The organism is Flavobacterium sp. H4147 (assembly GCF_029360735.1).
GTDB classification, from domain to species: domain Bacteria; phylum Bacteroidota; class Bacteroidia; order Flavobacteriales; family Flavobacteriaceae; genus Flavobacterium; species Flavobacterium endoglycinae.
In genome coordinates this window covers 1,095,757-1,153,427 of the sequence record NZ_JARKNB010000001.1, presented here as the reverse complement: position 1 = coordinate 1,153,427, position 57,671 = coordinate 1,095,757, and the positions used below count along the sequence as shown (strand labels likewise).

Annotated in this window: 61 protein-coding genes (2 of these 61 only partly in view); 25 read left to right on the top strand and 36 right to left on the bottom strand. The window is 33.1% G+C overall.

The window, feature by feature from the left end:
• Positions 1-848, top strand: the 3' portion of a protein-coding gene (gene purD, locus P2W75_RS05110) for a phosphoribosylamine--glycine ligase (protein ID WP_276379269.1). 427 nt of this gene lie to the left of the window's left edge; 848 of the gene's 1,275 nt are visible here — the last part of the coding sequence; the start codon falls outside the window, past its left edge; it ends in the stop codon at positions 846-848.
• A 42-nt stretch (positions 849-890) separates the two neighbouring features.
• On the opposite strand, the gene P2W75_RS05105 is transcribed toward purD, so the two are convergent.
• Positions 891-1,121, bottom strand: coding sequence for a uracil phosphoribosyltransferase (locus P2W75_RS05105; RefSeq protein WP_207298421.1), 231 nt, complete (start codon positions 1,119-1,121; stop codon positions 891-893).
• 142 nt (positions 1,122-1,263) lie between these two features.
• Between P2W75_RS05105 and P2W75_RS05100 the strand changes: the two genes are divergently transcribed.
• A complete protein-coding gene (locus P2W75_RS05100) occupies positions 1,264-2,193 on the top strand; it encodes a DUF6427 family protein (protein WP_276379268.1) in 930 nt (309 codons plus the stop codon).
• On the opposite strand, the gene upp is transcribed toward P2W75_RS05100, so the two are convergent.
• Positions 2,188-2,841, bottom strand: coding sequence for a uracil phosphoribosyltransferase (gene upp, locus P2W75_RS05095; protein WP_276379267.1), 654 nt, complete (start codon positions 2,839-2,841; stop codon positions 2,188-2,190). The two genes, P2W75_RS05100 and upp, sit on opposite strands and share 6 nt — an antisense overlap.
• Before the next feature lie 110 nt (positions 2,842-2,951).
• On the opposite strand from upp, the gene P2W75_RS05090 reads away from it, so the two are divergent.
• Both P2W75_RS05090 and P2W75_RS05085 read left to right on the top strand, forming a co-directional pair.
• Complete coding sequence (locus P2W75_RS05090) at positions 2,952-3,557, top strand: DUF4254 domain-containing protein (RefSeq protein ID WP_207298418.1); 606 nt, start codon at positions 2,952-2,954, stop codon at positions 3,555-3,557.
• A gap of 40 nt (positions 3,558-3,597) precedes the next feature.
• Positions 3,598-4,605 carry a glycosyltransferase family 9 protein gene (locus tag P2W75_RS05085; protein ID WP_276379265.1) on the top strand — a complete coding sequence of 336 codons (1,008 nt, stop codon included), beginning with the start codon at positions 3,598-3,600 and terminating at the stop codon, positions 4,603-4,605.
• A 128-nt stretch (positions 4,606-4,733) separates the two neighbouring features.
• Here the strand turns inward: P2W75_RS05085 and P2W75_RS05080 are convergent, their stop codons facing one another.
• The 3 genes from P2W75_RS05080 to P2W75_RS05070 form a co-directional block, all read right to left on the bottom strand.
• On the bottom strand, positions 4,734-5,042 hold the full coding sequence (locus tag P2W75_RS05080; protein ID WP_276379263.1) for a hypothetical protein: 309 nt from the start codon (positions 5,040-5,042) through the stop codon (positions 4,734-4,736).
• Between the two features lie 60 nt (positions 5,043-5,102).
• Complete coding sequence (locus P2W75_RS05075) at positions 5,103-5,498, bottom strand: hypothetical protein (protein ID WP_276379261.1); 396 nt, start codon at positions 5,496-5,498, stop codon at positions 5,103-5,105.
• Positions 5,499-5,740: 242 nt separating this feature from the next.
• Positions 5,741-6,793, bottom strand: a complete 1,053-nt coding sequence (locus P2W75_RS05070) for a 2Fe-2S iron-sulfur cluster-binding protein (protein WP_207298414.1) — start codon at positions 6,791-6,793, stop codon at positions 5,741-5,743.
• Positions 6,794-6,919: 126 nt separating this feature from the next.
• Between P2W75_RS05070 and P2W75_RS05065 the strand changes: the two genes are divergently transcribed.
• The 18 genes from P2W75_RS05065 (at position 6,920) to P2W75_RS04980 (ending at position 25,873) form a co-directional block, all read left to right on the top strand.
• A complete protein-coding gene (locus P2W75_RS05065; protein ID WP_207298413.1) occupies positions 6,920-8,389 on the top strand; it encodes a DUF5687 family protein in 1,470 nt (489 codons plus the stop codon).
• An 80-nt stretch (positions 8,390-8,469) separates the two neighbouring features.
• Positions 8,470-9,165 (top strand): ABC transporter ATP-binding protein, encoded by a 696-nt coding sequence (locus P2W75_RS05060; RefSeq protein WP_207298412.1) that lies wholly within the window; start codon positions 8,470-8,472, stop codon positions 9,163-9,165.
• A gap of 90 nt (positions 9,166-9,255) precedes the next feature.
• Positions 9,256-11,865 carry a lipopolysaccharide assembly protein LapB gene (locus P2W75_RS05055; RefSeq protein WP_276379257.1) on the top strand — a complete coding sequence of 870 codons (2,610 nt, stop codon included), beginning with the start codon at positions 9,256-9,258 and terminating at the stop codon, positions 11,863-11,865.
• A gap of 4 nt (positions 11,866-11,869) precedes the next feature.
• Positions 11,870-12,268, top strand: coding sequence for a polymer-forming cytoskeletal protein (locus P2W75_RS05050; RefSeq protein WP_207298410.1), 399 nt, complete (start codon positions 11,870-11,872; stop codon positions 12,266-12,268).
• Positions 12,249-12,476 (top strand): AtpZ/AtpI family protein, encoded by a 228-nt coding sequence (locus P2W75_RS05045; RefSeq protein WP_207298409.1) that lies wholly within the window; start codon positions 12,249-12,251, stop codon positions 12,474-12,476. The genes P2W75_RS05050 and P2W75_RS05045 overlap by 20 nt, the downstream gene beginning before the upstream one ends.
• A gap of 565 nt (positions 12,477-13,041) precedes the next feature.
• On the top strand, positions 13,042-14,193 hold the full coding sequence (gene atpB, locus P2W75_RS05040; protein ID WP_276379254.1) for a F0F1 ATP synthase subunit A: 1,152 nt from the start codon (positions 13,042-13,044) through the stop codon (positions 14,191-14,193).
• Between the two features lie 100 nt (positions 14,194-14,293).
• Positions 14,294-14,485 carry an ATP synthase F0 subunit C gene (gene atpE, locus P2W75_RS05035; RefSeq protein WP_207298407.1) on the top strand — a complete coding sequence of 64 codons (192 nt, stop codon included), beginning with the start codon at positions 14,294-14,296 and terminating at the stop codon, positions 14,483-14,485.
• Between the two features lie 119 nt (positions 14,486-14,604).
• On the top strand, positions 14,605-15,105 hold the full coding sequence (locus P2W75_RS05030) for a F0F1 ATP synthase subunit B (protein ID WP_207298406.1): 501 nt from the start codon (positions 14,605-14,607) through the stop codon (positions 15,103-15,105).
• A gap of 4 nt (positions 15,106-15,109) precedes the next feature.
• Positions 15,110-15,643, top strand: a complete 534-nt coding sequence (atpH, locus tag P2W75_RS05025) for an ATP synthase F1 subunit delta (RefSeq protein ID WP_207298405.1) — start codon at positions 15,110-15,112, stop codon at positions 15,641-15,643.
• 37 nt (positions 15,644-15,680) lie between these two features.
• Positions 15,681-17,258 (top strand): F0F1 ATP synthase subunit alpha, encoded by a 1,578-nt coding sequence (atpA, locus tag P2W75_RS05020; RefSeq protein ID WP_207298404.1) that lies wholly within the window; start codon positions 15,681-15,683, stop codon positions 17,256-17,258.
• Positions 17,259-17,343: 85 nt separating this feature from the next.
• Positions 17,344-18,204: an ATP synthase F1 subunit gamma gene (atpG, locus tag P2W75_RS05015; protein WP_276379252.1), complete on the top strand. Its 861-nt coding sequence runs from the start codon at positions 17,344-17,346 to the stop codon at positions 18,202-18,204.
• 590 nt (positions 18,205-18,794) lie between these two features.
• Positions 18,795-19,241, top strand: coding sequence for a GNAT family N-acetyltransferase (locus tag P2W75_RS05010; RefSeq protein WP_207298402.1), 447 nt, complete (start codon positions 18,795-18,797; stop codon positions 19,239-19,241).
• Positions 19,242-19,333: 92 nt separating this feature from the next.
• Positions 19,334-20,794, top strand: coding sequence for a lipopolysaccharide biosynthesis protein (locus tag P2W75_RS05005; protein WP_207298401.1), 1,461 nt, complete (start codon positions 19,334-19,336; stop codon positions 20,792-20,794).
• 29 nt (positions 20,795-20,823) lie between these two features.
• Positions 20,824-21,258: a dUTP diphosphatase gene (gene dut, locus P2W75_RS05000; protein WP_276379250.1), complete on the top strand. Its 435-nt coding sequence runs from the start codon at positions 20,824-20,826 to the stop codon at positions 21,256-21,258.
• A gap of 122 nt (positions 21,259-21,380) precedes the next feature.
• Positions 21,381-22,397, top strand: a complete 1,017-nt coding sequence (locus P2W75_RS04995) for a sugar phosphate nucleotidyltransferase (RefSeq protein ID WP_207298399.1) — start codon at positions 21,381-21,383, stop codon at positions 22,395-22,397.
• Positions 22,398-22,447: 50 nt separating this feature from the next.
• On the top strand, positions 22,448-23,797 hold the full coding sequence (locus tag P2W75_RS04990; protein ID WP_276379248.1) for a lipopolysaccharide assembly protein LapB: 1,350 nt from the start codon (positions 22,448-22,450) through the stop codon (positions 23,795-23,797).
• A gap of 12 nt (positions 23,798-23,809) precedes the next feature.
• On the top strand, positions 23,810-24,595 hold the full coding sequence (locus P2W75_RS04985) for a DUF4292 domain-containing protein (RefSeq protein WP_276379247.1): 786 nt from the start codon (positions 23,810-23,812) through the stop codon (positions 24,593-24,595).
• 24 nt (positions 24,596-24,619) lie between these two features.
• Positions 24,620-25,873: a murein hydrolase activator EnvC gene (locus P2W75_RS04980; protein ID WP_207298396.1), complete on the top strand. Its 1,254-nt coding sequence runs from the start codon at positions 24,620-24,622 to the stop codon at positions 25,871-25,873.
• A 30-nt stretch (positions 25,874-25,903) separates the two neighbouring features.
• Here the strand turns inward: P2W75_RS04980 and P2W75_RS04975 are convergent, their stop codons facing one another.
• A complete protein-coding gene (locus P2W75_RS04975; RefSeq protein ID WP_276379246.1) occupies positions 25,904-26,323 on the bottom strand; it encodes a CBS domain-containing protein in 420 nt (139 codons plus the stop codon).
• A gap of 194 nt (positions 26,324-26,517) precedes the next feature.
• Here P2W75_RS04975 and rbfA point away from each other — a divergent pair, with 194 nt between their 5' ends.
• From rbfA to P2W75_RS04960, 3 genes are all read left to right on the top strand, one after another.
• Entirely contained in the window at positions 26,518-26,910 is a 393-nt protein-coding gene (gene rbfA / locus P2W75_RS04970; RefSeq protein WP_207298394.1) for a 30S ribosome-binding factor RbfA, read from the top strand.
• A gap of 1 nt (position 26,911) precedes the next feature.
• Positions 26,912-28,111, top strand: coding sequence for an FtsX-like permease family protein (locus P2W75_RS04965; protein ID WP_276379245.1), 1,200 nt, complete (start codon positions 26,912-26,914; stop codon positions 28,109-28,111).
• 171 nt (positions 28,112-28,282) lie between these two features.
• Positions 28,283-29,710 carry an MATE family efflux transporter gene (locus tag P2W75_RS04960; protein ID WP_276379244.1) on the top strand — a complete coding sequence of 476 codons (1,428 nt, stop codon included), beginning with the start codon at positions 28,283-28,285 and terminating at the stop codon, positions 29,708-29,710.
• A 41-nt stretch (positions 29,711-29,751) separates the two neighbouring features.
• On the opposite strand, the gene dusB is transcribed toward P2W75_RS04960, so the two are convergent.
• From dusB to P2W75_RS04810, 30 genes are all read right to left on the bottom strand, one after another.
• Positions 29,752-30,744, bottom strand: a complete 993-nt coding sequence (gene dusB / locus P2W75_RS04955; RefSeq protein WP_207298391.1) for a tRNA dihydrouridine synthase DusB — start codon at positions 30,742-30,744, stop codon at positions 29,752-29,754.
• A 150-nt stretch (positions 30,745-30,894) separates the two neighbouring features.
• On the bottom strand, positions 30,895-32,184 hold the full coding sequence (locus P2W75_RS04950; RefSeq protein WP_276379243.1) for a phenylacetate--CoA ligase family protein: 1,290 nt from the start codon (positions 32,182-32,184) through the stop codon (positions 30,895-30,897).
• Complete coding sequence (locus P2W75_RS04945) at positions 32,181-33,845, bottom strand: C45 family peptidase (RefSeq protein ID WP_276379242.1); 1,665 nt, start codon at positions 33,843-33,845, stop codon at positions 32,181-32,183. The genes P2W75_RS04950 and P2W75_RS04945 overlap by 4 nt, the downstream gene beginning before the upstream one ends.
• Before the next feature lie 6 nt (positions 33,846-33,851).
• Positions 33,852-35,369 carry an NAD(P)/FAD-dependent oxidoreductase gene (locus P2W75_RS04940; RefSeq protein ID WP_276379241.1) on the bottom strand — a complete coding sequence of 506 codons (1,518 nt, stop codon included), beginning with the start codon at positions 35,367-35,369 and terminating at the stop codon, positions 33,852-33,854.
• Positions 35,369-39,049 (bottom strand): 1-acyl-sn-glycerol-3-phosphate acyltransferase, encoded by a 3,681-nt coding sequence (locus P2W75_RS04935; protein ID WP_276379240.1) that lies wholly within the window; start codon positions 39,047-39,049, stop codon positions 35,369-35,371. Before P2W75_RS04935 ends, P2W75_RS04940 begins: the two co-directional genes overlap by 1 nt.
• A 163-nt stretch (positions 39,050-39,212) precedes the next feature.
• Positions 39,213-40,397: a DUF2062 domain-containing protein gene (locus P2W75_RS04930; protein WP_276379238.1), complete on the bottom strand. Its 1,185-nt coding sequence runs from the start codon at positions 40,395-40,397 to the stop codon at positions 39,213-39,215.
• 18 nt (positions 40,398-40,415) lie between these two features.
• Positions 40,416-40,901: a hypothetical protein gene (locus P2W75_RS04925; protein ID WP_207298385.1), complete on the bottom strand. Its 486-nt coding sequence runs from the start codon at positions 40,899-40,901 to the stop codon at positions 40,416-40,418.
• A gap of 2 nt (positions 40,902-40,903) precedes the next feature.
• Positions 40,904-41,275, bottom strand: a complete 372-nt coding sequence (locus P2W75_RS04920; protein WP_207298384.1) for a 3-hydroxyacyl-ACP dehydratase — start codon at positions 41,273-41,275, stop codon at positions 40,904-40,906.
• 12 nt (positions 41,276-41,287) lie between these two features.
• A complete protein-coding gene (locus P2W75_RS04915) occupies positions 41,288-41,902 on the bottom strand; it encodes an outer membrane beta-barrel protein (protein WP_276379235.1) in 615 nt (204 codons plus the stop codon).
• On the bottom strand, positions 41,902-42,489 hold the full coding sequence (locus P2W75_RS04910) for a porin family protein (protein ID WP_207298382.1): 588 nt from the start codon (positions 42,487-42,489) through the stop codon (positions 41,902-41,904). The genes P2W75_RS04915 and P2W75_RS04910 overlap by 1 nt, the downstream gene beginning before the upstream one ends.
• Before the next feature lie 37 nt (positions 42,490-42,526).
• Entirely contained in the window at positions 42,527-43,162 is a 636-nt protein-coding gene (locus P2W75_RS04905; protein WP_276379233.1) for a hypothetical protein, read from the bottom strand.
• A complete protein-coding gene (locus P2W75_RS04900) occupies positions 43,128-43,760 on the bottom strand; it encodes an outer membrane lipoprotein carrier protein LolA (RefSeq protein WP_207298380.1) in 633 nt (210 codons plus the stop codon). Before P2W75_RS04900 ends, P2W75_RS04905 begins: the two co-directional genes overlap by 35 nt.
• Complete coding sequence (locus P2W75_RS04895; RefSeq protein WP_276379231.1) at positions 43,750-44,439, bottom strand: polysaccharide deacetylase family protein; 690 nt, start codon at positions 44,437-44,439, stop codon at positions 43,750-43,752. Before P2W75_RS04895 ends, P2W75_RS04900 begins: the two co-directional genes overlap by 11 nt.
• 83 nt (positions 44,440-44,522) lie before the next feature.
• The gene (locus tag P2W75_RS04890) at positions 44,523-45,587 is read right to left on the bottom strand and encodes a beta-ketoacyl synthase N-terminal-like domain-containing protein (protein WP_276379229.1); all 1,065 of its coding nucleotides are present in this window, start codon (positions 45,585-45,587) and stop codon (positions 44,523-44,525) included.
• Positions 45,587-46,786, bottom strand: coding sequence for a beta-ketoacyl-[acyl-carrier-protein] synthase family protein (locus P2W75_RS04885; protein WP_276379227.1), 1,200 nt, complete (start codon positions 46,784-46,786; stop codon positions 45,587-45,589). Before P2W75_RS04885 ends, P2W75_RS04890 begins: the two co-directional genes overlap by 1 nt.
• Positions 46,787-46,924: 138 nt before the next feature.
• Positions 46,925-47,182: a phosphopantetheine-binding protein gene (locus P2W75_RS04880; RefSeq protein WP_276379226.1), complete on the bottom strand. Its 258-nt coding sequence runs from the start codon at positions 47,180-47,182 to the stop codon at positions 46,925-46,927.
• Between the two features lie 2 nt (positions 47,183-47,184).
• Positions 47,185-47,802, bottom strand: coding sequence for a 3-oxoacyl-ACP synthase (locus P2W75_RS04875; RefSeq protein ID WP_207298376.1), 618 nt, complete (start codon positions 47,800-47,802; stop codon positions 47,185-47,187).
• Between the two features lie 9 nt (positions 47,803-47,811).
• Positions 47,812-48,417 (bottom strand): hypothetical protein, encoded by a 606-nt coding sequence (locus P2W75_RS04870; RefSeq protein WP_276379225.1) that lies wholly within the window; start codon positions 48,415-48,417, stop codon positions 47,812-47,814.
• A 1-nt stretch (position 48,418) separates the two neighbouring features.
• A complete protein-coding gene (locus P2W75_RS04865) occupies positions 48,419-49,558 on the bottom strand; it encodes a beta-ketoacyl synthase N-terminal-like domain-containing protein (protein WP_276379223.1) in 1,140 nt (379 codons plus the stop codon).
• 331 nt (positions 49,559-49,889) lie between these two features.
• Complete coding sequence (locus P2W75_RS04860; protein WP_276379221.1) at positions 49,890-50,339, bottom strand: thioesterase family protein; 450 nt, start codon at positions 50,337-50,339, stop codon at positions 49,890-49,892.
• Positions 50,314-51,576 (bottom strand): ABC transporter permease, encoded by a 1,263-nt coding sequence (locus tag P2W75_RS04855; RefSeq protein ID WP_276379219.1) that lies wholly within the window; start codon positions 51,574-51,576, stop codon positions 50,314-50,316. The genes P2W75_RS04860 and P2W75_RS04855 overlap by 26 nt, the downstream gene beginning before the upstream one ends.
• 7 nt (positions 51,577-51,583) lie before the next feature.
• On the bottom strand, positions 51,584-52,282 hold the full coding sequence (locus P2W75_RS04850) for an ABC transporter ATP-binding protein (RefSeq protein WP_276379908.1): 699 nt from the start codon (positions 52,280-52,282) through the stop codon (positions 51,584-51,586).
• Between the two features lie 63 nt (positions 52,283-52,345).
• Positions 52,346-53,344, bottom strand: a complete 999-nt coding sequence (locus P2W75_RS04845; protein WP_276379217.1) for a BtrH N-terminal domain-containing protein — start codon at positions 53,342-53,344, stop codon at positions 52,346-52,348.
• Positions 53,345-53,749, bottom strand: a complete 405-nt coding sequence (locus P2W75_RS04840) for a hypothetical protein (RefSeq protein ID WP_276379216.1) — start codon at positions 53,747-53,749, stop codon at positions 53,345-53,347.
• 9 nt (positions 53,750-53,758) lie between these two features.
• The gene (locus tag P2W75_RS04835) at positions 53,759-54,082 is read right to left on the bottom strand and encodes a hypothetical protein (protein WP_276379215.1); all 324 of its coding nucleotides are present in this window, start codon (positions 54,080-54,082) and stop codon (positions 53,759-53,761) included.
• Positions 54,075-54,482, bottom strand: coding sequence for an ABC transporter permease (locus P2W75_RS04830; RefSeq protein WP_207298684.1), 408 nt, complete (start codon positions 54,480-54,482; stop codon positions 54,075-54,077). Before P2W75_RS04830 ends, P2W75_RS04835 begins: the two co-directional genes overlap by 8 nt.
• Before the next feature lie 62 nt (positions 54,483-54,544).
• Complete coding sequence (locus P2W75_RS04825; RefSeq protein WP_207298369.1) at positions 54,545-54,973, bottom strand: hypothetical protein; 429 nt, start codon at positions 54,971-54,973, stop codon at positions 54,545-54,547.
• Complete coding sequence (locus P2W75_RS04820) at positions 54,973-56,106, bottom strand: beta-ketoacyl-ACP synthase III (RefSeq protein ID WP_276379214.1); 1,134 nt, start codon at positions 56,104-56,106, stop codon at positions 54,973-54,975. Before P2W75_RS04820 ends, P2W75_RS04825 begins: the two co-directional genes overlap by 1 nt.
• A 14-nt stretch (positions 56,107-56,120) precedes the next feature.
• Positions 56,121-57,023 carry a dialkylrecorsinol condensing enzyme DarA gene (locus P2W75_RS04815; protein WP_276379212.1) on the bottom strand — a complete coding sequence of 301 codons (903 nt, stop codon included), beginning with the start codon at positions 57,021-57,023 and terminating at the stop codon, positions 56,121-56,123.
• Between the two features lie 276 nt (positions 57,024-57,299).
• A protein-coding gene (locus P2W75_RS04810; protein ID WP_276379210.1) for a lipid A biosynthesis acyltransferase crosses the window boundary here: on the bottom strand, positions 57,300-57,671 show its final stretch. The gene runs 510 nt beyond the window's last position; only the last 372 of its 882 coding nucleotides appear in the window; its start codon lies off the right edge, out of view; its stop codon occupies positions 57,300-57,302.

Here is a 57,671-nt window from a genome sequence, read left to right as displayed (position 1 = left end):
AACCTCCTTACGTTTTAAAAGCTGACGGATTAGCAGCTGGAAAAGGTGTTTTGATTATTCAGGATCTTGAAGAAGCAAAAACCGAATTAAGAAACATGCTGGTTCATGCAAAATTTGGAACAGCAAGTTCAAAAGTGGTTATCGAAGAATTTTTGGACGGAATCGAATTAAGCTGTTTCGTTTTGACCGACGGGAAAAACTATAAAATTCTTCCAACAGCAAAAGATTACAAACGTATTGGAGAAGGAGATACAGGTTTGAATACAGGCGGAATGGGAGCAGTTTCTCCAGTGCCTTATGTAGATGCAGTTTTAATGGAAAAAATTGAAACTCGTATCGTAAAACCAACTATCGAAGGTTTCCAAAAAGACGGAATCGAATATAAAGGTTTTGTTTTCATTGGTCTAATTAACGTGAAAAACGAACCAATCGTTATTGAGTACAACGTAAGAATGGGTGATCCGGAAACAGAAGTAGTTGTGCCAAGATTGAAATCAGATTTAGTAGAATTGTTCTTATCTGTTGCTGATCAAAAATTAGGAGATTTTAATTTAGAAGTTGACCCAAGAAGTGCCACAACGGTAATGGTAGTTTCTGGCGGATATCCTGAAGATTTCGAAAAAGGAAAAGTAATTTCTGGATTAGAAAATGTAACAGATTCTATAGTTTTTCACGCAGGAACAAAATTAGATGGTGAAAATGTCGTTACTAATGGAGGACGTGTAATTGCTATAACATCATACGGTGATAATTTCCAAGAGGCCATAAAAAAATCTTACCAAAACATAGATAAACTAAGCTTTGATAAGATGTATTTTAGAAAAGATATCGGTTTCGATTTAATCTAAAAATAAATTCACCAGCCCTTTTTAATTAAAGGGTTTGGTTTTTTATTTTAAAAATGAATGAGCTGTTGTATCTTGGTTTTCTGTTCCAGCATCATCAAAAATGCGTAATTGTTTAATCCAATAAACGATTGCACATGCGCAGATGATCATAAAAAGCCAGTTGATAGTGTTAGCACCAAACCATGTAATTAGTTCTAGCTTACGTAGTTGATCAAGCGGCCAAAACAAAATGTTAACGAATAAGTATTGTATTCCTTCAAAAAAAGCTGTCATAATTCTTTAAAATTATATGTTATTTATTGTTGTGTAATGCTTTGAAGATAAAATTCAGTTAATTGAATCTTTTTTCAACTTGTTCGGGTTTTCATTTTAAACAAGTATTATCTTTACAATCACAAAAGTATAAAATATCCTTATGATAACAAGTGTTTTTAAAAAATCTACGCCATTAAATTATTCATTGGTTGTAATTTTAATACTGGTTTTCTTTTTTATGTTCCAAATTCGAGAAACGTCTTGGATAAATTCTTATTTCACAATATTCCAAAAAGTAAGTTTATTGTGCTTTATTATGGCTTCATTTTTCATGGTAAATTTTATTGTCAAGAAAAACGGACTCACTAAAGACAACGGATTCGCGATATTTTTCTACTTATTGTTTGTATTATTTTTTCCAACAATTTTCAATAATGCAAATGTTGTATATGCTAATTTCTTTCTTCTTTTAGCACTTCGCAGATTGATTTCGCTTCAATCTTTAAAATCATCAAAAGAAAAAATATTTGATGCTTCATTTTGGATTTTTGTAGCTTCTTTATTTCAATTCTGGAGCATTCTCTTTTTAATACTCGTATTTATATCGATAGTTTTTCACGTTTCAAGAGATTATAGAAACTGGGTTTTACCTTTTGTAGCGCTTTTGGCAGTAGCCATTATTTTTTTAATGATCTCGCTAATGTTCCATATTGATATTGTTGAATTTTTTCAAACACGAGCGGTGATCGATTTCAAAATCGATTATTTCAAAAATAATTATGAAAACGGAGCCTTATCGATTTATACAGCAGTGGCTTTATTCTTTGTATTTTCGATGTTAACAACATTATCAAATAGACCTCAAATTGTACATAGTTCATACAAAAAAATAGTTGCCTGCTTTTTTATTGCAGCAGCCGTATATCTTATTTCGCCAGATAAAAGCAACGATTTATTATTGTTTAGTATTGCGCCTTTAACTATTATGGCAGCAAGCCATGTAGAATATATGCAGCAAAAACTAAACAACGAAATTGTATTTTATGTGCTGATTTTGTGCAGCTTATTTACTTTTTTCTCTCAATTATAATTTACTTCCGTAAGCAAGATCGCCGGCATCGCCAAGACCTGGAACAATGTAATTTTTCTCATTTAGCTTTTCATCTAGTGAAGCTACCCATAAATGACAGTTTTCAGGAAGATTTTTTTCAAGATGTGCTATTCCTTCAGGTGCAGCAATAACCACAACAATATGAAATTCTGCTGGAGAAGCATTTTCAAGTAATTTTTTATGCACCGCTACAATAGATTGTCCAGTTGCAAGCATGGGATCAAGAAGTAAAACCGTTTTATTGTTTAAATCTGAAATGGCTTGATATTCAACTAAAATTTCAAACTCGTGATCGTTATTTGGATGATGTCTGCAGGCAGAAACAAAACTGTTTTCGGCGTGATCAAAGTAATTTAAAAACCCGTTATGAAGCGGTAATCCTGCTCTTAAAATCGGGCATAAAACCAAATCGGTATCAATTTCTGTAGTTTTTTTAATGCCAAGGGGCGTTTGAATTTCAACATTCTTATAAGGCAAAATTTTACTTAATTCGTAAGCCATAATTTCACCAATGCGTTCAATATTTCTTCTAAAACGCATACTGTCGTTTTGTACATTTACATTTCTAATCTGTCCAAGGAAGTGATTTAGAATGCTGTTATTTTCAGATATATAATGAATTTTCATGTTGAATTTTTGATTTATTAACGAATAAAATTTTAAAAACGAAAAATAAATTCTTTTTTTCGCAGCATAAAAGTATAAAAAGTATCTTTGTAACTATAAAAAATAAACACATGTTTTCAAAATTAGCATATTCTGTTTTCGAACAAAGCATTAAAGATTATCATCAATTTGATAATGTTGACCAGCCGATAAACAATCCTTATCCGAAAGATAAATTTGAACATTTATTATATCTAAAAAATTGGATTGACACTGTTCAATGGCATTTTGAAGATATTATTCGTGATCCACAAATTGATCCGGTTGCAGCTTTAACGTTAAAAAGAAGAATCGATGCTTCTAACCAAGAGCGTACCGATATGGTTGAGTATATCGACAGTTACTTTTTGCAGAAATACAGTCATGTAAAAGCAAAAGAAGGAGCAAAAATCAACTCTGAAAGTCCAGCTTGGGCATTTGACAGATTATCAATTTTAGCATTGAAAATTTATCATATGAATGAAGAAGCAACTCGTGCAGAAGCTTCTCAAGAGCACAGAGATAAATGTCAGGAAAAGTTAAATGTACTTTTAGAACAAAGAACAGATTTATCGACAGCAATCGAAGAATTATTGACTGACATTGAAAATGGTGACAAATTCATGAAAGTGTACAAACAAATGAAAATGTACAACGACGACGAGTTGAACCCAGTTTTATATCAAAATAAAAAATAATTTGGCAGACTTGTCTAGCAAAATTAAGCATATAGCCGTCATGAGACTATCCGCAATGGGAGATGTCGCCATGACGGTTCCTGTTTTACGAGCTTTTGTAAAACAATATCCAACCGTAAAAATGACGGTTATTTCTCGTCCGTTTTTTAAACCTTTTTTTGACGGAATTCCAAATCTAGAATTTTTTGCTTTTGATGAAAAAGAGAGACACAAAGGATTTCCTGGACTTTTGCGTTTGTTTAAAGATGTGCAACAATTGAAAATTGATGCTTTTGCAGATCTTCATAATGTTTTACGATCTAAAATAGTGAGTTTACTTTTCGCTTTAAGCGGCAAAAAAAGAGCAACTGTTGATAAAGGTCGTGAAGGAAAAAAGGAATTGACAAGAGACGAAAATAAGGTTTTCAAACAATTGCCAACCATGTTCGAAAGACACGCAAAAGTGTTCGAAGAACTCGGTTTTCCATTAGATTTATCAAATCCAATATTTCCAGAAAAAGCAGTTTTAAACACTGATATTATAGAAATTATCGGCAACGGAAACTCAAAGTTAATTGGAATTGCGCCTTTTGCACAATACGATTCTAAAGTGTATCCTTTAGATTTGATGAAAGAAGTAATTGAAAAATTAGCCGAAAATCCATCAAATAAAATTTTACTTTTTGGCGGTGGAAAAAAAGAAATCGAAATTTTAGAATCGCTTTCTCAGCCTTTTGATAATGTAATTAATATGGCTGGAAAAATTAAATTTCAGCAGGAATTACAATTGATCAGCAATCTCAATGTCATGCTTTCTATGGATTCAGGCAACGCACATATTGCCGCAATGCTTGGTGTAAAAGTGGTTACACTTTGGGGCGCAACACATCCGTATGCAGGATTTTTGCCATTCAATCAAAGTTTAGAAAACGCAATTACTTCAGACCGAAATCAATATCCAAAACTGCCAACTTCGGTTTATGGAAATAAAATGGTTGAAGGTTATGAAAATGCCATGAGAACAATTTCTCCAGAAGATGTGGTTTCTCTAATAAATTCCAATATTTAAAATTCCAAATTCCAACTTTCGAATTGGGATTTGGAATTTTTTAATTTTATAAATCTTTATCAAGGTTTTAAACTTTTACAAAGATGATACTTGTTATCAATTTTGGAATTTTTTTATTGGAATTTTACCTAAAGCCAAATCTTCTCATCGCGACATCTGCGGTAAATATAATTTTTAAGATTCGCGATTGTTTCCTGATAATCTGGAGCATCATAACCAAATCGTTCGTGTTCCATTTGTTCTTTTTCTAAAGCTTCACAGCCTTTTATAACTTCTTTGATCATATCGATCAATGGAAGTTCTCTATTCTCTGTTTTTTGAAATTTAAGTTCTATAATCTCATCTTGTAATTCTGAACAATAATCAACAAGCTGCATAACTTCTGGCTCTTCCAAAAGCGATTGATTATTTTTAAATATTTCTCGAATTGACTTCATCTTTGTCAAAGTTTAAAACTTTGGCAAAGATCATCATTTTTTTGATTTTTAAAGCTATTCTTACAAGTTAAGAAAAAGATATCCCAGTACTTTCTTTTTGTTTTTGTCAACTACGACTTCAACAAAATGATTTTCTTTTTCAGTGGTTAGTAAAATGTGTTCCAAATCTTCAGTTGAATTCCTGAAAACCTTATGTATCAATTCAGATTCTTTAATTTCTTTTGATAGAATTTTGGCCGCTTTTAATTCGCTTACATAAGGCCAGATATTGAAAAAATTATCATTGGAAATTGAAACTTCTTTCATTTCATCTATTGAAGAATTATATTTTTCTTTTGAAAGCAGTTTAGGAGCTTTTCTGTTTTTTCTTTTTTTGATTATAAAGTAGATACAGAATAAAGAAGTTATTACAAAAAGTAAAATAAAAGTTAGGCGAAGATAATGATGTGTTGCCATGATATTTAATGTTTTTAGTGTGTTTACAATTAAATGAAGGCTTACAGAATCTATCTTGACGATAAAAAATGTATCAGTCTTGTGTATTGTACTAATTTAGTAAATTTTCAGCATATTTTTTAAAAAATCTTCAAAATCAGTAATATCTTTTTATATATTTTTTAATCTAATTTTTTCCAAAAAAAATTCCAAATCCCAATCATACATTGGAATTTGGAATTTTATATTTTGAATTTCAACGATTATACGTCGTCGTAATCTACATAAATAGTTTCTGAAGTTGGATGCGCTTGACAAGTTAAGATTAAACCTTCGGCAATTTCGCCGTCTGTTAAAATAGAGTTTTTAGTCATTTCAGCAGATCCTACAGTTACACGTCCTAAACAACTGCTGCAAATCCCGCCTTGACAAGAATAAGGAGCGTCAACACCTTGTTTTAGGGCAGCATCAAGAATGGTTTGTTTTTTTGACATTTCAAAAGTAGTTTCTTCATCGTCCACTAAAACCGTAATCTTTGTGTGTCCTTCCTGAGAACCTTGAATCACGTTTTCTTCAGAAGAAGATGTAAAAAGTTCAAACTTAATAGCTGATTCTTTTACATTTTTCTCTTTCAAAACATTCGAAACCGTATTAATCATTTCTTCAGGACCACACAAGTAGAATTTATCAAATTCCAGTTCTTTGTGTTTGTTGTTCAATACATAATTGACAGAAGATTTCTCAATTCGCCCAAATAATGCATTTTCAACTTTCGCCTGGCTGAATACATAATGCACAAAAAATCTGCCTACGTATTGTAATTGTAAATCATGAAGTTCCTGATGAAAGATCGTTTCTTCTGGAGTTCTATTTCCGTAAACCAGTACAAATGAACTTTTCGGCTCATTTTTTAAAACTGATTTTAAAATAGAAAGAACTGGTGTAATCCCGCTTCCTGCTACAAATGCAGCATAATTTTTTTGTCTTTCAGCATCCGGCTCAAAAGTAAATTTTCCTTCCGGCTGTCCCACTTCAAGGACATCTCCTGCTTTTAGAGTTGTATTGGCAAACTGAGAAAAAAGACCATTTTTTACCGCTTTTACAGCAATTCGTAATTCACCGCTGTCTGGCGCAGAACAAATTGAATAAGCACGTCTGATTTCTTGATTGTCGAGAGTTAATTTTAAATTTATATATTGTCCAGCAATAAATTTATAGTCTGGCTTAAGTTCTTCAGGAACATTAAAAAGTACCGAAACAGCATTGGCAGTTTCGCGTTTAACCTCTTTAATTATAAGTTTTAAGAATGAAGGCATGATAGAATTTTTATGCAAAAGTAGCAAACCACTATTAAAAGTTTAGCACGAAATTATTTTTTTTAACTTTTTTTGTAACGTTTTTAAAGATTTCGTCTCTTATTGAAAAACCAAAAAACATTAACCATGATTAAAAAGTTTATTTATCTTGAATGGAAAGCCTTTATAAGATCGGCGTCGTTTAATAAAAATCTGGCGATGAAAATTTTACTCGGGTTTTTGATGATTTATTTTTCATTAATTTTTATCGGAATGGGTGTTGGCTTATTTTATGTTCTTAAAGACATGAAATTGGAACCTTTTGTCACCGTAAACAGATTCTTGGTTTACTATTTTTTATTTGATTTACTAATTCGTTTGCTGCTGCAATCTATTCCTGTTTTAAACATCAAACCGTTATTGGTTTTACCGTTTAAAAAACCAACGATTGTTCATTTTTCATTAGGAAAAACCGCATTGTCATTTTTTAACTGGATGCATGCGTTGTTTTTTGTTCCGTTTTCAGTTGTGTTGATTTTAAATGGTTACGATGTTGTTGGAATTGTTTTTTGGCATTTAGGAGCAATGGCTCTCATTTATATCAATAACTTTCTGAATATAATTCTAAGCAATATTGATAAACTATTTGTTGCCTTTATAGTTTTAATCCTCGGTTTGGGAGGCGCGCAATACTATCACTTATTTGATGTAACAAAAATTACAACTCCATTTTTTCAAAGTCTTTATGACATCGAAGGAATATTTCTAATTCCTATTTTAACCTTAATCGGATTGTATGTTTTTACTTTTAATTATTTCAAAAAGAACTTATATCTCGATGCAGGACTTTCTATAAAACAAGATATTGCTTCAACAGAAAATCTTTCATGGCTCAATCAGTTTGGAACTGTAGGAACGTTTCTTAAAAATGATATTAAACTCATTAAAAGAAATAAAAGATCCAAAACCACTATTGTCATGAGTATATTTTTCTTGTTTTATGGACTCTTATTTTTTTCTGGAGGAATTGAAACGTATGATAAACCAGTAATGCATCTTTTGGCTGGGATTTTTGTTTCGGGCGGATTTTTGTTTGTCTTTGGTCAATTTGTACCAAGCTGGGATAGTTCGTATTACCAATTAATGATGACACAAAATATTCCGTATCGCGGTTACATCATGGCAAAATGGTGGTTGATAGTTATTGCTACCATTGTGTCTACAATTTTGTGTTCATTTTACTTATACTTTGGCTTGCATATTTATATAACGATTGTGGTAGCCGCAATTTACAATATTGGAGTTAATTCGCATTTGGTATTATTAGGCGGTGCATTTACTAAAACACCAATCGATTTAAGTAATGCAGGCGGTGCATTTGGTGATAAAAAAGCTTTCAATGTGAGCGCAATGCTGCTTACGCTGCCCAAAATTTTACTGCCGTTGTTTCTTTACGGAATCGGAATTTATTTTAACAACAACAATCTCGGATTAGCATTAGTAGCTTTAACAGGAATCTTGGGATTTGTTTTTAAAGACAAAGTTTTTTCTTTAATCGAAAAAAGATATAAAATAGAAAAGTACAGTACGATAAGTGCTTACAAACAAAAGAATTAAATTTAGATAACATGTCAATTTGATAATGAGAAATTATCTTTTTTAAATCTAAAATCAACACTCTAAAATTAGCAATTACCATGATACAAGTAAACGAGCTTTCAAAAAAATATAACGGCACAACGGTTTTAAATATTAAGAATCTTGAAATTCCAAAAGGACAAAGTTTTGGTTTGGTAGGAAATAATGGCGCTGGAAAAACAACTTTTTTCAGTTTGCTTTTAGATCTTATTCAGCCTTCAACTGGATATATTAAAAGCAATGACATTCAAGTAAATACAAGCGAAAACTGGAAAACTTTTACAGGTTCTTTTTTAGATGAAAGTTTTTTAATTGGTTATTTAACTCCAGAAGAATATTTTTATTTTATTGGAGATTTACGTCATCAAAATAAAGCAGATATTGATGCACTTTTACAAAAACACGAAGAATTTTTTAACGGAGAAATTTTAAACAATAAAAAATATCTGCGTGATCTTTCAAAAGGAAATCAGAAAAAAGTGGGAATTATTGCCACACTTATTGGCAATCCAGAAGTGGTAATTTTAGATGAACCTTTTGCCAATCTAGATCCCACAACTGTAAGCCGTTTGAAAAAAATTATTAAAGAGTTAGCTGACGATCCTAATGTCACTATTTTGGTTTCAAGCCACGATTTACAGCATACCGTAGAAGTATGTGATCGAATTGTAGCGCTCAATAAAGGTGAAATTGTAAAGGATATTCAAACCTCAAAAGAAACCTTACAAGAATTGGAATCGTTTTTTGCAGTTTAATTTTTCTGTTATTTCAAAAAGAAGCGTATTTTTACGAGTCATTATACTAAAATTGCTTTTTATAAGTTAATGCTTTAAAAATTAGTTCTATTGAAAAAGAATACTCTAAAATATAGCTTTTTTCTCTTTTTTTTATTCTTTTTGATAGCCTGTTCTACCAAGAATAATACTTTCGTGAATAGAAATTCACACGCCTTAAGTACAAAATACAATATTTTGTACAATGGTGAAGTTGCTCTTGATAAAGGTTTAAAATCGATTCAAGCCAATAATCAAGATAATTTTTGGAAACAGCTTCCGATTGAAAAAATGCAGTTTGATGAAAATTTTTCTGAAGGACAAAAAGCAAAAAATGCTGATTTTGAAAAAGCCGAAGAAAAAGCCACAAAAGCCATTCAGAAACACTCCATGAATATTGGAGGAAGAGAAAGAAACTACCAAATAGACGAAGCTTATTTAATGCTTGGAAAAGCCAGATACTACGATCAGCGCTTTATTCCGGCACTTGAAGCATTCAATTATATTCTATACAAATACCCAAACAGTAGTAACATTTACACCGCAAAAATTTGGCGTGAAAAAACCAATATGCGTTTAGGCAACGACGCAATTGTTGTTAAAAATATCAATCTTTTATTACGAAAAACCGATTTAAAAAAACAGACTTTTTCGGATGCAAATGCTTTATTAGCAGAAGCTTTTTTAAACTTAGAAGAAAAAGATAGTGCGGTTACGAAATTAAAAATTGCTGAAAAATTTTCGCGTATAAACGAAGACAAAGCCAGATACCGTTTTATTCTGGGACAGATGTATCAAGAAGCCGGAAAAAAAGACAGCGCTGCGTATTTTTATGATGGAGTAATCCACATGAATCGTAAAGCAGATCGTAAATACATGATGCACGCTTACGCAAAAAAAGCGCAGATGTATGATTATGAAAATGGCAACGATACGATCTTCTTAAAAACATACAATAAGTTAGTCGCAGATCGTGAAAACCGTCCGTATTATGATGTGCTTTTTTATGAAATGGGAGTTTTTTATGATAAAAGAAAAGACACCAAAAGCGCATTGGCTTTTTATAATAAATCGTTAGCCAGAAAATCAAAAGATCCGTATTTAATGGCATCGGCATATAGAAACATTGGTAATATGTATTTTAAAAATACAGACTATACAATGGCAGCGAAGTATTACGATAGTACTTTGACGAAACTAAATCCGAAAACAAGAGAATATGCTTTTTACGAGAAAAACAGAAAAAATCTTGACAACGTAATTAAATACGAAGCAATTGCAAAACGCAATGATAGTATTATTAAAGTATACGGACTTCCAGATGCCGAAAGAAAAATTTACTTCGAAAGTTATATTGCCGAACTTAAAAAGAAAGACGAAGAAAAAAGAATTCTAGAAGAAAAGGAAAAAGAAAGATTAGCCAATATAGACCGCAATACAAATGCGTCTAGCGGACCAGTTGCCGTTAATCCAAATTCTTTGGGTAAACCAGCTGAACTCGACGGCGGTATGCGACCTCCATCTGGAAATGATGCTTCGAGTACTTTTTACTTTTACAATCCCACTACAGTTGCTTATGGAAAATTGCAATTTAAAAAAGCTTGGGGAAACAGAACATTGGGAGGAAACTGGAGACTCGCTTCTATTAAATCAGCAAATGATGCTGCGTTGAATGATTCTATAAACGATCTAAATGCTGCAAAAGCAATAAAAGATACTGTAGTGATAGAAAAATATACTACTGAATTTTACGAAAAACAACTCCCAAAAACACAAGTCGCTATTGATAGTATTGGTAAAGAACGCAACTTCGCGTATTATCAGTTAGGTCTTATATATAAGGAGAAATTCAAAGAATATGCTTTGGCAAGCGGTAAGTTGGAACAATTATTAAAAAATAATCCTGAAGAAAAACTGATTCTGCCTTCGATGTATAATTTGTATAAAATTTATCAAATTACAGATCCAGCAAAAGCAGAAAAAATGAAATCCGACATAACTATAAATTACCCGACGTCGAGATATGCCCAGATTTTAAACAATGCCAATTCAGAAGATCTGGCTTCTGCCGATAAAGAATACAAGAAATGGTATAAATTATACGAAGAAGAAAAATTCAATGAAGTTCTAGATAATATTGATAATTTGATAAATCAATATTCTGGAGATGAAATTGTTTCTAAATACGAATTGTTAAAAGCCAGTACTTTAGGAAAAGTAGAAGGACTTGCAGCCTATAAAAAAGGTTTAGAAGAAGTAGCTGATAATTACCCAAATAGCCAAGAAGGTAAAAATGCGCGTGAAATTTTAGAGAAACAAATTCCGACTTTAGAAAAACTTGATTTTACAACAGCTGATAATAAAAGCTGGAAAATATTGTACCCGGTTCACAATAACGATACTAAATCAGTCAAAAAAATTGAAGAAGCAATTAGAGTATTTTTGCTAGTTGAAAATTTCGAACGACTAACAACATCTTTCGACAAATACAATAAAACCGAAAGTTTTGTGGTTATTCATGGTTTAAAGTCTGAAGCTTATGCTCAAGATGTTGCCGGAGTTTTCAGAGACGATCAAAAGTATAAAATTGCCAATCCTTATGTAATTATATCTGTTGATAATTACAAAGTGGTGCAAATTAAGAAAAACCTCGAAGCCTATCTGACCCCAAAAAACCCATAATATAATGTTTGACAAAGTAAAAAAAAACGGAACAGAACTTTTAGGAAAAACTAACCGAATTGTTGAAGGAACCTCGATTGTAGGCGATATAGTTTCAAAAGCGGACTTTAGGCTCGACGGAGAATTAATTGGAAATTTTACCTCTCAGGGAAAATTAGTAATAGGAATGAGCGGTGTTGTAAAAGGAGAAATCATTTGTAACAACGCCGATATTGAAGGACAATTTCATGGAAAAATAAAAGTGCTTGAAGTCCTGAACATAAAGGCAACTGCAAAAATTCATGGCGAGGTTTTAGTCGGAAAACTTTCGATAGAGCCTGGAGCAGATTTTACAGCGACCTGTACAATGCTCGAACATGCTAATCAGGTTATAATGTTAGAAGATGGAAAAGGAGCCGAATAAAAAACAAAGAAATAAATGGATTGCACTCATTAATATTCCGATACAAATGGGTGTTATTATTTTCCTGTTTGCTTATTTAGGAACCTGGCTCGATGAAAATCATCCAAATAATAAGGTATACTATAATAAGGTATTAGTTATGGTAGGAGTTGCACTTGCCTTATACAACGTAATCCGTCAGGTAAACGAAATCAATAAAACAAAGTAAATTAAGTTTTTAAAACAGCTTGAATAAATATTGCATCTTTGCAAAAAAATCAAAATGTTTTTAAAGAACTACAAACTCATTCTACATTTATACTGTATTACATTAGCTTCCTATATGCTACATAAGGGAGCTTTTGTCGTTTTTAAAATTAACGATCAGAACTTTCATTATACATTAGAAGTATTGTATCTAATTTTTTTAATATCCTCTACAGTACTGCTGGCGGCAACCGTAAAATTCAGAAAAGACAAATTTGACAGCATCGGAATGTTTTTTATGCTGGGAACTTTTATTCAAATGTTTCTTTATTATTTTATTTTGCGACCGATTTTATCAGACAAGATTCACAACGTCTCTGTTGAAAAAACCAATTTTTTTATAACATTTATTCTGTTTTTGTTATTTCAAACGATTTTAACTGTCCGATTATTAAATGAAAAGCGTTAAAATGAGGATTCTTTAAAACAAGGTTCAAAAATAATTTTTCATATCCTTTTGAATATTAATAAAAAATGTACCTTTGCACCAAATTTTAGAAACGTAAAAAATAAGAATTTCCACAGATATGGTGATTTCAAACAAACCACTCAGATTTATTCTTGCAGCTTTAGTAGCTTGTCTTCCACTAATGAGTTTTTCTAATATAGAAAAAGATTCGGCGCATGTTCAAACTGAAGTAGCTCATGAAGCAGCTTCTGAAGGGCACCACGCTGAGCCAACAGATGTAAAATCTAAAATTAAAACATTCATTGGCCACCACGTTTTAGACTCGCATGATTTTACTTTAACTCAAGATGATGAGACTGGTAAATATTATGGTTTTCCATTACCAGTAATTATTTGGGATAATGGTCTTCATATTTTTTCTTCTTCAAAATTTCACCACGGTCACGAAGTTGCCGAGTCAAATGGAAACTATTATGTGATCAATCACCATGATGGTAAAATTTACAGAACAGATGCTTCTGGAAAAATTACTGAAGACGAAAAAACAGGACACCCAACAAACGTTCGTCCGTTAGATTTTTCAATTACAAAAACGGTACTTTCTATTTTCGTAGCAGCTTTATTAATGTTCTGGTTGTTTACAAGTTTAGCAAAATCATATGCTAAAAATGGAGGAATTGCTTCAGGAGCGGGAAGATTCTTTGAACCACTTGTTGTTTTCATCCGTGATGAAGTAGCTATTCCAAACATTGGAGAGAAACACTATAAAAGATACATGAGTTATTTATTAACGATTTTCTTCTTTGTATTGTTTTTAAATATTTTCGGATTAACTCCACTAGGGATTAACGCAACAGGAAACTTTACAGTTACATTTTCTTTAGCGATCCTTACTTTCTTAATCACAAACTTTTCAGCTAACAAAAATTACTGGGGTCACATTTTCTGGATGCCAGGAGTGCCAAAACCAATGAGAATTATTTTGGCTCCAATCGAATTGTTAGGAGTCTTTATTAAACCATTCTCGTTAATGATTCGTTTGTACGCAAACATCTTCGCGGGTCACATCGTATTAATGAGTATTATTGGTTTAATGTTTATCTTTAAAAGCTGGATTGGAAGCAGTTTATCTTTCGGATTATCATTTGTGCTTTCTATACTTGAAATCTTAGTAGCATTTTTACAAGCCTATATTTTTACAATGCTGTCTGCACTTTATTTTGGTTCAGCAGTTGAAGAGCACCATCACGATGATGATGCACACCATTAATAGATAGATTTATAAATTAGGTTTAAAAGATATTCAATCTATAATCTATTTAAAAAATCTACAGTCAAAATTGAATGTTTAATTTTTAATATATACATATATGAACGGTTTAAATTTCGTAGGAGCTGGATTAATCGTAATCGGAGCTGCATTAGGTATTGGTAGAATTGGTGGTTCAGCAATGGACGCTATCGCTCGTCAGCCAGAAGCTTCAGGAAAAATCCAAACAGCTATGCTTATCGCTGCTGCCCTTATTGAAGGAATTGGTTTCGCTGCATTATTTGCTGCTTAATTAAAAACACACAAAACAATAGTTGCAACGGTTGGTTGTAACTATTGTTTTAAAAATTAACATTAGAATTGCTTACGGCAGTTTAAAACAAAAAAAATTAAAATTTATAATCGTATATAATGGAAAAGTTAATAAATCAGTTCGAGTTCGGTTTGTTCTTTTGGCAAGTATTAATATTTGTTGGATTAATATTTTTATTGAAAAAATTTGCATGGAAACCAATTCTTGATGCAGTAAATGATAGAGAGCAAGGTATTAAAGATGCATTACTTTCTGCAGAAAATGCAAGAAAAGAAATGGAAAATCTTCAAGCAGATAACCAAAGAATCTTAAACGAAGCGCGTGCAGAGCGTGATGCTATGCTGAAAGAAGCACGTGAAATGAAAGAGAAAATGATTGCTGATTCTAAAAACGAAGCTCAAGCTCAAGGTCAAAAAATGATCGAGCAAGCTAAAGCAGCTATCGAAAGCGAAAAAAATGCTGCAATGGCAGAATTGAAATCTCAAGTTTCAACTTTATCATTGAGTATTGCTGAAAAATTATTGAAAGAAGAATTATCTAACAAAGAATCTCAAACTAAATTAGTTGAGAAAATGTTAGGTGACGTAAAGCTAAACTAAGATTATGGCAAATACGAGAGCAGCAATTCGTTATGCAAAAGCAATTCTAGACTTAGCAAACTCTAAAGGTGTTGCCGAAGCTGTCAATAACGATATGAAATCAATTGCCTCTGCAATTGAAACAAATGAAGAATTGAGCACATTTATTCAAAACCCAACAACTACTGTTGAAGTTAAACAAAATGCTCTTTTAGAAGTTTTTGCAAATGTAAATGATGTAACTAAAGGGTTATTTCAGTTATTATTTGAAAATAAAAGATTTGAAATTTTAGATGCTATTGCAGTAGAATATACTAAAGTATATGATTTAAGCAATGGAGTTGAAGTAGCTAAAGTAACTACAGCTATTCCTATGGATGCAGCTTTAGAAGCTAAAGTTCTGGCTAAAATTGCAACTTTATCAGATAAAAAAATAACAATCGAAAACATAGTAGATCCTTCAATTATTGGTGGATTTATTTTAAGAATAGGCGACAAGCAATACAACGCTTCTGTTGCAAACAGATTACAAGTATTAAAAAGAGAGTTAAGTAATTAGTTTTTATAACACAAAAGTGTCTAAATTATAAATTAAGATGGCGGAAATCAAACCTGCTGAAATTTCAGCAATATTAAGAAAGCAAGTAGAAGGTTTTGAATCTGGTGCTACGCTAGAGGAAGTAGGAACAGTACTTCAAGTTGGAGACGGTATTGCTCGTGTTTACGGGCTGTCTAATGTACAATATGGTGAGTTAGTAGAATTTGATAACGGTATGGAAGGTATCGTATTAAATCTAGAAGAGGATAATGTTGGGGTGGTACTTTTAGGACCTTCAACTGGAATTAAAGAAGGATCTACTGCAAAAAGAACTCAGCGTATAGCTTCTCTTAAAGTAGGTGAACAAATGGTAGGACGTGTTGTTAACACTCTTGGTTTTCCAATCGATGGAAAAGGACCAATTGGTGGAGACTTATACGAAATGCCATTAGAAAGAAAAGCACCTGGTGTTGTATTCCGTCAGCCAGTAACTGAACCATTACAAACTGGAGTTAAAGCGGTTGACGCTATGATCCCAGTAGGTCGTGGACAACGTGAGCTTGTAATTGGTGACCGTCAAACAGGTAAATCAACTGTTTGTATCGATACAATCTTAAATCAAAAAGAATTTTACGATGCAGGAAAACCTGTATTCTGTATATATGTTGCAATTGGACAAAAAGCTTCAACTGTAGCAGGAATCGCAAAAATGTTAGAAGAAAAAGGAGCAATGGCTTATACAGTTATCGTTGCTGCTAATGCTTCTGATCCAGCTCCAATGCAGGTTTACGCTCCATTCGCGGGTGCTGCAATTGGTGAATACTTCAGAGATTCAGGTCGTCCAGCTCTTATCGTGTATGATGACTTGTCTAAACAAGCAGTTGCTTACCGTGAGGTTTCTCTTTTATTAAGAAGACCACCGGGACGTGAGGCTTACCCTGGAGACGTTTTCTACTTACACTCTCGTTTATTAGAGCGTGCTTGTAAAGTAATTGCTGATGATGGTATCGCTAAAAACATGAACGATTTACCAGATTCTATCAAATCTATCGTAAAAGGGGGTGGTTCATTAACTGCATTACCAATTATTGAAACTCAAGCTGGTGACGTTTCTGCATATATCCCAACAAACGTAATCTCTATTACAGATGGTCAGATTTTCCTTGATGGAGATTTGTTCAACTCTGGAGTTCGTCCTGCAATTAACGTAGGTATCTCTGTATCTCGTGTTGGAGGTAATGCTCAAATTAAATCAATGAAAAAAGTTTCTGGAACTTTAAAATTAGACCAAGCTCAATTCCGTGAATTAGAAGCTTTTGCTAAATTTGGTTCTGACTTAGATTCTGTTACATTAAACGTAATTGAAAAAGGAAAAAGAAACGTTGAAATCTTGAAACAAGGTTTAAATGATCCTTACCCTGTTGAAAATCAAGTAGCTATTATTTACGCTGGTTCTAAAAACTTATTAAGAAACGTTCCTGTAGATAAAGTAAAAGAATTTGAAGCTGATTTCTTAGCGTACCTAAACAGTAAACACAAAGATACACTTAACGCTTTGAAAGCTGGTAAATTAGATGACAACATTACTGACGTTATCGAAAAAGCAGCAAAAGAAATTTCAGCAAAATATAACTAATTTTAGTTGATGGTTGTTGGTTGATTGTTGTTGGAAATTCCCAAATAACTATCAACCAATAACTAACAACAAACAACTATAGTACATGGCAAATTTAAAGGAAATCCGTAATAGAATTACTTCCGTTTCATCGACGATGCAGATTACATCGGCTATGAAAATGGTTTCTGCTGCAAAGCTGAAGAAAGCACAAGATGCAATCACTGCTATGCGCCCTTATGCCGAGAAATTAACGGAGTTATTGCAAAATCTTTCTGCTACACTTGAAGGTGAAGTAGGAGGAGATTACACCACTCAACGTGAAGTAAAAAAAGTATTGCTTGTAGCTATAACTTCAAATAGAGGTTTATGTGGTGCATTTAATGCAAACGTTATTAAAGAGATTAAAAACCGTACTGATTTTTATGCAGGAAAGCAGGTTGATGTTTTTGCTATTGGTAAAAAAGGAAATGATGCTTTAAGCAAAACTCACAAAGTTCACGGTCATCATAATGCAATTTTTGATCACTTAACTTTCGAAAATGTTGCTGCAATTGCAGATAATTTAACTGAAAGATTCTTATCTGGAGAATATGACAGAATCGAATTAGTGTACAATCAATTTAAAAATGCTGCGACTCAAATCGTTCAAACAGAACAATTTTTGCCATTAGCGCCAATTAAATCTGATGTATCAGTTTCTGCAGGAGATTATATTTTCGAACCTTCAAAAGAAGAAATTGTTTTGACTTTAATTCCTAAGTCATTAAAAACACAATTATACAAAGGTATCCGCGATTCATTTGCTTCAGAGCACGGAGCACGTATGACAGCTATGCACAAAGCAACTGACAACGCTACTGAATTAAGAAACCAATTGAAATTAACTTACAACAAAGCGCGTCAAGCTGCTATTACAAACGAAATCTTAGAGATCGTTGGAGGAGCTGAAGCTTTGAATGGATAAGAAATTCATAACAAAATAAATAAAAAATAGCCGGCATGATTATGTCGGCTATTTTTTTATTGGAAGTACTTCTTTAAGAAAATCTATAAACAAGAAAATTTATAAAATGGTGATTCTCAATTTACCCAAAAACCGAGAATCAATACCATTTTATAAAATTATTGACACAGATTTATCACTCTGTTGCTTTGTCTTTCATGGGAACAAACTAGCTTTATTAATCCCAATGCTCTGTTTTTTTAAGGGTTACATTTCAGCAGAATCAATCCCTGTGCTTTGTCTTTTATGGGAACAAACTAGCTTTATTAGTCCCAATGCTCTGTTTTTATTAGGGTTACAATACAGCAGAATCAATCCCTTATGCTTTGTCTTTTATGGGAACAAACAAGCTTTATCAGTCCCAGTGCTTTCTTTTTTAAGGGTTGAATTCTAGCTTTCCTCATTCCCTATATTACAAAGTTAATAGATAAGTACATGAAAAAACTTATATAATTTTTAAAGATTCTTACACATTTCACATGTTTTTGATCTGTTAATTATATAAATACCGCTAAAAAAATGAGTATTTTTGAATATTATTTTGTTAAAAAATGACTTTACAAGTACGAGAGCTTACGACAATGGAAGAAATGGTAGCTCAAATAGATACAATTCGATTTTTATATCCTAATATTTCTCTTGAAAAATATCAATCATTTCTGTTAGAGATGATTCCTCACAATTATACCCAGATTGCTGTTTTTGAAAATGAAAAATGCATAGGAATTACGGGCTGTTGGTCGGCTACAAAACTTTGGACTGGGAAATATCTTGAAATAGATAATTTTGTGGTTAATCCAGAACATCGTTCAAAAGGAATTGGAAAAATACTTACCGATTTTATAGAAAAAAAAGCTGTAGATCTAGGTTGCAGCAGCATTGTATTAGATGCTTTTACAGGGAATTTTGGGGCACACCGTTTTTACTATAATCAAGGATATGCTCCGAAAGGATTTCATTTTGTGAAAGTTTTAGATGAAAACAAAATGACGCAATAAAATTCAATTTAAGTTTTTTATTGAACCATCAAAAGCATTAATAAACCAAAGAATTGGTTATTTTTGTTTTCTGAACTTTATTACTAATTATTTTGGGATTATATAAAAATCTATTCAAACAGACCGCAATTTATGGACTAGCAACGGTTTTACCAAGAATGCTGAGTTTCTTATTGGTCAGATTATATACAGGGATTTTACCAACTGCAGAGTATGGCGAAGTTTCAATTGTTTTATCTTGGATGGTTTTCTTTAATGTGGTACTTTCTTACGGAATGGAAACTGCATTTTTTAGATTTTACAGTGCCGAAGAAGACAAAAAAAATGTTATCGCAACTTCTACAATATCCATATTCTGGTCATCAATTGGATTTTTATTTGCAGCTTTAATTTTCAGAAATACTTTGGCAAATTGGGCCGAAGTAGATGCACAATATATAACCTATTCAGTTTGGATTTTAGTTTTGGATGCCTTGGTTCTTGTACCATTTTCAAAATTAAGAGCCAACCAGAGACCAATGGTTTATGCCGCAATCAAAATTGGAAATGTCGTTATTAATTTATTATTGAACATTTTCTTTTTGATGTATCTTCCAAAACTGGCAGCTTCAAATCCAAATTCAATTTGGGATAATTTATATGTCGAAAATTTCCAAATCGCCTATATCTTCATTGCAAATCTTCTAGCTAGTTTAGCGACTTTTATAGTGCTTTCGCCAAATTATCTTTCGCTTGGACGAAAATTTGACGTCGCGCTTTGGAAAAGAATGATGAAATACGGACTTCCAATTTTGGTTGCCGGACTTGCTTTTGCAGTTAACGAACATTTCGATAAAATCTTATTAGGATATTTACTTCCTGAAAACCTTGCCAAATCTGAAGTTGGAGCCTATTCAGCTTGTTATAAATTAGGATTATTTATGGTTCTTTTTGCAACGGCATTCAGATTAGGAATTGAGCCTTTCTTTTTCAGTCACGCCAAAAATGAAAATGCGCCTCAAACGTATGCAGTGATTACTAAATATTTTGTGATTTTTGGTTCGTTGATTTTATTAGGAGTAATTGTTTTTGCAGATGTTTTAAAATTCTTATTGCTGGATAATAAATCATATTGGGAAGCTATGAAAGTTGTCCCTTTAATTATTCTGGCAAACTTCTTTTTAGGAATTTACAACAACTTATCGGTTTGGTATAAACTGACAGACAAAACCAAAATCGGAGCTTACATTTCTATTGTAGGTGCAATTGTTACCTTGGTTTTAAACTATTTTTTAATTCCAAAATACAGTTATTACGGTTCAGCAATTGCGACCATTTCTGCTTACGGAAGCATGATGTTAATATCGTATGTTATGGGTAATAAATATTATCCAATACCTTACGACATGAATAAAATCTCGGCTTATTTAGGAATCTCCATTTTATTTTCGGCTATTTCATTTTATGGATTTAGAGAAAATTATTTTGTTGGAATTCCGTTACTATTAGCCTTTATGTACTTTGTTTACCATAACGAAAAAGACACAATTAAAGGAATCATGAACAGAAAGTAAATGTGCTTTTTTAATCTTTATAATACAAAATGAAAATACAAATTATCAATAAATCACAACACGATTTACCAAACTACGAAACCATTGCTTCTGCAGGAATGGATTTACGTGCCAATATTTCGGAACCAATTACGTTAAAACCATTAGAAAGAACAATTGTAAAAACAGGACTTTTTATTGAATTACCAATTGGTTACGAAGCACAAGTACGACCAAGAAGTGGTCTGGCAGCCAAAAAAGGAGTAACAGTATTAAATTCGCCAGGAACTGTCGATGCTGATTATAGAGGTGAAATTGGAGTGATTTTGGTAAATTTATCAAACGAGGAATTTGTAATCGAAAACGGAGAACGAATCGCACAATTAATTATTGCCAAACACGAAAGAGCGGAATGGATAGAAGTAGAAGAACTTTCTGAAACATCAAGAGGAGCAGGAGGATTTGGCAGTACTGGAGTAAAATAAGTTTTTCAGTTAAAGTCACAGTTTTTAGTTTTACTGTAGCCTTTTCTCTTGATTTTATAAATTAAAACTTGAACTAACCAAACAGAAGATTTTTAAATCTTCACACATTAAATATTTATTACATGAAAATAATCGTCCCAATGGCAGGTCGCGGATCGAGACTGCGTCCTCATACTTTAACAGTTCCAAAACCATTAATTCCAGTTGCTGGAAAATCTATAGTTCACCGTTTAGTAGAAGATATTGCTAAAATATTAAAAGAACCAATTGAAGAAGTTGCTTTTATTTTAGGCGATGAAGCTTTTTTTGGTGCTGATTTGGTTGCAAGTCTTCAAGATTTAGCAAAAGGATTAGGAGCAAAGGCTTCTATTTACCGTCAAGATCTGCCTTTAGGAACTGGACACGCTATTATGTGTGCTAAAGATTCTTTGTCCGGGCCTGCAGTTATTGCTTACGCAGATACTTTAATAAGAGCTGATTTTGAATTAGATCCTTCGGCAGATGCTGTAATCTGGGTAAAACAAGTAGATCAGCCGGAAGCTTTTGGAGTGGTAAAACTAAATCAGAATAATGAAATTATTGAATTGGTTGAGAAACCAAAAGAATTCGTGAGTGATTTAGCCGTTATCGGGATTTACTATTTCAAAGAAGTTGGCGATTTGAAAAAAGAACTTCAGGGAGTTTTAGACAATAACATTCAAAACGGAGGTGAATACCAAATCAACGATGGAATCAAAGCAATGATGGCCAACGGAAAAGTTTTCAAAACCGGAAGCGTTGATGAATGGATGGATTGCGGAAACAAAGATGTTACAGTGGAAACCAACTCAAGAATGTTAGGTTTTTTACATAATGACGGAGAACATTTGATAGACCAAAACGTTACATTAGATAACTCAACGATTATCCCGCCGTGTTTTATTGGAGAAAATGTTGTGTTGAAAAACACCACAATTGGACCAAATGTTTCAATTGGAAAAGGATGTCATGTAAGTGACAGTAGTATTAAAAATAGCTTAATACAGACTTATTCTCAAATAAAAAATGCTAACTTAGATAATGCAATGATTGGAAACCACGTAAGTTACGACGGTAAATTTACCAGTATAAGCATCGGTGACTACTCAGTTTTAGAATAAATACAAAAAAACATATTCGTTTTTTCTGTAAAAATGAAATAAAATAAAAGATGAAAAAAAGCATACTGATATTTTTATTTTTTGCGCTTTTGGGTAATTCGGTTTCTGTTTTTTCACAAACAGAACCGGAAGATATTGCTTTGGCGCCAGATGATTATCAGGATGCTTTTTATGAATCCTTAAAACAAAAAGGAATCGAAAATTACGATAAAGCCATCGTGTCATTAGAAAAATGTATCAAACTAAAACCTAATGATGCTGTTGCTTATTTCGAATTGGGGAAAAATTATCTGGCTTTAAAACAATATCAAAATGCAAATGATTCTTTTGAAAAAGCCACACAATTAGATCCCAAAAACAAATGGTACTGGTTAGGAATTTACGATGTAAGTTACGAAACCAAAAACTATCCGCTGGCGATAGAAACAATTCAGAAAATTATTGTTTTTGATGAAGAATATAAAGACGATTTAATTTCGTTATATATGATTACAAATCAATACGATAAAGCATTAGCGGCGATAAACGAAATGAATGATAAATTCGGAAAATCATCAGATCGTGAAATGTACAAAAGCCAGATTTTATCGCAGGGGAAATACCAGAATGCTGAAATTTCAGTTTTGATTGACCAGATTAAAAAGAATCCAAAAGAAGAATCAAATTATGTAAATCTGATTTTTTTATATTCAAAATCAGATCAATCAGATAAAGCTTTAGATGTTGCCAAACAACTGGCAAAAGAAATTCCAGATTCTGAATGGGGACAAGTAAGTTTATTCAAAACCTATTTAGATGCCAATCAGGCTGATAAAGCGATTAAGTCGATGAATGTAATTTTGGCAAGTTCAAAAATTGATTCCAAAATTAAACATCGTACTTTAAATGAATTTTTGGTTTATACGAATAAAAATCCGCAGTATGCACCAGCTTTAGAAAAAGCGATTTCTTATTTTGATAATGATAAAAATGTTGATGTTGCCAAAGAAATTGGAAAATTTTATCATAGCAAAGGTCAGTTTGAAAATGCCATTAAATATTATGAAAAAGATTTAAGTGCAAATTCAGAAACAGATCGCGAAACCAATCTGCTTTTGCTAGAAGCGTATACTCAGGCAAAACAATTTGCTCCAATGACAAAACGCGCAATGACAATGATTGAAATTTATCCGAGCCAGCCACAATTTTATTATTATGCAGGATTAGGAAGCAATCAATTACAGCAGTTTAAAAATGCAAAAACTGTTTTAGAAATGGGACTTGATTATGTAGTTGACGATAAAAAATTAGAAGCTAATTTTAATATTCAATTAGGAGAAGCTTACAATGGATTGGGAGACGCTAAGAAAAAAGAGGAATACTTTTTGAAAGCAAATGAATTATTGAAACAAAAGAAATAAGGAGAAATTAAAATGAAAAAATATATAATAATAGCATTGATGTCCGTTTTTGTGATCTCATGCAAATCAAAGGCAGTTGCTGTCCAGAACAGTAATAATACAACGACAGAAGTTGTCACGAAAAAAGACAATAAAGCAATTGAAAAACATTACGAAAACAAGTTAGATTTTTCGACACTATATATTAAAGCCAGCGCAAAATACGTTGATGAAAAACAAAGTCAGAATGTTACTGCCGAAATTAGAATTGAGAAAGACAAACAAATTCTAATCAGCGTTCGATTCTTGGGAATTACAATGGCTAAAGCGCTGATAACTCCAACAGCAGTAAGTTATTACGAAAAAATAAACAGTACTTATTACGAAGGTGATTTTAGCAGTTTAAGTAAATGGCTAGGTACAGATTTAGATTATACTAAAGTTCAAAACTTATTAATTGGTGAAGCATTTGATGATTTAAGAGAAGGTAAATATACACAGACAATTGTTGAGAATCTTTTCCGTTTAGAAGATGAAAAAGACCAAAACATTAAAAAAGCATTTTACTTAGATCCTGAAAAATATTTAGTACAGAAAGAAGAAATTTCACAGCCATCTGAAAATAGAAAATTAGAAATCAATTATTCAGATGCTAAAACATTCAGTCAAGGAACAATCCCAACTGCATTGACAATTAATGCAGTGCAGCCAAAAGGAACAACCAATATTAATCTGAATTACAATAATATTTCATTTAACGAAGAACTTTCTTTTCCTTACAGCGTACCAAGCGGTTATAAAAAGGTTCAAATTAAGTAAATTTGCAAAAAGAAAAATAGAAAGATGCCAAAATATCTCCTAAGCCTAATTTTTGTTTGCGCCACTACATTTGTGTGGGCGCAGGATTCACAGCAAGAAAAACTGGAACAGCGTAAAGCCCAGATTCTTCAGGAAATTAAAGACAATGAAAAAATGTTACAGTCGGTTAGAAAAAAAGAAAAATCAGCTGTAAACGAATATTTAATTCAGGCGAATAAAATTAAACTTAAAGAGAAACTGATTAATACAACCGCTAAGCAGGAAAAAGTATTGAGCAACGATATGTATATTAATCAGGTAAAGGTTAATAAACTTAAAAAAGAGCTGGCTATACTCAAAGAAGATTATGCCAAAATGATTTTGAAATCCTACAAAAGCCGTTCAGAGCAGAGTAGAGCAATGTTCATTTTATCTTCTGAAAGTTTTTTACAAGCTTATAAAAGAGCACAATACCTTAAGCAATATACGAATTTCAGAAAAAACCAAGGTTTGGAAATTCAGTCAAAATCAGCAGAATTAGTTGATTACAATAAAAAACTTGACGGACAAAGACAGGTTAAGAAAAAGATTATTGCCGAAAATCAAAAAGAACGTGCTACTTTAGAAGTAGAGAAAAAAGAACAGCAAAAACTGGTTAACTCGCTTAAAAAAGACAAAAATAAAATTGCCTCTGATATTAGATCGAAACAAAGCGAATCAAAAAGAATCGACAGACAAATTGATCGTTTAATTCGTGAGGCAATTGCTGAAGCAAACAGAAAAGCAGCACTCGAAAAAGCAAAAGAAAATCCTGGATCGACAGCGCCAAAAACACCAGTTTCATCTTCTAAAATCGTAATGACTCCAGAAGATAAAGTTCTAGCCGCCGATTTTAAAGCCAATAAAGGAAGACTTCCATGGCCCGTAGAAAAAGGATTTATCTCTTTAGGATATGGAGATCAGCCGCACCCATTATATCCTTCAATTTCTGTTCACAACTCAGGTGTTGAGATTACAACGGAAGATGGAGCAAATGCAAGAGCGGTTTTTGCCGGAGAAGTATTTAGTGTCATGGTATTATCGCCAGTGAATACAGTAGTGATGATTCAGCATGGAGATTACTTTAGTGTTTACCAAAACTTAAGTAAAGTATTTGTCAGCAAAGGTGAAAAAGTAACGATCAAACAAAACATTGGAAAAGTAAGAACAAGCGGAGATACAGGAAAAACCGTAATCAAATTTTTGATTCTTCAAAATACAACGAATACAGATCCAGAAAACTGGCTTCAGAATAGATAATAAAAAAGGGACTTTAAAGTCCCTTTTTTATTAATCGTATTGTTCTAAGAAATATCGAATCACATCTGTTGTTGTTACGATTCCTTGTAATTCGTCGTTATCTACAACTGGTAAAGCATGAAATTCTTCTTTCGAAAAAATTTCGGCCAAATCCCTGATAATCGTATTTGATGAAACCGTTTTAGGTTTTGCCGTCATAACCTGAGGAATGGTTAACATTTGTAAAACCGCTTCATCGCTGCCTTCCTGTCCGTCAAACAAAGCACCAAAAGTAAGTCGGTTAATATCAGTTCGGCTTATAATTCCCACTACTTTTTTTCCGTTTACCACGGGAAGATGTCGAATAGAATTGGATTTTAGTTTTTCTACTACTTTTGTTAAATCATCATTTTGATTTACTGTCACCACGCTTTTAGTCATGATGTGACTAATTGGTTCTCTTTTTTTCATAATAGATACGTTTTATATTCATATCAAATTTGTAGAATAATACCTCTAAATCTTATGATCTTTATCAGCATTTAAATGAAATAAAAAACAGATATATAAATGAATCTATGATAAAAAGAAATAGTAATTTTAAGAATAATCCTTTAGTTAATTTGAAATTGCAGGGAATGAATTTAAAATAGTATTTTTGCAGTATGGAAACAAATAGACAGAAAAAAATAGGCAGTGTAATTCAAAAAGATTTGGTTGATATCCTGCAAGGTGAAGTGAGAAAAAACGGAATTAGTAATTTGGTAATTTCGGTATCCAAAGTAAGCGTAACAACAGATTTATCTGTGGCAACAGTATATTTAAGTATTTTTCCTCAAGAAAAAGCAAAAGAAACTTTAGAGGCAATAAAATCAAATACAACCTTAATAAAACACGATTTGTCACAACGTGTTCGTTTACAATTACGTCGTGTACCAAATCTGGTTTTCTTTATCGATGATTCGTTAGATTACATCGAAAAAATTGACAACGCTTTGTCAGGAAAAGAAAACCCAATAGAGAATCGTGATCTTTTAGAAAAAAGAAGAAAATCATAATTTGAATTTCCCACTTTACATAGCCAAACGTTATCTTTTTAGCTTAAGTAAAAATAACGCTATCAATATCATCAATTTGATTGCCAGTCTGGGAATCATTGTTGGTACAATGGCTTTGTTTGTGGTTCTTTCTGTTTTTAGTGGATTAAAAGTTTTTAGTCTTTCGTTTACAAATGAGATTGATCCTGATTTGAAAATGACTAGTACTTATGGTAAATCATTTTTCATTTCACCAGAACAAGAAAAACAGATAAAAAATATAAACGGTGTGGTCTCTTACACCAAAATTATTGAAGAACGAGTTTTGTTTTTATTTAAAGACAAACAACACGTTACCTATTTAAAAGGCGTCGACAGTCTTTACCCAGTTGTAAATAATATCAAGGTAAAACTTTTTAACGGACAATGGCTCAAACCAGATTCTTATCAGGTAGTTATTGGATATGGAATTGCACAAGATTTCTCGATGGGAATTTTGGATTTCGAAAATCCACTTCAGGTTTTTGCACCAAAACCTGGAAAAGGCGCCATTGAAAATCCCGAAGAAGCTTTTAATAAAACAGATGTTCTTCCGGTTGGAATCTATTCGATCAGCGAAGAATTAGATTCAAAATATGTGTTTGCTGATTTAGGATTGACACAAGAATTATTGATGTACAAACCCAATCAGATTTCGGGAATCGAATTTCATCTAAAAGAAAATGCAGATGAAAATACCGTTAACACGCAATTGAAAAAGATTTTCAATCATAAAGTGACCTTAAAAAACAGAGCACAGCTTAATGAGTCTTTGTATAAAATGCTTAACACCGAGAATATTGCGGTTTACCTAATCTTTACACTCGTAATTATTGTAGCTCTTTTTAATTTGATTGGAGCATTAATTATGATGATTTTAGAAAAGAAAGGAAATCTAAAAACCCTTTTTAGTCTTGGCACAGAAGTAAGCAGTCTTCGTAAAATATTCATACTTCAGGGAACTTTATTAAGTGTCATTGGCGGATTAATCGGACTTTATTATGGAGTAATATTAATCGCACTTCAGCAAAAGTATGAACTAATTATGATTACGCCAACCCTTGCGTATCCAGTAGTTTTTACAACCGAAAATGTCCTGATTGTGATGGCAACAATTATTTCTCTTGGATTTATCGCTTCGCTTATTGCAAGCAGTCGTGTAAGTAAAAAATTATTAGATTAATTTCTTCTTTAAAAATATTACCTATATTTACCGTCTTAAAAATCTACAGTATATGATTGTTTCTGCCTAATCCTATTTTATTTTTTAGAATAATTAGGATACTTACGTTTACTTTTTTAGTTCAGATTGAAAAAATATCTGAACCATTTTATCATTTATCCTAAAAATACCATGACAGAAACAACTATAAAGAAAAGTTTATTTTCAAAAATTTTCACTACTTTAAAACAAGCCTTAAAAGGCGACGAAACATTTGATTATACTTCTGGAAGTATAAAAAAAGCTGTAATTCTATTGGCCATTCCAATGGTTTTGGAAATGATGATGGAATCGGTTTTTGCATTAGTCGATTTGTATTTCGTTGGGCATTTAGAGCACAGTAGTTTCGCCATTCAAACGGTTGGTTTAACCGAATCTGTATTGACGGTTATTTATTCGCTTGCCATCGGGATGAGTATGGCGGCCACAGCAGTTGTAGCCAGAAGAATTGGTGAAAAAGATCCTATCGCTGCCGCAAAAGCAGGAATGCAAGCCATAATTATTGCATTTGCCGTTAATAGTCTATTGAGCATTTTCGGAATTATTTATGCAAAAGATATTTTGATTTTAATGGGCTCCTCAGTAGAATCAGCTGAACATGGTTATCGATTTACACAGATTATGATTGGCTCTAGTTTGTGTATTATGCTTTTATTCTTAATAAACGGAATTTTCCGCGGAGCAGGAAATGCAGCTATTGCCATGAAAAGTCTTTGGATTGCGAATATCTGTAATATTATTTTATGCCCAATTTTAATTAATGGTTTTGGACCAATTCCTGCCTTCGGATTAATTGGGGCCGCTTTGGCAACAACAATCGGAAGAAGTATTGGAGTTATCTACCAAGTATATCATTTGTTTTTTGGAAATGGAATTTTAAAAATCAAAATTCCTTATTTCGCTCCAGATTTCACGCAGATAAAAGCTTTAGTAAAAATTGCGGCTCCAGGAATTTTACAATTTGTAATCGCTTCTTGCAGCTGGATTTTCTTGGCACAATTAGTAGCCACAACTGGAGGCGATCATGGTTCGGCAGGATATCAGACAGCATTAAGAATTATGATGTTTTTCATTCTTCCCGCTTGGGGATTGAGTAATGCTGCGGCTACTTTAGTTGGGCAGAATTTAGGTGCCAAACAAATCGAACGTGCCGAAAAATCAGTGTATACAACGGCACGATACAATGTGATTTTCATGGCTTCGATCATGATTATTACCTTAGGTTTCGGACAATATATTATTTCATTTTTTACAAATGATGAATTGGTAAAAACCGTTGCAATCGAAGCATTACAGATCATGAGCATCGGATTTATTTTCTACGGAATTGGAATGGTTCTCATTAATACGTTTAACGGAGCAGGAGATACCTGGACACCAACTGGAATTAATTTCTTTGGTTTTTGGTTATTCCAGATTCCGCTTGCATTTGTATTAGCAAAACATTTTAATATGGGACCAACAGGAGTTTTTATTGCTATTCCAGTTGCTGAAACCGCCATCACTTTAGCTGGAATCTTTTTCTATAAAAGAGGAAAGTGGAAACGAGTTCAAGTATAATAAAGTAAAAGCCCTTCAATATTGAAGGGCTTTTTTTTGTTTTAAACAAACTCATATCCTGCGTAAACCTGCTCGATTTCTTTCATGATGGCGAATAAATCTTCGGGTGCGTCAGTGGTTACTAATTTTTGTTTGAATTCTTTAAACGAATGAATTCCTTTGAAATAATTGGTATAATGACGACGCATTTCAACAATTCCTAAACGCTCACCTTTCCATTCCATAGACCATTTTAAATGATTTCTGGCTGCTTCAACACGATCAATAACCGTTGGAGCAGGTAAGTGCTCTCCAGTTTTAAAATAGTGTTTTATTTCGTTAAAAATCCACGGATAACCAATCGCGGCACGACCGATCATGATTCCGTCAATTCCGTATTCGTTTTTATATTGTAATGCTTTTTCTGGACTGTCAATATCGCCATTTCCGAAAATAGGCATCGTAATTCTTGGGTTGTTTTTGACACGTGCAATGTGCGACCAGTCAGAATGGCCTTTGTACATTTGGGCACGAGTTCTAGCGTGAATCGTTAAAGCCTGAACTCCAATATCCTGAAGTCTTTCAGCCACTTCGTCAATATTAATTGAATTTTCATCCCAGCCTAAACGCGTTTTTACCGTAACCGGTAAATCAGTTCCTTTGATAACGGCTTTGGTTAAACGAACCATCAAATCCACATCTTTTAAAACTCCGGCACCAGCACCTCTACAGACTACTTTTTTTACCGGACATCCAAAATTAATGTCCACTAAATCTGGTTTTACGGTAGAAACAATTTTAGAAGACATTTCCATCGCTTCTTCGTCACCACCAAAAATCTGAATTCCAACCGGGCGTTCATAATCAAAAATATCCAGCTTCATACGGCTTTTAATAGCGTCACGAATCAATCCTTCAGATGAAATAAATTCAGAGTACATCATGTCAGCTCCGTGTGCTTTGCATAATCTGCGAAACGGCGGATCACTAACGTCTTCCATCGGTGCGAGTAATAAAGGAAATTCGGGTAATTCTATGTTGCCAATCTTGACCATCTTCAATATTTTTTGCAAAATTACAACATTTAGTTCAATTTGTGCCAAATTGAGGTTTAAAGGTTCATAGCAACAAAGGTTCAAAGGTTTTTTTATCAAGGTATTACATAGTCTTTGTCCCTGTGAACCTTTGCCTCTTTGTACCTAATACTAAGTTCTATAATCAAAAAATCGAATTGGTTTTCGGCTCATTGGATTAAAAACTATTGGATTTAGAATTTCTTTTGGGACAAATTCTAATTTTGGAGTTACTCTTAATTTGGCTCTAAAGTGATCTTTAATTTCCTGAAGAAATTCTGGAGACTGGTTTTTCACCGCAATTTTGATTAGGATTTCATCTGTACCTAAATCGTTTGTTGAAATTTCGATCAAGTGATTTTCGATATTGTCAAAACTGCTCAAAACATCATTCATCGCTGGCGGGTACAAGGTTGTTCCTTTGTATTTAATCATTTGTTTTTTACGACCCACAACTGGCCCAACACGTAATGTATTTCTGCCGCATTCACATGGTTCGTTATGAAACTGAACAATATCACCGGTTTTAAAACGTAGCAATGGCATTGCTTCAATTCCTAAAGTTGTAAAAGTAAGTTCGCCGGTTTCACCGTTTTTAACCGGCATATTATTTTCGTCCAGAACTTCGACAATGATTAATTCCGGATGATGATGTCCGCCTTTTCCATACTCACATTCTGTAAAAGCAGTGCTCATTTCTGTAGAAGCATAAGTTGAAAACAACTTAATATTCCATTTATCGGTGATTTTTTTCGATAAAATATTCATGGAGAAATCCTGTTCTCTCAAAGATTCTCCAATACATATCGCCCCTTTTATGCTCGAATTATTATAGTCGATTCCGTGAATTTCGGCGTATTCAATTAATTTTAAAAGGAAAGAAGGAACGGTAATTAAATAACTTGGGTTGTATTTTAAAATCGAATCCCATTGCATTTCTGGAATTCCAGCACCAACACGAATTACACCCACTTTTAATTTTCGAAGACCCAAAAAATAAGCCAGTCCGGCCATAAATTTTCTGTCAATTGTTGTCATTAACTGCACCACATCGCCTTCTGCAATTCCGGCGCAAGCAAATGAAATAGCTTCGTTATAAGCCAATCGATCTAAGTCAGAATCGGTTAAGCCAAATGTTACCGGATCACCTAAAGTTCCAGATGTTGAAGCGTAATCGATAATTTTATGTTGTGGAACACATACAAAATCATCATTATATTGTTGCAAATCTTCTTTTGTTGTAACAGGTAAAAATTGTAAATCTTCAAGTGTTTTTACTTTTGAAATATCAATATTTTGTCCAGCAAAAAGTCTTTTATAAAAAGGAGAATTCTCGCTGATGTACGCTAAAAGTTCGGCTAATTTTTTTTCTTGAAAAATTTTAATTTCTTCTAAAGAATCTTTTTCTATTGCTGGAATCATTTTAATTTTCTTTTGATCTTTTTTAAATATTTTTCAATCTGTTGTTTTTCAGGCAAAGTGGTGATTTCTTTCGTCAACGCTTTTTCAAAATTAAGCTGAGCCTGCTTGAATTCTTTTTTTTGGTAAAAATACAATCCTGCTTTATAATACACAACCCAATAATCAGGGTTTAAGGATTGATAGTTCTGAATAAATTCTGGAGAAATCGTTTCTTTTTTGTCCAAAAAAGAATCCATTTTGCGGTCTTCAATTTTAAACTTTTTGTAGTTCTGAAAAGCAGTAGTTTTTAGAAAAGGATCTTTGGCAATATTTAGATTTTCAATTTGAAAAGATTTGAAATCATTTTTTCTTTTCCCAAAAACAGAATCCAAATCGTAGCATACAAATTCACCCAACTGATACGGATTTGCCGAAATCCAGACTAGTTTTTCTTTTGGTTTAAAAATGATTCCATGATGCGCCATTAATTGATTCAAGGCTTTTTCGGAACCATAACCCAATTCAATGTTCTTTAGACCGTTTTTATTTCTTAGAATTTCTGAAGCAATTTCAGGATTCACCGTTTTATTTTCAGACAAAAGTTCCTGCATTCTTTCAAAACGATATTCCGAATGACTGTTTACAATTTGTTCTTGATTTCGTTTATCCGCTACAAAAGCTTCGCCTTGAAAATGGTTGGAACAAATTAATTGATCGGTATTTGGAACATCATAAACATCCATTTTACTGGGAGAAACTTCAATCAAAATGGCTTTGTTATCATTGGCACTTCCCACCATAATCGATTCAGAAACAAATACTTTTCGTTTTTTTGCAATAGCAATTGCTTCATCTATATTTTTGGCGTGCTGCAAAATTTCGCGAGTCAAAATTGAAATAGGCGTTTTGGCAATCAACGGAATTTTAGATTTCGAAGCATTTATCGTAACTGTTACACCTTCTTCATTCATTCCAGAAACGGCGCCAATCATTCCCGGCCAGGTAACCATCATGAATTTATGTCCTTCTTTCGGATTTATAAAAGCAATGATTTTATTTTCCGCGAAAGCGTCATTAACATAAAAATCAAAATTTCGCCCAAGAATTAAACTGCCGTCTTGCGTTTTTTCATTCCAAACCGCAAAAGACGAACAGCCTACTAAAGCCAAATCCTGCAAAGCGTGTCCAATATCGTGAGCGCCATGCAGATACAAACCGCGTTGGTATTTTGGTGCGATGTTGTTAAATTCATCCGAAGTATATTCTGAAACACCATAAATTTCGGTTTGATATTCTTCAGGAACATTTAAATATAATTTTCGATTGTACCATTTTAGAAACTGTCGAAGCAGTTTTTGCTGAAAGCTCGATGGAATAAAATCGTTTATTTTAGAGAAGAAAATTTTTTGTTGTTTCTTCAAAAGTGAATCGGTTAGAGCGCCTGTGTTTAAACCAATTTCCAACGGATCGCCTTCCACATACAATTCCCAAAGCCCTTGTTTATTTTTTAAAAAGGAATTTTTCCCTGAAACAAAAACCGAATCTGATTTTTTTATAACGGTTGGTTTTTCAGAATTATATTGGGAAAGATCGGGTTTATGGTGCATCGATTTCGATGTTCCGCATGAAACAAGGAGCATTAAAAAACCGGTAAATAAGAAAAGTAAAACTCGGTTTTTCATTGTTGTTTATTCAGATTCCTTATTAATTTTAGTGACCAGATATTCTCTTCCAATAATTTCTGAGCACGTATTTACGGCTCCAATCGTAACGCCTAGAACGCCGTGCATGTTGGTACTTTGGCCCGTAAGATACAGATTTTCCAGCTTAGTTTTTAACGGAATCATCGTTTTCATGGGATTATTAGAATCTTTAACATATCCGTACATATTTCCGTTGTGTCCGCCAATATAATCGCGATACGATAATGGAGTAGAAGTATGAACCGACTTTATACAGTTCTTGATTCCTGGAAATTTGATTTCGATTTCATCCAAAAATTTAGCAGCTTTTCGGTTTTTAAATTCCCTGTAACTTTCACCACGGTCGCTTTCTTCGGCAGTTGTATTAAAAGTATCGGCCCAAGGTTCAACATCTTTGTATTTCATGTAGGTTAAAAAAGTCATGCCTTCTGCCCAGATTTCTTCTTTTTTAGAAGCATTCATCGAAGCCATATAACTTTTTGGCCATGAATTTTCATCGTAATCCTGAGCCGTCCAGACATTAGAACTATTCTTGAAATGATAAAAATTATGATTGATATATTTGAAACTTTCGGGTTTAAAAACGATGTACAAACTAAAAGCCGAAATTACATCTTCGAGATCTTGAATACGATTAAAAAAGACTTTTCGAAAGTTTGCTTCGCCTGCCATTTTTAAAGTTGTTTTAGGTTCAATATTCGAAATAAAAAGTGAACCTGAAACTTGTGTTCCATCTTTTAAATCAACCGAAACAACTTTATTATCTTCAACATTGAAACGGGTAGCTTCTTTGTATTTATAAAATTCCCCGCCGTATTTTTTCAGCTGTTTTAAAAGTTGCTTGGTAATCTGGCTCCCGCCGTTAATGCATCGCCACGAACTCTGAATATAAGAGTTGATCGAAAGCGCATGAACATAAAAAGGCGATTTATCTGGAATTCCGGCGTACAGAAAATTTGAACCCGCCAGAACAGCTTTCAGCGTTTCATTTTCTGTACAGGAGTCAATGATTTCTTTTGCGTTTTGTTCCAGAATTTCGGTATCGTATTTTCCTTCCCAGTTTAAATTATAAAGAGGAAATGCATCACAGGTTTGCTGTAATTTTTTGCAATAATTGGTGAGATTTTCTTTTTCGTCAGGAAAAAAATAAGCAAGCTGTTTTACAAAATTTTCATAGCCTTGAGCATGTGGATATTCGTTTGGATCATTTTCAAAAGAAATGATATCGAAACGATCTTCATCTAATTTTTTAAGATGCAGCTGATCGATAATGCCCAGATATTTGAAATATTTGTAGAGATTTTGTCCTTTTTCTAAACCCCCGATGTAATGAATTCCCGTATCGAAAATTGTTTTGTCGCGAACAAAAGTCTGGAGATTTCCTCCGTATTGATTGTTTTTTTCGAGTACACAAACGCTGTAGCCTTCTTTAGCCAAAATGATAGACGAAACTAATCCGCCTAAACCACTGCCAATAATCACTACATCGTATTGTGCTTTCATTATTTTTTCTTCAAAACAATTAGATTATCTTCTTCAGAAACTATTTCAAAACCAGCGCTGATTAACTGACTTTTTAAGGCTGGAGAATTCACCAAAATTACTGATGGAATAGTTGAAATAACTTTTTCAATCTTATCTTTAAAAATTTCGTCTGAAATTAAAAGTACTTCATATTGATTTTCAAATGCAGATTCTAGTTGATCCAAATACACGATTTTTCTCTTTTTTAAGAAATAATTTGTTTTGGCCACCAGCATTTTTTCTTCATCATCAATAAAAGAAAATACTTTTCGCTGTGCTTCCTGCAAAGTTAATAACACATCTAACTGTCCGTAATCATTGCCTAAATGAAGTATTTTGGCTTTCGGATTAATGTATTTGTTTAGATTATAATAGGTTTCTAGATTTTGTTTTAAATCTTTTTTGACGCTGTCGCCAATTTCAATTTCTTTATAATCGTAACTGTTGATGAGCATTTTTTTGAAATATTCAGGACCTTCGAGTTCCTGACGAATTTTGCGGTATTCTGCTTTGAAGAACGAACTGATTTGTTTGGTTCTTTCGGCATAATTATTTCCAAACGAAAGATTTTCTGGAGTTATTCTTTCTAAAATAGTAAGTGTAAGCTGGCTTTTGTGAATGACAAAATCACCTTTAGGAATTGCTTCTGAAGCTCCATGAATGACAATGGGAATAATATCCAGTTTAAATTCTTCGGCTAAAAAGAACGCGCCTTTATGAAATCTTTTAATAACGTTGTTTTCAGAACGTGTTCCTTCTGGGAAAACCATTAACGAATATCCTTCATTTACTTTTTTACGCAAATGTTCAACACCATCTTCTATTCCTTCCGAAACGGGATAAAAACCAGCTTTTCTAACAATGCCTCCAAAAATAGGAGAGTTGTACACCCAATCACTTACTAGAAAAATGATTTTTGGACTTAACATTCCAATTGCCAAAATATCGATAAACGAAGAATGATTGGCAATAATTACGGCTGGTTTTTCAAAAGTTTCATTATAAGTATTGATGATTTTTTTGTGAAGAAAAGGGTTTGAATGCAATACTGTTTTCATCAATTTGGAAACCACATATCTAAAGCCCTTCATTTTTGTTTTTGCGCTCAGCGGAAGAATTGGCATTAGCGTAAAACTGAAAACCGACATTACAATTCCGCCCAAACCATAATACGCAAACGAAATTACACCATGAATAAAAGTTCGCAGTTTAAACGGAGGATTTCCTTTTTTAGGACGATTCGACAAAAATAATTTGAAGAGAATTGGATAAAAAATGAAAGTGATAATCAAGGCAGCAAAAACCCCGATTAATGAAACCGATGAAATAGAAGTCAGCGCCGGATGTTTGGCAAAAATCATTGCGCCAATTCCCAGAATGGTGGTAATTACTGCTAGAATAATTGACGTTCTGTAAATGGCAATTTCATTTTTTCCGTTAGTGTATTCTTTTTGTAAAGCACTGGTCATGAAAATACTGAAATCAACTCCGTGGCCAAAAATCAGCGTGCAGACAATCATACTGAAAATATTCATTTGAATGCCAAAAATGCCCATAATTCCTGCCGTTACAATTCCCGTTAAAGCAATTGGAATACAGCTGATAATGACCAATTCGATTCTTCTGAAAAAGAAAAACAAAATCAGAATTACAGCTACAAAAGAATAATTTACAAGTGAATTAAAATCGGTTTTTAAAGTGCTGAAAAAAGTTTCGTTCATCTGCTGGCGGTCAATCGCAATGAGATTTTCTTTTGCAGAAGCCGATTTTACAAAAGCGTCGCGCTGTTCAGGAGATACTTTTACTAAAGTTGAAATGGTATAAAAACCATTTTTTTCGGTTATGAATTCTTTTAACTGAAGCGCCTGAATTTTTAAATAATCGTGGGCTGAAACAGGTTTAAAATCAATATCTAAATGATCGAAAAATTGAGAGTAGGTTGTCGGTTTAAATCCTAGCTTAGAACCTTCGGCAATTAATTCTGATTTTAGAAATTGTTTTTTCTGAGTGTTCCAGAATGAATTCCATTTTTCAATCTTTTGCTGCTGCTCTTTTTGAGAAAGCACAATTCCTCCCACAGAGCTGAAATTCAAAATTTTGTTCTGTTGTTTTGCCGCAGATAAATCGGTAAAAAGCCGGCTGTTATTTTGCAGTACTTCTTCCATGCTTTTTCCATAAGCGGCAACATAAATGGTTTTTGAAGTTAAACTAGTGCTTTCTTCTAATTGTTTTTCGGCAGCTTTAATGTCTTTTGGGACAAAATTCAACTGTGATAAATCGTTGTTGAAACCAACATCATTATAAGTAAAACAGCAGATGATGGTAATGATTATGCAAAAACCGATTAGGAATTTATTATTGTGAAATGAAAAATGCGCCATTTTATCAATGACATTTTTCTTATGATCGGCTGGATTTTCTTTTGGTTTGTACAAATGAGGAACAATCAAAAGAGAGAAAATTGCCGAAGCCATAACGATGACCGCAGCGAAAATTCCGAGATCATTTAACGCATCAGATTTTACAAAAAGCAGACATAAAAAAGCAACCGCAGTTGTTGAACTGCTCATAATAACCGGCATTGTAATGTCTTTATACAAAGTTTTTACGTCGCTGTTATGTTTGTAATGCGTAAGAATATGAATGGAGTAATCGATTGTGATTCCTAATAAAATAGAGCCAATACCGAGTGAAATTGCTGAGATTTGTTCTTTTACAAAATACAAAAAGGCAACGGCAAATAAACCTCCAAAAACGGTTGGAAGAAAAATAATTAATGGAATCAATACTTTTCTGTAAAACAAAATCAGGATCAGCATTAAGGTAAACATCGCGATTGAAGTTGTTAAAACAATATCGCTTTTAATTTGTTTCGCATTGGCGGCAGCAATCAGGGCAGAACCAAAATAGCTTACAGATGTTTTTCCTTTAAATTGTGTATTTAAATTTTCTTGAATCGATTTTAGCTTTTCGGCAAAAATGCTGTTTTTTTCAGTTTCACTCGATGATATATCAGACGTGATAAAAAGAAGTAATTTCTTTTTGTCTTTGGTCATGACAAAACCATTGTCAAGCGTAAAATCATCGCCAATGTTTAATTGCTGTAATTTTTTTAAAGTAATGAAAGAAATCCCAAGCGGATCTTGTAAAATAAAATCTTTGGTAATAAATCCTGAAGGAGAAATAATCGATTTGTAATTTCCTTGAACGGTTGCTTCGATACTGTCTTTCTGGAGTTTGTTTTCGATTGCTTCATAATCTTTATCGTCTAGAAATAAAGGCAGATTATTGTAAACAAAATCAATGGTTTCCTGAATATTTTCTTCGTCGATTTTTCCCTGGATTCCTGAGATATATGGTTTGCAAGATTTAGAAACGCTGTCTGAAAAAATGGAAGCCATTTCTTTTAAATCCTCGGCAGATCCGTTTTTTTCGAGAGTAAAAATAACGGTTGTTTTATCAGCAAAATTAAGTTGTTTTAAAACTTTTGCTGTGGCATCGGCTTTGTCATTTGCCGGAATAAGTTTGGTAATATCTTCTTCAAACTTAATCTGCGAAGCAAAAAATCCAAAAACTAAAAGCATCAAAAAAGCCAGTAGAACCGAAAGGGATTTTCTTCGGGTTACAAATAAATGAATGGCGTAAAAGTATTGATGCATGATTTTTATTATTTTTTACCAGAGATTAAAAGATTAGCATTAGTTTATTACCCTGAGCGAAGTCGAAGGAACGTTCCAATTGAACGGGGGCTTCGACTTCGATCAGTCTGACAAACTGGATGTAAAAATCATTTTAATCCTTTTAATCTGTGGCAAACTTAACTTAAATATTTGGTTTATTCTTAGAACTAAAAACGCTTAAAAGTGCATAACTTACCAATCCAGCTGATAGTGCTAAAACGGTTGCTAAAATAAGACTTCCGACGATATATTGTGCAGCATTTTTTTGAATATCGTCGAGTGTGGCTGAACTATCTAATATTAATGGGGCGTCGCTGGATATAAACAGACTTCCTGTTTTTAAAGAACCATAAATTACAAGCGGAATAAAAGGAGGAAAGCTTACATTTGATGACAAGAAAGCGATTACTTTGTTAAGCCTGAATAAAGCTGCGAAAGTAAAAAGGAGTATAGTCTGGAATCCCCAAAAAGGCGAAATTCCGATAAAAATTCCTAAAGCAATCGAAGCTGATTTTATGAAATTAGAATCGTTGCTTTCTAAAATATCTTCTAAAAAGAATTTTTTAAAACCTTTTTTTTTTGCTCGCCGAAAGAAATCGCGAGGCTTAATATATAATAAGGTATTGGTTACCAAAACGGTATTAAGAATACTGATTCGGGTAAAATCTTGAAAGGGACGAAAATGAGAAACCCTTTCTGCTGGATCGTACAAAACTTGAACGGGAACATTTTTAACTGGAATTCCTTTCCATGCCGATCGCACGATTACTTCAATTTCAAACTCAAATTTATTAGTGTAAAATCGTTTTGGGATTAATTTCAAAGGATATAATCTAAAACCAGATTGTGTGTCTTCAAGCGCGATTCCCGTTTCGAACTTAAACCAAAAATTAGAAAATTTATTTCCGAAACTGCTTTTTCTCGGCACATTTTCTTGTGTCATGTTTCGGCTTCCAATTAAAAGAGAATTGGGTTGATTGTAAATTTCTTCTAAAAAAACTGGGATATCAGAAGCGAAATGCTGGCCGTCAGAATCTATCGTGATGGCATATTCGAAATTTTGTTCAATGGCTTTTCTAAAACCATTTCGCAGCGCTCTTCCTTTTCCCATATTTTTGGGATGATGAATTTGAGTCAGCTGCGAATATTGTTTTAAAATGTCACCCGTTTCATCAGTAGAACCGTCATTGACAATGATGATATTTGACGTGAAATCTAAAACAGAATCCAGCACTCTTTTCAATGTTTTTTGATTATTGTATGTGGGAACAATAACGCAGAATGATATTGAATGAAGCAGTTCTTGCCTTGATAAAGTAGGTTTCATTTGGAAATTTTCGTGTGTTTACTTCACAAAATGTTTCTCTTTCTCAGAGAAGCTTTTAGATTGTAAAACAAATTCTTTTAGGTATTCTTTTAAAGCACCACTTTGCGCCGCATAATACGTTGTGATGAATTTTTTATCTTCTTTAATATTTTTTTTATAACCCGTAATGCCTGGAACATCTTCCTGAATACTCAGTCTGATCATTCTCATTTCGATATTGCTTGGGTCGCTTTTGATGGTTGCTTCCAGAAGTTTTGCTCCTTCTTTAAAACGCTCGATTTTTTCACCTAGTTTCTTCTCAAATTTAGAATCTACTAAAATTGAAGCGGCTTTGTAAGCGACAAGGATTTTTTCGTCGTTGTTAGAAATGCTCGAAAGTTTTTCTGTAAATTCTTTCGCATTGGTTTCTGATTTTGCAACATCAGGATAAATTTTTCGGATCGATGCCAAATCTGGAGTCGCGGCAAAATTGATCCATAGGAATAATGATACTAGTAATTTCATAATTATAATTTTTTATACACATTGCTTAATTTCAAAGCTGTGGTTTCGTTAAAATATGTGGTGTTTTTCACCTTTACCAAATCATCTTCTGTGGTTATAATGTCAAGTTCCAAAAGAAGCTCCGGATTGATTTCCGGATTAATCAATGCCATGAATTTTACGTTAGACAAAGTCTGGATCATCAATGAACTTTCAGTAATTGTTTCTGTCAATTCTTTAATAATTTGAATCATGCAAACGCCCGGCATAATTGGGTTTCCAGGAAAATGACCTTTAAAAACCTCATGATTGGCATTAACTAATATACGAATTTTAAATTTAGAATCGCCAGTTTTTTCTTGTGAAATTACTTCGTAAAAGTCTTTTAGAACCATAATTTTGTTTTTTTATTTCGTATCAAATGAGTACGAAATACCTATTTGAAAATTGATATTTGTATTGTAATCGCCAAAGAGATAATGACTATTTGTGTCATTATGATAATAATCGCTGTCTAGAATATCTAAAAATCCTTTTTTAAAACGGGCCTCAAAAGCAAGACCAGAAGGCATGCGATACCCAAGTCCTGCAACAAATGCGAAATCATTATAATTTTTTCTGAGTACTAAATTATCATTTAGGCGAATATCCAGAGAGGGCCCGAATAAAACCTGAAAACCTTGTCCGAATGTAAATTTATTGATCATTGAAAGCGATAGATATTCTAGTTTTAAATCCAGATGTTCTATTCTTTCAGTATTCGTATCAGGATCTGTATAATTTCTTGCGACATTATTAGATCCTTGTCTTACGTAATTTATTTCGGGCTGAAGCGCATATTTTTTTGTCAAATTGATTTCTCCAAAACCTCCAAAATAAAAATCAGGTTTGTAATTGGCGTGCATTTCTGAAATAGTCGATAATGACAAACCGCCTCGTAAGCCTGGTTTAAAATCCTGAGCTTGGAGTTTTATAATAGCAAAAAAAACAAATAAAATATGTGCTGATTTTTTACACTGCATTATCTTGTTTTAAAAGTATAGCTAATACCAATTTGAAAAACTTGATTTAAGATTACATCATCGTAGTAGTAATCGTTATCAATACCGTCGTAACCGTAAATATCGATTAATCCTTGTTTAATTCTAGCTTCAAACGTTAGTCCATTTGGCAGTGTATAACCAACACCTCCAACAATTGCAAGGTCAAAACCTTCAGGATTGGTATTGATATAATTATCACTAACTTTTATATCTAAAGATGGTCCAGCTAAAATATGAAAACCTTTTCCTCCAAAATGATATTTTGCAACCGCACCAAGTGTCAGGTAATTTAATTCATACTTTTCAGAATAATAACGGCCGTTTTCAAAATATCTTCCTTCATCACCTTGTCTTGAATATGTAATTTCAGGCTGTAACGAAAAATATTTATTAAATCTAATGTTTACTAAGCCACCCACATAAAAATCGGTTTTACTTCTATTATCATCGATATTGGTTAATGTCGAAAAATTCAAACCTCCTCTAAGTCCAGGACTCACTTTTACTTGTGCTTGAGATTTAATTCCAATAAATAGAATGAATGCAATTAACGTTATTTTTTTCATCTTTTGATTAGTTTAATTTTATGGTTAGTTTAAATTTCTATTCTGTTTTAAAATAATTCAGCTCAATTTTAAGCTTTATATTTTGGTGAATAATTTGAATTTTCTCAGCAAAAATATCGTTTTCTGAGTTGAAAAATAGTGTAAATTTTTCTTTTGTTTTAGAAGCGTGAACGATCTTTTCTAATTTTTGATCTTTTTTAGAGATAAATATAAAGTTATCACGTTTTCCATCTGCTGATTTATAAATATCTGCCGATTCGTTTTCAAATTGTTCCTGAATCAAATATTCTTTTTTTAGAAGAAGACGAAAATCTTCTCTTAAAGTATTGATTAATATTTTACGGTCTAATTCTGAAACAATTGAGTTGACTTTAAAATCGTTTTCAGAAATTTCAAAATCCATTAATTTATTTCCGAATTCCGTCGTAAAAACAATTCGGTGTGTGGTGTCGTTTATTTTCTTGGCAATAAAAATTCCAGTCAATTCATTTCCGTAAACGCTGATGTTGGTTTTGTAAACATAATCGGTTTTTGAATCAGTAAAATAAGGAACGGTATAAGACGTTTTGTCTAATTTTTTAGGCGTATAATTTTTTGAGACCGAGCCGCAAGAAATTAAAACAATTGCCAGAAAGCAATTAATTAGTAAAAACTGAATCGTCGATTTTTGCATTGATTACTTTATTTTTAAGTACAATTCGGGTATAATCTTCAGATGATTCTAATAGTTTTACCTGAACCACAGTTGCTTCTTCTTTATCAAAAGTCAGTTCAATTTGTTTGATGTATTTTTTAAGCGTCGCATCTTTCGGAATAAATTTTGCCAGATTCTGACCTTTCAATTTAAAATATGAAATCGTAAATTCTTTATCATCAAACATATTCCCGCTTACGCTTCCTACGATTAATTTGTTGATTCGGGCGAAGATTTTACTGTCGCCAATATCAACAGCGCTTTTCTTTCCTTCGTCGTTAATCAGGATTTTTCCGTTTTTAAAAGTAATGCTGTAGTTGTATGGTTTTTTATACTGCCATTGCAAAAGTGCAGGTTCTTTAAAAACCATTTTTCCAGAGGTTTCAATATCTTTTGATAAAAAATCCAAATGTTTGTACTGAACAAAATCAGTACTTAAAGTTTTGATTTTTTTCGCCACCACATTTACATCTTCTTTAAATTGAGATATTTCTGCCGCTGTCATTTTTTGTTCTTGTGCCGATACATTGAAACTGCAAAGAATTAAAAATAAAAATTGATATATTTTAGTTTGCATAAGCTTTAAGATTCAAAAGTTCTTCGATCGAAACGACCTGATAATTGTTCTGCTGCAAAAATTGCAAAAACTGTTCCAAGACCAAAACAGAATGTGCTCCTGTATCATGCAAAAGTACAATTCCGCCAGGAGAAACACGTTTAATTATTCGGTTTAAAATTAATTCCTGATTTTTTGTTCCCCCGTCAAGAGAACGAATATTCCAGCCAATTGTTTTGTGTCCGGTAACTTTTAACGCTCTTCTAATCGATGGTGTTGTAACTCCGTAAGGCGGACGAAAGAAGTTTATTTTTCCGGGAGTGAACTGTTCCAGAAGCTGATCTGTTTTTATGATTTCCTTGTGGATTTTATCTTGATTGTAAAAATCAAAAAATTTGGAATGACTGTACGAGTGATTTCCAGCCAAATGACCGTCGTCGATAATTTGTTTTAGAATTTCAGGATGTGTTTCAATATTTTTTCCAATGCAGAAAAAAGTGGCTTTTGCGTTGTGTTTTTTCAGAAGCTGTAACACTTCCAAAGTATAAACGCTAGGTCCGTCATCAAATGTAATGGCTATTTTTTTTTCTGTTTCTGATGAATTATTGCAATAGGCTTTTACATGATAATTGGAAGAAATTAGGGAAGATCCAATTGCATTTATGCCAATCCAAAGTAAAATGATTCCTAAAAACCACAAAAAATTTATCGTTACATAAAGATTAATAAGGTTTAGAATCAGTAAGATAAAGATAAAAAATATCGATATGTTTTTATGCGTTATCATTTTGACAGCAGCGTAAAACTATGATTTTTTCCGTTTAATTGGTTGTATAACAAAATGGTTTTGTAAGCAGGTTTTGAAATCTGATTTACTTTTATGATTTCAGGAATTTCCTGTGTTTTTAAAATTTTTGAGGCTGTCCAAAAAGCAAAAGCCGAAGCCGTGTCATATTCACCGCTTAAATGTTTGTAATACAAAACAGGCGTTTGGGCGAAAGTATTTTCAGCTATATTTTTATAATAATTTTCGAAATCGACATTTCCATCAAAACCTAAAATCACAGCATCAATATCTGAAACTTCTAAATTATTTAATTTTAGAAAAGATTTCATTTCAGTTTCAACTTCGTTTTCTGCTAGTGTATTAATGATGTAAACATCTAAAAGTTCGGCATACGTATTTGTTTTTCTTTCGTTTTCTAAAACAAAAAAGCTGGCACCTTCTCCATAAACAGCACCGCTTGTTTTAGAAGTTAAAACATCATAAGGCGCATGATTGTCTTGTTTAATACGTCCATTTAATTTGAAAAGAGCAGTGGTATAATCGCCGTTTTCATCGACACCGCCTACTAAAACCGACTGGACTTCGTCTTCTTCAATCTGCATTTTAGCATCTATAAGTGCCGATTCAAAAGAAACAGCTCCATTTACATACGTAAAGTTATAGCCTTTACACTGCTGTAAAAGTGCAATTTGCGCACCAACAGTATTGTGAGTTGATTGAATAAAAGAAGTTGGGGTAAGGAATTCTTCTTTATTATCTAAAATACTTTTCAGGAATTTTTCAGAATCTTCGATACATCCTAAACCTGTTCCGGTAATAATGGCATCAACGTTTTCTGCTGCAGCATCTTTCATGGCCAGTGCCGAAGCTACTATTCCGTTTTTTACACCTTTTGCCATCCTACGGCTTGCAGCAGGAGAAATATATTCTTTATAATCCGGCGCAACAATTGCCAATACATTATTGTCGTGATTTACATGTGCTTCTTCTAAAAAAACAGTATTAAATGTTTTTTGAGTCGAAATACAGCCTACTCCATTTATATATGTTTTTTTTGTCATTAGCTTTTTGAAAATATAAGGGTTGAACAATTTCCTCCAAAACCAAAAGAGTTAGATAAAACGTGTTCGATATTTTTATTTTTTAAAGAAGTCTGCGGCGTCAAATTAAATTCTTCCATTTGAGTTTCGAAATTTAAATTCGGATATACCACATTATTTTGAATGGCCAAAACACTATAAACGGCTTCAATCGCAGCTGCTGCGGCTAAAGTATGTCCGGTAAATGGTTTTGTAGAACTGAAATCAGGCACTTTTTCGTCTTCGTAAATTCGGAGTAAAGCTCTTCCTTCAGATAAATCATTGTTTGGCGTTGCGGTTCCGTGTACATTGATATAATCAATTTCAGAAGGTTTTAATCCCGAAACTTCAAACGCTTTTTTCATTGCCAGATAAGCACCGTCTCCATTTTCTGAAGAAGCGGTTTGGTGAAAAGCATCGTTTGCATTTCCGTAACCAGAAACTCTTGCCAAGACTTTTTTGTTTTGTTTGGCTACAATTTCATCTGATTCTAAAACCAAAAATGCAGCAGCTTCTCCAAGATTTAATCCTTTTCTGTTATTATCGAAAGGTTTGTTATAATCGTCTGATAAAATCATCAAAGTCTTAAATCCGTTGATGGTGAATTTTGCCAAGGCATCGGCACCTCCCACGATTACACGATCTAATTTCCCGGTTTTGATTAATCTTGCGCCGAGCATAATCGAATTGGCTGCAGAAGAACAAGCGGTACTAATAGTAGAAACCATTCCTTTTAAACCTAATTCTTCAGCAATTTTTTCGGCAACATCACCACCGTCATGACAGGTAATGTACTTAACTAGTTCTGGTTTTTCGAAATAATCGTAGTAATGTTTCTCCGTCATATCCATTCCGCCTACGCTGGTAGCCGAAATAAGTCCGGTTCTAAATTCATTGATAGAGGTAATGCCTGCATTTTCAACAGCTTGTTTTGCTGCCAAAGTGCCAATCATAGCGGTTCGGGAGAAATTATTATCCTCATTTAAATGCAGTTCATTGATAAGTTCATTGTTGGTTTTTTTGATTTCGCCAACCTTGATTACATCTGCATGAACAGTCGAAATATTTTGAATATGAGAAACACCGATTTTATTTTCAATCAGTGAAATGTAATTCTCCTCAACCGAATTCCCGATTGCAGAGATTATTCCCATTCCCGTTATAGCAACACCTCTTGTCATTTTAGATTTTTAGATTTATGATTTTAGATTTTCTTGAACTTTGTCAAATTTTTAAACTTTGACAAAGTTGACAGATTTTTAAAAATTCAGATTTTAAGTTTCAGTAGAAATCTAAAATCTGCAATCTAAAATCTACAATTATTTTGTTCTATTTGCGCTTATGTAAGCCGCCATAGTTTCGATAGATTGGAAAATAGATTTTCCTTCTTTCGGATCAACTAATTTAATTCCGTAATCTTTATCTAAAATCACAATCAATTCAAGTGCATCAATTGAGTCTAAACCTAAACCGTCACCAAACAAAGGATCGTTATCTGCAATGTCTTCAACTTCGATATCTTCAAGGTTTAAAGTAGTAATGATTTTGTTTTTTAATTCTTCTTTTAATGCTTCCATGATTATTTATTGTATAATGTATTGATTGTTTCGTTTTTATATTTTGTATTTTCTTCGGTATTTATGGTGCAAAGAAAAGCTTTATAACTGTCATTAAAAAATTCTACCCATCCGCATAAAACGGTGTCTGCCTTATTTGTGTTTAACAAAATCTCCGAATAGTTCGACAAAAATTCGGCATTGAAAGCATCAAATATAAAAAAAGAATTTTCACTTTTCAGCTGATGTCGTATACTTATTTCGCCCAAACAAATATTTGGCAGCGTATAAACAAAAACTGCCGGACTCGGAAAATAATTTTCTTTGTCTGAAATGGATTCCTGATATTTTACATCGGTATCTAAACTGGATGATTTATTTGCCAAAACCAAAGCGATATTATTTTCTTGTTCTGTTGAGGTAATCGGACTCAAAAGCAGTTCTGATCCTAAAAAAGCCAGTTTGCTCAAAGCATCCATTTTGAAAAACTTTGGATACTGCATTTCAAAATTACGATAGGCTTGTTTGGCAAAATCTGCAAAATCAGTTGGTTCAATTTTGAATACAGAAGTTCCGTTGAGAACAATTTCGTTGTTTTCGATTTTGATGTAGGATTGTATGTTGGTTTTGTTTTGAGTCATTTTTTTAATTTAAGAAACCCAAGTTTGAAAAACTTTTATGATATGCCATTTTCCCGATTTATTTTCAATTGTAATTTCAAATCCTCTTCCACATTTTCCGCCCCCGCATGAAGCAGTTGCTTCAATAATTCCTGAGTTTTTGTCTTTATTAAACTTAATATTGGAAATTTCAATTGTGCCAACAGGCATTCCACTCTTATAATCATCAATAATCCAGGTTAATTCATTAGGGAATTTGGATGTATATTGAAAATCGAATTTTTTATTGTTTTTAAAGGGTGTTAAATCAAATTTTTCATTTCTGATTTTATTATTTACTACATAGTCATGAACGCCTATTAATATTCGAGCAGTATCTTTTTTAATACTGTCTTGACGATGCCAAAATAATTTTAGTTCTTTAGAATTACCAATTGTATCCGCTTTATTAGTTTTCGGATTAAATTTTGGCGGTGGCAAAATAATCCGTCTATCCATATAAATAGAATCTACTATTTCGACAAAGACGCTATTTAAAACCTCTTTTTCAAAATCAGATTCAGACACTTCTTTCTTCTTACATCCAAAAGATGAAAGAAGAACTAGAGTTATAAATATGAATTTTGATAGTTTCATGTTAATTCACTTTCTCAAAAACCACAGCCGTATTACAGCCTCCAAAACCAGAAGCTGTTTTCAGGAAATATTGAATATTCTTTTCTTCGCTCTTCTCAATTACATTGATGGTTTCGCTTACGCCGATTTCGTCAAAACCTTTTGATTCAAAAAGTGTATTTTGATTAGCAGATTCTATCGCGATTACGGTTTCTAATAATCCAGAAGCGCCCAAAGTATGACCATAAAATCCTTTTAAACTATTAACGGGAACATGTTGTAAATCTAAACGATTTAAAGCAATGGCTTCCATTTCGTCGTTATATGGCGTTGCCGTTCCGTGTGCTGAAATATAATCTAATTTGTTGGCGCCAATTTGAGCTTCTTTCAAAGCATTCTGAATACTTCTAAACAAACCTTCGCCCGTTCTTGAAGGTCCAGAAATATGATTCGCGTCGTTTATTGAACTGTCGCCAATGACTTTTATTTTGGCATTTTTGGCTTCCGCCGAAACCAAAACCGCTGCCGTTGCTTCGCCTAAACTGACACCGGTTCTATTTTTAGAATACGGTTTGCAAGGCAGTTCGCTCATTGCCTGAAAAGCATTAAAACCAGACAAAACAAATTCTGAAACTTCGTCGCCGGCCACAACAAAAATATTATCATAAAGTTCGGACTGAATCATTCTTTTCGCAACAGAAACTGCTAAAATTCCAGAAACACAAGCATTTGAAACTACAATTGGCTGTGTTTGAAATCCGAAAAAATCAGCAACGTTTTTTGCCAAAACATCTAAATGTGCGTTGTTAAAACTTTCTTCAGAATGGTTTTGTAAAGCTGTTACATTTCCTTTCGTGGTAGAAAGTATAAAAGCGGTTTTTGAGTTTAACTCAACTTTAGAATTTTTGATAATGGGCTCTAAAGCCAGAATCATCATTTTTTCTAAACGGGAATATTTTTCCTCAGAGCTGATTTTGGAAAAAGCACTATTTATATTTTCATCACTTATTATTGAAGCATAAAATGAGTTAGGCATCAAAGAAACATCATTATGAAGCTGAATTCCAGAATCGCCGCGAAGAATTGCTTCAATGTTCGATTGAACATCAAAACCTAAAGGCGTGATACAATTCGTTTCGGTAATGTATATTTCTCTTATCATTTTATATTTTCATTTTCTCCTGCAAGGTTTTCAAAACCTTGTAGGTATATTTATTTTAACACATAGAAACATAGTTTTTGCTTACTTAAAAAAGGTATTTCATTTGTTTAAACAAACATAGCTATGTGTAAATTTAGATTTAAATGTTTCAATTTATACCTGCAAGGTTTTCAAAACCTTGTAGGTATATTTATTTTAACACATAGAAACATAGTTTTTGCTTACTTAAAAAAGGTATTTCATTTGTTTAAATAAACATAGCATGTGTAAATTTAGATTTAAATGTTTCAATTTATACCTGCAAGGTTTTGAAAACCTTGCAGGAAATATGTTATGTCAATAAACCTACTTTTCGTTTCCACTCTTCATAAAAAGGCGGATTGGTCAGCATTAAATTTCCTTCTTTATCTAAAAAAACTTGCGTGGTTTCACCTGTGCAGGCAATTTCTCCTTTATCATCAGTAATTTTAAAACGATAAATCATTTTGGCCGCTGGTGTATCAACAACCGTTGTTTCTATCGTTACCACATCTCCATAACGAAGTGATAATTTATGTTCGCAAGTTGATTTTACGATTGGCGTTGTATAGCCTGTTGCTGCAATATCCAAATATGTAAGTCCATGTTCACGCCCAAATGCTTCGCGTCCATCTTCGAAATAGGTTATATAGTTTCCGTGCCAAACGATTCCAAGCGGATCTGTTTCGTTAAAACGAATTCTGATTTCGTGTGTAACGGTTAAGTCTGTAGCCTCGTTAAACTGCTCTTTTCTTTTTATCATAAAATAATGCGATGGAAGTTGTAATAATGAAAAACAAAAATAACAAACTTATTTTTGGGATAATTTCAAGAAAGGAAACACTGCGGAGTAATACATCGTAAAATGCTTCTAATCCCCAATTCATTGGAGATGATTTGGCAATAATCTGCATGATTTTTGGCATAGCAAAAACAGGAACCCAAACGCCTCCAATTGCTGCTAAAATAATTACACTAGTAGCACCAAACGGAGCAGATTGCTCTTGTGTATTGGCCACTGTTCCTAATAAGATTCCGAAACCTATTGCTGCAAAACCCGAAAATAAAGCGACGACACTCATCATTAATAAATGTCCTTCAATATTTAAAGAAGGCAGTCCGATTGATGGAAATAAAAATACGGCAACGGCAACCATCATATAAAACTGAATCATACAAATGATCGAGTAGGTGATGGTTTTACCAATTATAACTACTAAGTTGGAAACCGGATTGGTTCTTAATCGGATAAAAGTGCCTTGTGATTTTTCTTTTACAATATTAATGGATAGCGGAATGACAATAAAAAAGATCGCAAAAAGTGTCCATGCCGGAACATTATGCTGAACCGAGTTTGGACGAACTTCTTTGTTGTTGATTCTCGGAATTATTTCTTTGAAAGTGATGAAGCTTTTCTGTTCAAAATCAGAAGTTCCTCCTAGCTGATTTTGGAAAGTGGTGTAAATTGATTTGGTCTCAATCTGCGAAATCATTTTGTCAATTGAACTCATAACCGAATTTTTAAAACTCATTTGTACCGCTGGATCAAAATACAGTTTTACTTCTTTTTCTTTGATGATTCGTTGAGGTTCTTTTGTGGAACTGCTATCGGTTAAACCTAAACTGCTTACAATTTTTTCTACATTCTGATCGACTTTTGCCTGAAGATCAGAACTTAATTTTTCTGGAATTATAATCGCTAATTGAAATTTACCTTTGTAAACATTTTCTTTGGCGATTTCTTCTGTAACAGGTTTGTTGTCAATTTGTGTAACAACGCTGAATAAATTGCTTTTTTCTAAATTTTCAAATACTGTTTTTGAAACAGATCCTTTGTCGTTATCGACTAAAAGAATTTGAATTTTAGAATCGGTTACGGTTTTAAAAGTGCTGTCTTGAATTAAGGTTACGGTGATAACCAAAACCAAAGGCATGATGAATAAAATAATTAATCCGCCCAAATCTCTTTTTAGCAAAAGGAATTCTTTTACTACTGACATCCAAATTTTATACATCATCTCTCAAAGCTTTTCCGGTTAATGAAATAAAAACATCTTCGAGATTTCGGGCATCTTTTACAGATTCAATTAACACCGATGGGGTGTCTTGTGCGTAAATCTGACCTTGATCTAAAATGGCAATATTAGTGCAGAGATCTTCGGCTTCCGCCAAATGATGTGATGTATAAATAATAGTAGTACCGCTTTCGTTTAAAACTTTTAAATAATCTATAATCGCTGTTTTAGAATGCACATCGACACCAACAGTTGGTTCGTCCAAAAATAATACTTTTGGTTTGTGAAGAATTCCGGCAATTAGATTAACACGACGTTTCATTCCGCCCGAAAAAGTCTGAACTTGTTTATCGGCAAATTTCAATAAACCTAAAAGATCTAATGTTTCGATTACTTTATCTTTTAAATCAGAACCTTTTAAACCGTACATACTTCCAAAATAATGCAGGTTTTCTCTAGCGGTTAGCGTTGGGTAAATGGCATATTCCTGAGGAACAACACCAATTATTTTTTTAATTTTTGAGGAATTGTGCTGATAGTCTAAACCATCAATTTTAAAATGTCCCGAAGTTGGTTTTACCAATCCGCAGAGCATGGAAATGAGAGTTGTTTTTCCGGCGCCGTTTGGACCTAATAAACCGAAAATCTGACCTTCGTTTATGTTTAGCGAAACGTTGTTCAAAGAATACATTTCTGCATTTTTGTACTTTTTCGAAAGGGATTCTATTTGAATGATAGACTGCAAAATAGGTTTTTAGCTGATCGCTTTTTTTAGTTTTTTAAAAAAGATTTCTTCTCTGTTAGCGATGTCCAAAAGTTCATCGGCAATAGTGTTGTAGGCATCTTCTTTGGCACTTCTGTTTTTATAAATGCGTGACGCTTCAACAGCAAAATCACGCCATGAATCGCCAATTTTTGTCATTTCTTTTGAAAGTTCTTTCAGTTCTTCATTTTCTAAAATTACTGAAGCTTCCTGCAAAAATGCGGCATATATAAAACGGAAACCGCCGCCTCCAGTTCCAATTTCTTCTTGCATACGAACCATTTGTGCCAGATAATGATTGGCTTTTTTAGTTCCGTGTTTTATTGGCCATTTTCTGATTTGTTTGGAAACAAATTTGATACCGCGAACACCTACAATTGGCATTGGCGCGAGCATATCCCGACACGTATTTTTGATTCCTTTTATGATGGCGCTTTTTAAATCAACATTAGCAGGAACTTGAATAGGATAATACATTTGTCCGCGTGGTGCAAAAGCGCCTTTTGCGAAACGCACTTTGTCTAATTCGTCGTGTGTTAGAGTCGTAACAGTTTCCATAACAGGATCGCTTACTAAATAATCGGTTTCGGTTTTTCCGTAAACGACTAAATTGTGAGCGTTGAAATGAAAACGGTATTCATCAGGAAAATAACTTAAATGATACACACCAACTTGTAAACCGGTTGGAATATTATTTTTTAAATTCTCATCTAAAGCTTTATTGGCATTTGATACAGAAGAAAATTTTTGTCTTTTTATTTTTAAATTTAATCGGTTGGCTACTTTATTAAAAATCTGTCCTGGCAAAGTTCTATAACTAATTGCGGGTGCATAATTGACTTTTATGAAAGGCAGATACACAAAAAATAATCCTGAGCCAATACCAAAAACCATCGGTTCGCTGATGTTTAGTCCGCTGTTTTTTAGCAGATTCGACGCTACTCCATTCTCGCAATGAGCAGACTGATGATGTGTGAAAGTTAATTCCATTTATTTGGTAATGCTGTTTTTTAATTCTTCGATTGATACTTCAAAGGTATCGGCATATTTTTTTAGGATTTTGTCGTTTAGTTTGGCAAAAACACTGGGTTTAAAATGTCTTTTTACACGCCATTTCCAGAATCCCACATAGCTTGATAAAATCGTAAGATCCATTTTGTTGACTTCCATAAAATACAGAATTGGACTTGCTTCGCCATTTACAACTTGTTGTCTGGCATCGGCAATACGCTCGTTTATTTCGTCAATAGAATTGGAAAGCGCAATTGTTTTGGGTTCCCAACCTGAACTTAAGGTTGTAGTATAATCGCCGTTTTCATCTGTTGCATACAAAAGTTCTTTTACGTTGTTTTTCGTTAAGTTGCTTTGGTCTTGTGGTACTTTATCTTTTTCCATTTTGCTAATTTAATTCATTAGAAACATAAAGACTAATGCTATACATAAACTAATTATTAAAAACCCAAGGTTTGCGAAAGCTAAGTTTCGTTGTTTTTTTATAAATAAATAAATCATTTCAATCAGCATTCCTGCATAAAATGCCTGTGTTATTAGAAATCCAATAATGAATAATCCTAATCCTCCGTCGACATGTTTGTGTCCGGTTTCGTCACAATATTTATGAGGATCATAAGTGAAATACCAAAATAAGTAAACCAATGAGAGTAAAAGAACTAAAATTCCAACGCGGATTGTTAAATGTAAAATGATTTGTTTTAAATAATTATCCAACTGAAACTGTTTTCTGAATAAACAAGTTTATTTCGCATTCTAAGAGTATTTGGTCTTCGACAGAACTTTGACAGCTCATCGTGCATAAAGTGTAATCGTCGCCTGCGAATTTAGAAACTAAATTGGCTCGGGTAATTATGGTTTCTCCCGCTTTTGGCAGCGAATGGATTTTTACATTTTTTAAAGCGCTTATAAATCCTATTACATTTACGTTCTCATTTTCTGTTCCGTTTTCGTCAAAAAAATATTTTTTTCCAACAATAGACGAACAGGTCTGCGCCGTATTTTCTATTAAACCAGCTTCATTAAAAATCTGGTTTTCAACAAAAATATTGTCTTCTGTAATTAAAAAAGTTGTTTCAACAAAACTGGCATCTATATCTAGAATTAAGTCTACCATGAGCATAGGAGCTCGGTGAGGCAGATAATTTTGTATGTCTACTCCTTTATTCAATTTTTATATTATTTAGCTAAAACAGTTTTCATTTGTCCGCTTGCGATTTCTTCATTATTTAATGTTGTCACAACATCTACCAAAGTGATTCCGGCAAATTCCTGAAGAATTGTTACCGTTGACTGAATCGAATCGTTGATTTTTGGCAGTTTTTTTATTTGAATTTCTTTTATAGAACCTATGTATCCTGTTGGAGCAGTTTCGTTTTTTAAAAAAAACTGATAGCCGGTATGTAATGCCACAGATTGAGCCATGTGCTCGATTAAACCGGCTTCTAAAAAAGTATCATCCTCAAAAAAAATATTGTCGCTTTTGATACTAAAACCAGAAACTAATGAGGTTTCGCTATACGAAAACATGCTGTCTACCATTACAAAAGGAAACTTTTGAGGCAGTAAATTTTCTACAGCATTTTTTTCTAAAAGCAACACTTCCATTAGCACACAGTTAAATACGCATATGCGAAAGAGAATCTTCCGCTTTCAGGAACTGATAAAAGAATGTGTTCTCCTTTTTTCAAGTTTCCTGAATTCATTAATTCTTCTAAAGCCAGGTAAATTGAAGCAGAGCCTACATTTCCTACTCTTGAAAGATTCATGAACCATTTTTCATCATTCATTCCGATTCCTTTTTCGTGTAATCCTTTTTTTAGTCCTTCCACAAAGAAGTTTGAGGAAACGTGAGGAATGAAATAATTGATATCTTCAGATTTGATGTTGTTTTTATCCATAGCCTCTTTCATGCTTTCTGCACCTTTGCTAAGGATGAATTCATCTAATAATTTTACGTCTTGTTTAATCGAGAAAACCGATTCGTTTAACCATTGTTCTGGAGCATAATCACTCCAGCCTTTAATTTCACCGTTTTCAAGTTTGTCTCCTCCAGCATACATGCAGGTTTCTAATTCGTAAGCATACGAAAAAGCTTCCATCCATTCTATTCGTAACGAGATGTCTCCTTTAGGCTGGTTTTCTAATAATAAAGCACCAGCTCCATCAGAAAGCATCCAGCGTAAAAAATCTTTCTTGAAAGCAATAATTGGCTGTTCTTCAAGATTTTTTAGATTTTCGGCTTCGTGATTGTATTTTTGTGCATTCAGCCAGGTCGAAACTTTTTCTGATCCTGTGCAGATTGCATTTTTAGAATTTCCAGATCTTACCGAAAGAAAACCAAATTTCAATGAATTCATTCCGGCACAGCATACTCCTGTTGAAGAGTTAAGTTCTACGGATTTATTTTTTAATAAACCATGAACCATTGCGGCGTGAGAAGGAAGAAATATGTCTGGAGTTGAGGTTCCGCATGAAAGTACTTCTAAATCCTGAGGCGTAAATTTTTCGTCGAATAACGGTAAAATAGCATTGCGTGTTAATTCGGCATTACTATGGGTGCTTTTTCCGTTTTTATCAACAGCATAATATCGGCTTGTAATTTTGTTATTGCGCAAAATAATACGTCTTGCTTTAGAGGCAGTATCGTTGATAAGTCCTAAATATGCTTCCATTTCGTCATTTGAAACAGCTTCATTTGGCAAATATTTTGCAGCTTTTGTAATGTATACTTCAAACATAATCTAATCGTCTTCTAAACTCCTTGATAATATTGAGTTTCTTTTTTTATGGTTTTTAACTTAAAGGGGTAAGAAATAAGGTGCAATATATACACTATTGGCGATATTAACCAAATTGCAAGGAATAAATAAACATTAAATACTTTTAGAAGCGTTTTTCGTTTTTTTTGATTTTTATAAATGATATTTGACCATTTATTGAAAATTTTATTAGCAGTTTTGTCAACAGTCACTAAATAAGGGCTGATCTTAACAGCGTCAATTGCGACCAATTTTGGCTGTAAATGATTTAAATTATTCTGATCAAATTCTGAAAGTATTACTTCGCCAAATTTTGGTGATTCTTGAATGTCTTTATCTGAAACTCCAGGAAGCGGAAAAATACCCAGATATTTTTTCTTCACTCCAGAGAACATCCACTCTACAATTGTAATAACACTAATAAGGTTTCCAACACGATCTACCAAAGCAACATTTCCTACCAATTGTGCGTTGGCTTCTTTAAGGAGCGTTTTTATTTTTTCCTGCGCCATTATCCACATATTTCTGGAGCCGCTTATGGTAACCACTGGCGTATTGTTCAGTAATTGTTTTCCTTCTTCACTTTTCAGGAAGGAGTTAATAGGAATAGAAGGCGATAAATACCATACCTGATAATGAAATAAAATCAGATCGAATTTGGTATTTAAAATTTCTTGAGGAACAGGTTTTAATGCTGTTGGAATTTGTAAAAAGGATTCCGGGAAGGCATCAAAAAACGAATCCTTATTCCACGGAAACGGGAAAGGTTTTTCCAATTGGATTTCGTGAAATGTTACTTTTACATTCTCAGAATTTAGAAATGGTTTTGCGATGTTTTGTGCAATGGTTTCTAACTGTCCTGACTGAGAATAATAAATTACGAGAACATTTTTCATTAGGTTTTTTGGCTTTGGTGGTTCGCAAAAGTAAGTAAATTTATTTAAACGAATTTTCTTATTTCGACCAATGGTTTTTTATTAGCATGAATTCACGAATTGTTTAAATACTGTTGTTATTAATGATTTTCCTAAATTATAAATAGCAATAATTTCACGAAAAATGAATTAATAAAAATTAGTGTAATTTGAAATAAAGATTCTACTCCAAATAATTAATGAAAATTCGTGAATTGCTTCGCCAGTTCGCTATCGCTCGGGTCGTGGCAAAAAAAATTAAGATTTTATATCGTTCCAAAAATCAAAATAATTAAACCATTGCAACGGATAACGATTCAAGATGCTTTCAACGCTTTTTACATATTCTTTCAAAAGCGCTTTTTCGTCACGGTGTTTTACTTCGGCTTCTCTTGCATATAAGTGATAATGCAGGTTGGGCTCTTTCATTACATAAACAAATACTACTGGGACTTTTAATCTTGAGGCGATTAAAAATGGTCCTGCTGGAAAGTTTGCTTCTTTGCCTAAAATGTTTTCAGAAAGTGATTTTGTGCCTTCAAAATAGCGATCGCCGGTAAAACAAATTAATTCATTATTGGCCAAAGCGGCATTTATTTCAAAAATATGAGATAAATCTTCTTTGATAAT

Excerpts from the sequence above, each read along its gene's own strand:
- rbfA (WP_207298394.1), top strand. The coding sequence starts at position 26,518 with ATGGAAACAAATAGACAGAAAAAAATAGGCAGTGTAATTCAAAAAGAT.
- P2W75_RS04840 (WP_276379216.1), bottom strand. The coding sequence starts at position 53,749 with ATGGAAAAAGATAAAGTACCACAAGACCAAAGCAACTTAACGAAAAAC.
- upp (WP_276379267.1), bottom strand. The coding sequence starts at position 2,841 with ATGAAAATTCATTATATATCTGAAAATAACAGCATTCTAAATCACTTC.
- P2W75_RS04890 (WP_276379229.1), bottom strand. The coding sequence starts at position 45,587 with ATGACAAAAAAAACATATATAAATGGAGTAGGCTGTATTTCGACTCAA.
- P2W75_RS04875 (WP_207298376.1), bottom strand. The coding sequence starts at position 47,802 with ATGACTCAAAACAAAACCAACATACAATCCTACATCAAAATCGAAAAC.
- atpE (WP_207298407.1), top strand. The coding sequence starts at position 14,294 with ATGAACGGTTTAAATTTCGTAGGAGCTGGATTAATCGTAATCGGAGCT.
- P2W75_RS04860 (WP_276379221.1), bottom strand. The coding sequence starts at position 50,339 with ATGATAAAAAGAAAAGAGCAGTTTAACGAGGCTACAGACTTAACCGTT.
- P2W75_RS04815 (WP_276379212.1), bottom strand. The coding sequence starts at position 57,023 with ATGAAAAATGTTCTCGTAATTTATTATTCTCAGTCAGGACAGTTAGAA.
- P2W75_RS04870 (WP_276379225.1), bottom strand. The coding sequence starts at position 48,417 with ATGAAACTATCAAAATTCATATTTATAACTCTAGTTCTTCTTTCATCT.
- P2W75_RS04845 (WP_276379217.1), bottom strand. The coding sequence starts at position 53,344 with ATGGAATTAACTTTCACACATCATCAGTCTGCTCATTGCGAGAATGGA.
- P2W75_RS04920 (WP_207298384.1), bottom strand. The coding sequence starts at position 41,275 with ATGGTTCTAAAAGACTTTTACGAAGTAATTTCACAAGAAAAAACTGGC.
- P2W75_RS04945 (WP_276379242.1), bottom strand. The coding sequence starts at position 33,845 with ATGAAAAACCGAGTTTTACTTTTCTTATTTACCGGTTTTTTAATGCTC.
- P2W75_RS05070 (WP_207298414.1), bottom strand. The coding sequence starts at position 6,793 with ATGCCTTCATTCTTAAAACTTATAATTAAAGAGGTTAAACGCGAAACT.
- P2W75_RS04935 (WP_276379240.1), bottom strand. The coding sequence starts at position 39,049 with ATGCATCAATACTTTTACGCCATTCATTTATTTGTAACCCGAAGAAAA.
- P2W75_RS05075 (WP_276379261.1), bottom strand. The coding sequence starts at position 5,498 with ATGGCAACACATCATTATCTTCGCCTAACTTTTATTTTACTTTTTGTA.
- P2W75_RS05050 (WP_207298410.1), top strand. The coding sequence starts at position 11,870 with ATGTTTGACAAAGTAAAAAAAAACGGAACAGAACTTTTAGGAAAAACT.
- P2W75_RS05100 (WP_276379268.1), top strand. The coding sequence starts at position 1,264 with ATGATAACAAGTGTTTTTAAAAAATCTACGCCATTAAATTATTCATTG.
- P2W75_RS04925 (WP_207298385.1), bottom strand. The coding sequence starts at position 40,901 with ATGAAATTACTAGTATCATTATTCCTATGGATCAATTTTGCCGCGACT.
- P2W75_RS05045 (WP_207298409.1), top strand. The coding sequence starts at position 12,249 with ATGGAAAAGGAGCCGAATAAAAAACAAAGAAATAAATGGATTGCACTC.
- P2W75_RS05085 (WP_276379265.1), top strand. The coding sequence starts at position 3,598 with ATGAGACTATCCGCAATGGGAGATGTCGCCATGACGGTTCCTGTTTTA.
- P2W75_RS04825 (WP_207298369.1), bottom strand. The coding sequence starts at position 54,973 with ATGGAAGTGTTGCTTTTAGAAAAAAATGCTGTAGAAAATTTACTGCCT.
- P2W75_RS04905 (WP_276379233.1), bottom strand. The coding sequence starts at position 43,162 with ATGCAAAAATCGACGATTCAGTTTTTACTAATTAATTGCTTTCTGGCA.
- dut (WP_276379250.1), top strand. The coding sequence starts at position 20,824 with ATGAAAATACAAATTATCAATAAATCACAACACGATTTACCAAACTAC.
- P2W75_RS04940 (WP_276379241.1), bottom strand. The coding sequence starts at position 35,369 with ATGAAAGCACAATACGATGTAGTGATTATTGGCAGTGGTTTAGGCGGA.
- P2W75_RS04985 (WP_276379247.1), top strand. The coding sequence starts at position 23,810 with ATGAAAAAATATATAATAATAGCATTGATGTCCGTTTTTGTGATCTCA.
- atpB (WP_276379254.1), top strand. The coding sequence starts at position 13,042 with ATGGTGATTTCAAACAAACCACTCAGATTTATTCTTGCAGCTTTAGTA.
- P2W75_RS05060 (WP_207298412.1), top strand. The coding sequence starts at position 8,470 with ATGATACAAGTAAACGAGCTTTCAAAAAAATATAACGGCACAACGGTT.
- P2W75_RS05065 (WP_207298413.1), top strand. The coding sequence starts at position 6,920 with ATGATTAAAAAGTTTATTTATCTTGAATGGAAAGCCTTTATAAGATCG.
- P2W75_RS04915 (WP_276379235.1), bottom strand. The coding sequence starts at position 41,902 with ATGCAGTGTAAAAAATCAGCACATATTTTATTTGTTTTTTTTGCTATT.
- P2W75_RS05010 (WP_207298402.1), top strand. The coding sequence starts at position 18,795 with ATGACTTTACAAGTACGAGAGCTTACGACAATGGAAGAAATGGTAGCT.
- P2W75_RS05105 (WP_207298421.1), bottom strand. The coding sequence starts at position 1,121 with ATGACAGCTTTTTTTGAAGGAATACAATACTTATTCGTTAACATTTTG.
- P2W75_RS04995 (WP_207298399.1), top strand. The coding sequence starts at position 21,381 with ATGAAAATAATCGTCCCAATGGCAGGTCGCGGATCGAGACTGCGTCCT.
- P2W75_RS04865 (WP_276379223.1), bottom strand. The coding sequence starts at position 49,558 with ATGATAAGAGAAATATACATTACCGAAACGAATTGTATCACGCCTTTA.
- P2W75_RS04850 (WP_276379908.1), bottom strand. The coding sequence starts at position 52,282 with ATGTATTCTTTGAACAACGTTTCGCTAAACATAAACGAAGGTCAGATT.
- P2W75_RS04885 (WP_276379227.1), bottom strand. The coding sequence starts at position 46,786 with ATGACAAGAGGTGTTGCTATAACGGGAATGGGAATAATCTCTGCAATC.
- P2W75_RS04910 (WP_207298382.1), bottom strand. The coding sequence starts at position 42,489 with ATGAAAAAAATAACGTTAATTGCATTCATTCTATTTATTGGAATTAAA.
- atpH (WP_207298405.1), top strand. The coding sequence starts at position 15,110 with ATGGCAAATACGAGAGCAGCAATTCGTTATGCAAAAGCAATTCTAGAC.
- dusB (WP_207298391.1), bottom strand. The coding sequence starts at position 30,744 with ATGGTCAAGATTGGCAACATAGAATTACCCGAATTTCCTTTATTACTC.
- P2W75_RS04960 (WP_276379244.1), top strand. The coding sequence starts at position 28,283 with ATGACAGAAACAACTATAAAGAAAAGTTTATTTTCAAAAATTTTCACT.
- P2W75_RS04990 (WP_276379248.1), top strand. The coding sequence starts at position 22,448 with ATGAAAAAAAGCATACTGATATTTTTATTTTTTGCGCTTTTGGGTAAT.
- atpA (WP_207298404.1), top strand. The coding sequence starts at position 15,681 with ATGGCGGAAATCAAACCTGCTGAAATTTCAGCAATATTAAGAAAGCAA.
- P2W75_RS04900 (WP_207298380.1), bottom strand. The coding sequence starts at position 43,760 with ATGCAAACTAAAATATATCAATTTTTATTTTTAATTCTTTGCAGTTTC.
- P2W75_RS04880 (WP_276379226.1), bottom strand. The coding sequence starts at position 47,182 with ATGGAAGCATTAAAAGAAGAATTAAAAAACAAAATCATTACTACTTTA.
- P2W75_RS04855 (WP_276379219.1), bottom strand. The coding sequence starts at position 51,576 with ATGTCAGTAGTAAAAGAATTCCTTTTGCTAAAAAGAGATTTGGGCGGA.
- P2W75_RS04820 (WP_276379214.1), bottom strand. The coding sequence starts at position 56,106 with ATGTTTGAAGTATACATTACAAAAGCTGCAAAATATTTGCCAAATGAA.
- P2W75_RS04975 (WP_276379246.1), bottom strand. The coding sequence starts at position 26,323 with ATGAAAAAAAGAGAACCAATTAGTCACATCATGACTAAAAGCGTGGTG.
- P2W75_RS05090 (WP_207298418.1), top strand. The coding sequence starts at position 2,952 with ATGTTTTCAAAATTAGCATATTCTGTTTTCGAACAAAGCATTAAAGAT.
- P2W75_RS05030 (WP_207298406.1), top strand. The coding sequence starts at position 14,605 with ATGGAAAAGTTAATAAATCAGTTCGAGTTCGGTTTGTTCTTTTGGCAA.
- P2W75_RS04950 (WP_276379243.1), bottom strand. The coding sequence starts at position 32,184 with ATGATTCCAGCAATAGAAAAAGATTCTTTAGAAGAAATTAAAATTTTT.
- P2W75_RS04830 (WP_207298684.1), bottom strand. The coding sequence starts at position 54,482 with ATGGTAGACTTAATTCTAGATATAGATGCCAGTTTTGTTGAAACAACT.
- P2W75_RS04980 (WP_207298396.1), top strand. The coding sequence starts at position 24,620 with ATGCCAAAATATCTCCTAAGCCTAATTTTTGTTTGCGCCACTACATTT.
- atpG (WP_276379252.1), top strand. The coding sequence starts at position 17,344 with ATGGCAAATTTAAAGGAAATCCGTAATAGAATTACTTCCGTTTCATCG.
- P2W75_RS05080 (WP_276379263.1), bottom strand. The coding sequence starts at position 5,042 with ATGAAGTCAATTCGAGAAATATTTAAAAATAATCAATCGCTTTTGGAA.
- P2W75_RS04930 (WP_276379238.1), bottom strand. The coding sequence starts at position 40,397 with ATGAAACCTACTTTATCAAGGCAAGAACTGCTTCATTCAATATCATTC.